The organism is Rhodococcus sp. B10, assembly GCF_011770055.1.
Classification (GTDB): Bacteria; Actinomycetota; Actinomycetes; order Mycobacteriales; family Mycobacteriaceae; genus Rhodococcoides; species Rhodococcoides kyotonensis_B.
Genome location: NZ_JAAFYV010000031.1, coordinates 1 through 55,872, shown reverse-complemented (window position 1 = coordinate 55,872; position 55,872 = coordinate 1). Strand labels below are relative to the sequence as shown.

Sequence of the window (55,872 nt, the reverse complement as noted above, 5' to 3'; positions counted from 1 at the left end):
CGCTGGCATCATCAGCTCGGTGCAGTACCGCTGCCCAAGTCGTCGAACCCGGATCGTCAGCGTCAGAACCTCGACATCTTCGGATTCGAGCTGACCGACGCCGAGGTCTCGGCCATCTCCTCGCTCGAACGCGGCCGGATCTGGGATCAGGACCCCGACACGTACGAGGAGTTCTGAACACGTCTGTGACGCCGGTCTTCCCACGCGGTCTCGCGCTGCTCGTCGCGGGCGGGTATTTCATGGAGATACTCGACGCGACGGTCATCGCGACCGCAGTGCCCGCGATGGCAGAGTCCTTCGGGGTCGACGCCGTGGATGTCGGAATCGCGATCTCGGCGTACATCCTGACGCTGGCGATCATGATTCCCGTCAGCGGCTGGATGGCCGACCGCTTCGGTGTTCGACGCGTATTCCTCGCCGCCATCGTCGTGTTCACCGTCGCGTCGGTGGGATGTGCGCTGAGCCCGTCGCTTCCCGTACTGGTCGCAATGCGAGTACTTCAGGGTATGGGCGGGGCCATGATGGTTCCGGTCGGCAGGCTAGCGGTGCTCCGTGCAACGTCGAAGTCCGAATTGGTCCGAGCCATAGCGTATTTGACGTGGCCTGCACTGACCGCTCCGGTGATCGCACCTGCACTGGGCGGTGCACTCGTCACGTTCGCGTCGTGGCGCTGGATCTTTTTGATCAACGTTCCGCTCGGCATCGCGGGCTTCGTGGTCGGGCTGCGCGTCGTCCGCGGCGTCGACGGTGACGTCCCGACGCGAACGCTGGACTGGCGTGGATTCGTCCTCACCGCGGTCGGCATCGCCGCGCTGATCGTGTCCCTCGACAGCATCCGGACCGACGGAACACCCTGGGCGGCCGTCGGTATCGGCCTCGCGGTGGCGGCTGTGGTTCTGACGTTCGCCGTCCTGCACCTGCGACGCACCGAGCATCCGTTGCTGGATCTCTCCGTGTTACGCGTCGACACGTTCCGGAACACCGTGACGTACGGATCGTTCTATCGGATGGTCATCACCGCGGTGCCGTTCCTGTTGCCGCTGATGTTCCAACTGCGGTTCGGGTGGTCGCCGTTCGTGTCGGGACTGATGGTCATCGCGCTGTTCGTCGGCAACATCGCGATCAAGCCGGCGACGACGCCGCTCATGCGGCGCTTCGGAATCCGAACGGTCGTCATCGCCGACGGCGCACTGTCTGTTCTCTGCTTCGGCGCGATCGCGCTCCTCGCTGTCGACACGTCGCCCGTCGTCATCGCCGCGGTGCTCGTGGTCAGCGGTGCCCTGCGGTCGATCGGATTCACGGCGTACAGCAGTCTCGCGTTCGCCGACGTCGACAGCGAACGGCTCAACCATGCGAACACGTTCAACGCGACCGCGCAGGAACTGTTCTCCGGCTTCGGCATTGCGCTCGGAGCCATTGCGCTGACGCTGTCCACCGGCATCGTCCAGGCTCTCGGGCGTCCCTCGGGGGAGGCGTTCTCGATGTCGTTCGCCGCTCTGGGCGTGCTCATGATCGTCATCGTGGTCGGGGGTCTCGGGCTGCGCACGGACGCGGGGCGCGCAGTCACGGCTGGTGCGCGCTGAGCCCCACCGACGCATACGTTTGCGTGGGTCGGGAACCATGAGAACAGCCTCATCCTGAATTCCTTTTCGTCTCACGTTCGGCCGTCATCGTTGTGGTGTCAGCGAAAAACGAACGAAAGGGACATCATGAAGATCGCCGCGAAATTCGCCGCAGCCGCAGTAGCTGCCACCGCCCTGACCCTCGGGGGTATCGGGGCCGTCGCGATGGCCGACGACGACACCGAGCGCACCCAGCGCCCCACGCCCATCTCCGTTCAGCAGCAAGCGCCGGCGCCGGCGCCGCCCGCTCCGGCAGCTCCCGCCGCCTCTGCACCGCAGGTGCCGTTCGACGACGACTGGGACGATCGCGACGACCGGCACGACGACGACTGGGACGACCACGACGACTGGGACGACCACGACGACTGGGACGACCGGCACGACGACGACTGGGATGACCGCGACGACCACGACGACTGATTCGACTGGCCCGGTTCGAGCGACGTGACGCTCGTCCCGGGCCTTTTCTCGGTCTGGAGACTAGGCCAGCCGGTACCCCATGCCACGGACTGTCTCGATGCGGTCGCTACCGAATTTGCCTCGGAGATATCGGACGTAGACGTCGACGACGTTCGACCCTGGATCGAAGTCGTATCCCCATACCTGCGACAGCAACTGCTCGCGGCTGAGTACTTGCCCTGGGTGGCGGAGGAACGCCTCCGTCAACGCGAACTCCCGCGCGGACAGGTCGACGGACCGTTCACCGACCTGCGCCCGGCGGGTTCGGAGGTCCAGCGACAGGTCACCCGACGACAGCACCATCTGCTCGGACACGCGCGCCCCGGCGAGTCGTAAACGGATGCGCGCCAACAACTCCTCGAAACGAAACGGCTTCGGCATGTAATCGTCCGCACCGTTCTCCAGCCCGGACACGACGTCACGGACGCTGTCTCGGGCAGTGAGGACGATGATCGGGATCATGACGTTCTCGCCACGAAGTCGCTCGAGAACTTCGAATCCGTCCATGTGCGGTAGGCCGATGTCCAGCACGACGAGATCGAACTCGCCGCTGCCGGCGAGGTCGTAGGCGGAGGCGCCGTCGGCGACGACCGTTGTCGTGAATCCCTTGGCGCGCAGACCCTTCTGCACGAACGACGAAATTCGGGGTTCGTCCTCCGCGATCAGAATACGAGCCATTACTGGTCCTTCCCTGCAGTGACCGGAACGGTGATGGTGAAGGTGGATCCGTGCCCGAGTGCGCTACCGACGCCGACTCGTCCGCCGTGCGCCCGCGCAATCGCGGTCACGATCGACAGTCCGAGGCCCGCGCCTTCGCTGCGTCGGGTTCCGTCCCGACCGCGGGCGAAGCGGTCGAAGATGCGCGCTCGGTCGGCGTCGGCGATGCCTGTGCCGGTGTCCGTGACCCAGAAGCGAATATCGTTGTCGGACAACTGAGATCCGATGCCGATGCGATCGCCTGGTTCGGTGTGATGTGTCGCGTTCTCGGCGAGTGCGACCACAGCTTGCGTCATGCGCTGCTCGTCGAGTCGTGCGCGGACCGGTGCCGTCGTTTCCAGGACCCAGTCGCGGTCGGCGAGTCGGTGCACCTTGTCGAAGATCGTGCGCGTCAGTTCGTCGACGTCCACATCGGTCGGCTTCACGAACGACGTCTGCTCGGCCCGCATCAGCAACAGCAGATCGGCGACCAAGCGATTCATACGTTCGAGCTCGTCGTCGACGAGCGTCACGGTGTCACGCACGTCGTCGGGGTCCGAGGCGTCGAGAACGTCGAGGTGGCCACGCACGATCGTGATCGGCGTTCGTAACTCGTGACCGGCATCGTCCAGGAACCGCCGCTGAGCCGCCGAGCCTGCCTCGAGGCGACCGAGCATCGCGTTGATGCTGTCGACGAGGATGCCGATCTCGTCGGTACGGCTCCCTGAACCTTCGTGCGTGATGCGTCTGGACAGATTGCTGTCGGTGATCGCCGTGGCTGTGTCCGCGATGTTCTTGATCGGCTTGAGGATTCGGCCGGCCACGATCCACGCCCCTATCGCGGCCACCACCGATGCGCCCGCGCCGACCAGCAGCATCAACGCGGCGACGTCGTCGGCCGGCTGCCGTTCCTGATCGGCGAAATACGCGGCGACGACGACGGCGGGCGTCGGATCTCCGTCGAGCGCGACCGGTACCGCGAGGTAGAAGACCTCACCGGCTGCGCTGTCGTAGCCACCCTCGGTCGGTTGTGTCGTCGACCCGACCAGCGTGGTGAACGCGGCGTCCTCGGACAGCCGGATCGGAGCTTGCTGACGGCTCTGCAGTGCGAACGCTCCGTCGACGTACCCCAGGAACTTCTCGTTCGGGCGCGCGAGGTTGTACGTGATCACGACGCGGAGCACGTCGGTGACGCTGGCGAACGGTGCCCCGGTGGCCGGATCGACGCCGGCTTCGGTGAGCGTGGTGAATTCCGCGATCTCGGTGCGCAGCGATTCGCGCATGCGATTGTCGGCGGACCTGATCATCAGCAGCCATGTCGTGACGGTCACGATCGCCAGCGAACCCAGGACCAGAGGTAGAACCCACGCGACGATGCGCGCACGAGCGCTTTTCGGTTGTAGCCAGGCAGTACGACCTGTCATCGAAGATCAATCGTCATTGTCGTCGTATCCGTCGTCGTCGAAACCGTCGTCCCAGTCGTCATCGTCGTCGCTCGGAAGCGGCGGTGGTTGGACCGAGCCGTCGGCGGCTGGAGGAGGCGCCGGGGCTGGTGGGGGAGGCGTTGAAGACGGGTCTGCGGGCGGTCGAACGGGAGCCGACGGAACGGCAGGTGCCGTGATGGGGGCCGGGGCCGGGCCGCCGGCATCGGACTGTCTGGTCACCAGGAACACACCGGTGAACACCGCCCCGAGGAAGGCAAGTGTGAGGACAGCCGCCACAAGGATCTTCACCGTTTCACCGTGCCGTCGACGGATGGGACCGACATGAGAAGGGGATGAGAGAACTCTCATCTGCGCGCTGACCCTGAAAACATCGATGGCCCGTAGCAGCTGTCTATCGGATGCTGCGTGAAATCGATGCCGACGCGTGCGCGCTGACCCCGAAAACATCGATGGCCCGTCGCAGCTGTCCATCAGCTGCCACGGGCCATCGATGCGCGAAAAGTGCGGGATCTAGCGAGCGAAGAGCAACGCCCGCTTGACCTCCTGGATCGCCTTGGTCACCTGGATGCCACGAGGGCACGCGTCGGTGCAGTTGAACGTCGTGCGGCAGCGCCACACACCTTCGACGTCGTTGAGGATGTCGAGACGCTCGGAAGCGCCCTCGTCACGGCTGTCGAAGATGAAGCGGTGCGCGTTGACGATCGCGGCCGGTCCGAAGTAGCTGCCGTCGCTCCAGAAGACGGGGCACGACGTGGTGCAGCATGCGCAGAGGATGCACTTGGTCGTGTCGTCGAATCGGGCGCGGTCGGCCTGGCTCTGGATGCGCTCACGCGTCGGCTCGTTGCCGGACGTGATGAGGAACGGCTTGACGGCACGGAACGCGTCGAAGAACGGCTCCATGTCGACGACGAGGTCCTTCTCGACCGGCAGACCCTTGATGGGCTCGATCGTGATGGTCAGCGTCTTCGACGAGTCCTTCGGCAGCATGTCGCGCATCAGCACCTTGCAGGCGAGACGGTTGACACCGTTGATGCGCATCGCGTCGGATCCGCAGACGCCGTGCGCGCACGAGCGGCGGAACGTCAGGGTGCCGTCGAGGTAGCCCTTCACGTACAGCAGCAGGTTGAGCAGACGGTCGGTCGGCAGCGTCGGGACCTGGAAAGTGTCCCAGCGCTGTCCGTCGCCGTTCTCCGGGTCGAAGCGGGCGATCTTCAGGTTGACGATCACCGCGCCGTCGGGCATGGGAGGAAGGTCGGACTTGTCTTCGCTCTTGTCGATCGCTGGTGCGCTCATCAGTACTTCCGCTCCATCGGCTCGTAACGGGTCTGGACGACCGGCTTGTAGTCCAGACGGATGTCGGTGAGCAGGCCAGTGCCTTCCTTGTAGGCCATGGTGTGCTTCATGTACTCGTCGTCGTTACGGTTCGGGTAGTCCTCGCGGGCGTGTCCGCCGCGCGATTCCTTCCGGTTGAGGGCTCCGACGACGGTGACCTCCGCCATCTCCAGCAGGAAGCCGAGTTCGACGGCCTCGAGGAGGTCGCTGTTGTAGCGCTTCCCCTTGTCCTGCACGGTGATGTGGTTGTACCGCTCCTTGAGGGCACGAACGTCCTTCAGTGCGGTTTCGAGGCGCTCCTCGGTACGGAACACCGACGCGTTGTTGTCCATCGACTGCTGCAGCTCGCTGCGGATGTCGGCGACGCGCTCGTGTCCGTGATCGGACAGCACCAGCTCCAGCCACTCCTCGACCATCTTGGCCGGTTCGTCGGGCAGCGGGGTGAAGTCGACCGAGTTGGCGTACTTCGCGGCCGCGATGCCCGAGCGACGTCCGAAGACGTTGATGTCGAGCAGCGAGTTGGTGCCGAGACGGTTCGCGCCGTGCACCGACACGCATGCGCACTCACCGGCTGCGTACAGACCGGGAACGATGTCGTCGTTGTTGCGCAGGACCTCGCCGTTGATCTTGGTCGGGATGCCGCCCATGACGTAGTGGCACGTCGGGTAGACGGGGACCGGCTCCTTGACGGGGTCGACGCCGAGGTAGGTGCGCGAGAACTCCATGATGTCGGGGAGCTTCTCGTCGAGAACTTCCTCGGGGATGTGCGTCACGTCGATGTAGACGTAGTCCTTGTTCGGACCGCCACCGCGTCCCTCCAGCACCTCGAGAACCATCGAACGCGCGACGATGTCGCGAGGCGCGAGGTCCTTGATGGTGGGGGCGTAGCGCTCCATGAAACGCTCGCCGGACTCGTTACGCAGGATGCCGCCCTCACCGCGAACGGCTTCGGAGATGAGAATGCCGAGGCCTGCGAGACCTGTCGGATGGAACTGGTGGAACTCCATGTCCTCCAAGGGAAGTCCCTTGCGGAAGACGATGCCCATGCCGTCACCGGTGAGGGTGTGGGCGTTGGACGTCGTCTTGTACATGCGTCCCGAGCCGCCGGTCGCGAAGACGATCGACTTGGCGTGGAAGATGTGCAGTTCACCGGTCGCCAGCTCGTAGGCGATGATGCCGGTGGCAACGGGTCCGTTGTCGGTCTCGGTCAGGCACAGATCGAGCGCGTAGAACTCGTTGAAGAACTCGACGTCGTGCTTGACGCAGTTCTGGTACAGCGTCTGCAGGATCATGTGGCCCGTGCGGTCGGCTGCGTAACAGGCCCGGCGAACGGGAGCCTTGCCGTGGTCGCGGGTGTGGCCACCGAATCGACGCTGGTCGATCTTGCCCTCGGGCGTCCGGTTGAACGGCAGGCCCATCTTCTCGAGGTCGAGAACGGCGTCGATGGCTTCCTTGGCCATGATCTCGACCGCGTCCTGGTCGGCGAGGTAGTCGCCACCCTTGACGGTGTCGAAGGTGTGCCACTCCCAGTTGTCTTCCTCGACGTTCGCGAGAGCGGCGCACATGCCGCCCTGCGCCGCACCGGTGTGCGAACGCGTCGGGTAGAGCTTGGTCAGTACCGCGGTGCGGGCGCGGGGGCCCGCTTCGATGGCCGCGCGCATGCCTGCGCCACCTGCGCCGACGATGAGCACGTCATAACGATGTTCCTGCATGAATGCTTCAGTTCCCTTAGCTTGCCGAAATGTTCGGATCGAAGGTGAAGATGACGTACGTGCCCAGGCCCATGATGAGAATCATCGACAGGACGAGCAGCGTCGTCAGCCAGAATCGGGTCGAGTCCTTGCGCGAGTAGTCCGCGATGATCGTCCGCAGGCCGTTACCACCGTGCAGCTGAGCCAGCCACAGCATCGTCAGATCCCAGAACTGCCAGAAGGGGCTCGACCAGCGTCCGGCGACGAACGCGAAGTTGATGCGGTGCACGCCGTCGTCGAGCATCAGCATGATGAACATGTGGCCCAGGACGAGGACGACGAGGGCGAGGCCCGAGAAGCGCATGAACAGCCACGCGTACAGCTCGAAGTTGCCGCGCGACGAACGCCGCGGCGAGCGCGGGTTGTCCAGGCTGGCCGGACGGTCGTAGGTCTTACCGAGGGACTTGGCCTCGGATCCTTGTGTCGTTGCCATCAGTGACCGCCCGCCGTGAACATGTTGTAGAAGATTCGACCCGCTCCGGGGATCACGACCACGAACCAGATCGCGGCGACGATCCACAGCATCAGCCTCTGGTACTTCGGTCCCTGTGACCAGAAGTCGACCAGCATGACGCGGATGCCGTTCAGAGCGTGATACAGAACTGCGCCGACGAGGCCGATCTCCATGAGGCCGACGAGCGGCGTCTTGTAGGTGTCGATGATCGCGTCGTAGGTCTCGGGGTTGACACGCACCATGGCAGTGTCCAAGACGTGGACGAACAGGAAGAAGAACGTCAACACGCCAGTGATTCGGTGAAGAACCCAGGACCACATTCCCGGATCTCCGCGGTACAACGACCGCTTACGCTCCTTGGCCGGAGCGACTTCCGTCGTGCTACTCATCGAGTGCAAAGCCTCCAACGTCATTGGTGGACGCGTCGAGCCTGGTTGCCGGGCTGACCCTGGCTCGATTTGTCGAACTCCGGCTCCACCGGTATTCAAAGAGCCGCCGTCTTTGAACTGTAAACCCATTGGAAAGCCGGAACTAATTCGACTCGAGATTCGTACCGAGATCGAAATATGACTTAGGTATGCCTTCCCAATTCTTCGTGATCGGTTCAGTGGAGTGCGATGCGGCGTCCCTCGCGGCGTGATTGGATGGTGCGTATGCCGGAAATCGACTGGAAAACGTTGCGCGACAGAGCCCATGGCGCTATGAGGCAAGCCTACGCACCGTACTCGAACTATCCCGTCGGCGCGGCCGCTGTCGTAGGCGATGGCCGAATAGTCACCGGATGCAATGTGGAAAATGTCTCATATGGTTTGGGCCTGTGCGCCGAGTGCGGCCTGGTGTCCAACCTTCATTCCACCGGCGGTGGCCGGCTGGTTGCATTCGCCTGCTGCGACAGCCGCGGAGCGCGGTTGATGCCGTGCGGGCGCTGTCGACAGTTGCTGTACGAGTTCGGCGGCGGCGATCTCCTCGTCGATACCGACGACGGCCCGACTCCGCTGGCGCGGCTTCTCCCTGCTGCTTTCGGTCCCGACGACCTCGAGACAGGACGGGTGGACGGGCATGTCTGACGCCGTTTCCGTCATCACCTCCAAGCGTGACGGCCACGAACTCTCGACCGCTCAGATCGACTGGGTCGTCGACGCATTCACGCACGGCCGCGTCGCCGACGAGCAGATGTCCGCGCTGGCCATGGCCATCCTGTGGAGGGGTATGTCCCGCGCCGAACTGAGCGCATGGACGTCGGCGATGATCGCCTCGGGCAGTCGAATGGACTTCTCGACGTTGTCGAAACCGACCGTCGACAAGCACTCGACCGGCGGTGTCGGGGACAAGATCACGCTGCCGCTGGCCCCCGTCGTCGCAGCCTGTGGCGCCGCGGTTCCGCAACTGTCGGGACGCGGGCTCGGACACACCGGGGGCACCCTGGACAAGCTCGAGTCGATTCCCGGGTGGCGGGCGGATCTGAGTGCCGACGAGATTCACTCGATACTGGCCGATCCGGCCGTCGGTGCCGTCGTGTGCGCGGCCGGTGCGGATCTCGCGCCTGCGGACAAGCGGCTGTACGCGCTGCGCGACGTCACCGGCACGGTCGAATCGATTCCTCTGATCGCGAGTTCGATCATGAGCAAGAAGATCGCCGAAGGCACCGGGGCGTTGGTGCTCGACGTCAAGGTCGGAGCCGGTGCGTTCATGAAGAACATCGACGACGCGCGCGAGCTCGCCTCTGCGATGGTCGATCTCGGCGCCGACGCCGGTGTCCGCACGATCGCGCTGCTGACCGCCATGGATTCTCCGCTCGGCCTCACGGCGGGTAACGCTCTCGAGGTCGAGGAATCGCTCGAGGTCCTCGCGGGCGGAGGTCCGGCCGACGTGGTCGAGCTGACGGTCACGCTCGCACGGACCATGCTCGTCGCGGCAGGCATCGAAGGCGTCGATCCGGCGGATGCGCTCGCGGACGGTTCGGCGATGGACCGTTGGCGTGCCATGGTCGCCGCTCAGGGCGGCGATCCGACGGCTGCGCTTCCCGTGGCGAAGGAGTCCCTGACGGTCACCGCCGAGCGAAGCGGCGTGGTCAGCGGCCTCGACGCGCTGTCGGTGGGCCGTGCAGCATGGCGTCTCGGCGCCGGTCGTGAACGCCAGGGAGAACCGGTGCAGGCCGCCGCGGGAGTGCGGCTGCACGCGAAGCCGGGAGACCGCGTCGCCGTCGGCCAACCTGTCGCCACCCTGTACACGGACACGCCGGAGAAGTTCGACTACGCGACCGAGGCCATCTCGGACGCCTGGACGATCGGCGACTCGCCGTTCGAGGCGTCTGCCCTCGTGCTCGGGCGGGTCGGGGATCAGTAACCCGGCGGCGGCAGGATCGGCGCGATACCGTTCGGACATGAGTACCGCCGATCCTGTCTCCCCATCGAACAGCGGCGCGACGCCGCTCGATCTCCCGTCCATCACGACCGCGCCGAAAGCGTTGCTCCATGACCATCTCGACGGTGGTCTGCGGCCGCAGACCGTGCTCGAGCTCGCCGATCGGTGCGGGTACGACGGTCTGCCCGAATCGGACGGTGCCGCGCTGGCGCAGTGGTTCCGCAACGCGGCCGACAGTGGTTCGCTCGAACGGTATCTGGAGACGTTCGCGCACACCGTGGCCGTGATGCAGACGCCCGAGGGTCTGAATCGCGTCGCGCAGGAGTGCGCAGAGGATCTCGCCGACGACGGCGTCGTCTACGCGGAAGTGCGGTTCGCGCCCGAACAGCACCTCGAACGCGGACTGACGTTGGATCAGGTCGTCGAACACGTGCTCGAGGGATTCCGGGCGGGTGAGTCGGCTGCGCGGGTGCGGGGCAAGCGAATTCGGGTCGGGTGCCTGTTGACGGCGATGCGTCATGCAGCCCGGTCCCGTGAGATCGCCGAACTCGCCGTCCGATTCCGTGATCGCGGGGTCGTCGGGTTCGACATCGCGGGCGCCGAGGCCGGGTTCCCTCCGAGCCGCCATCTCGACGCGTTCGAGTACATGCGAGCGTCCAACGCGCACTTCACCATTCACGCCGGCGAAGCCTTCGGTCTGCCGTCCATCCAGGAGGCGGTCGCCTTCTGCGGCACGGATCGCCTCGGACACGGTGTCCGGATCGTCGACGACATCACCGTCGGGTCGGACGGTGATGCGTCGCTGGGACTGTTGGCCGCCTACATCCGCGACACCCGCATGCCGCTCGAGCTGTGCCCGAGTTCGAACGTGCAGACCGGGGCCGTCGACAGTCTCGAGAAGCACCCCTTCGATCTGCTCGCGCGGCTGCGCTTCCGCGTCACCGTCAACACCGACAACCGGCTGATGAGCGACACGACGATGAGCCGTGAGATGCACAAGCTGGTAGGTGCGTTCGGCTACGGCTGGACCGACCTGGAACGGTTCACGATCAACGCGATGAAGTCCGCGTTCATCCCGTTCGACGAGCGACTCGAACTCATCGACGACGTCGTCAAGCCGGGATACGCGGTACTCCTGGGTTAGCTTTCGCTGGTGTCGGCTGTTCCTACTGCTTGCGGAGGCGGGCCTCGAACTCACGCTCGAGTGCTCGCCACGCCTCGGCTTCGGCGTCGAACGGCGCGCTCGGAGCGAGACGGTTCGGGTCCGGTTCCAGCGTGTACGAGACGTACCACCCGAGCGGAGTCGACGTCGCGAGTGCGGTTTCGACGGACTCGTCCCCGGCGAAGTCGGCGGCATCGGTGAACAACTCGACGGCCAGGTCGAGTTGGTCGACGTCGACGGCAGAAGGCCCCTCTGCGAGGTCGTCCGCGAGACCCGGAAGCACGTAGACGTTCTCGTCGGTCACCTCGATCTCGAGCGATCCGTCGACGGCTGCGGTCTGCACGTCGGTGAACGTGCTCACTTTCGCCAGATCGTGGTCGTGGTCGTCGGCGAGGTAGCGGGCCAGCGACCGCTCCGACCCGAAGACGGTGATGCTGCCCGCGCGGCCGAGGAAGATCGGCTCGTCGTCGATGTAGCACCGCAGCGTGTACAGCGTGTCGTCGGACGTGATGATGCGGATGGGATCGATACCGACGTCGGTCCAGAAACCGTCGTCCGACGCAGCTCGGGCGACGGGGTCGACGTCTTCTTCGGCTTCCTCGTCCGTCTCGTCCTCGTCGGTTTCGTCCTCGTCTTCCGAAAGGTCGTCGGCGTCGACGATGTTCTCGGCAGCGGCGAGTAGTTCGGCCTCGGCGACTTCGACGGCGGACGCGTCGACGTCCGGTGTCTTCACGACGGAGTCGATCGCGTCGACGACGTCGTCCCAGCTTTTGGCGACCGCGGACCCGATCCGGTCCCAGAGCGCCTCGCCGTCCTTGCCGAGGAATGCCTCGACGCCGACGCCGACCGCACCGAGGTGTGGGTTGTTCGCGAAAAACGAAGTGACGGAACCCAGTTCGCAGACATCGCCGAGTGTCTGCACCATCTCGAACGTCGCGTTCAGTTCGGCCAGAACATCCGAGTCGGGTTCTTCGGCGACGAGTTCGGGAACGCCCACCAGGTCGAACCGGTGCAGGTCGTCGGGCTCGAGCTCGTTCGCGGCGAGCGCGGACACGACCGTCCACGACGGATGGTCGACCAGATCGTTGTCGTCGTCGTTCCGGATGAACGCGGCCAGGTGCGCCACCGCCTCGAAACCGTACAGATCGTCCTCGTGACCGAGGAACGCTTCCCATTCGTCGTCGCCTTCGCGCCATTCCGGCGCCCAGAGGGTGACGAAGTCGCCGCGGGTGAGACCTAGTTCGATCGGGATGATGTCGCCAGCCATGGCCGGAAGCCTATCTCAGGTTTCCGTGAGAGAACTTTGCATGTCGCGCAGGATCACCTCTCGCCGTGCCAGTGCATCTCGGGCGGCGGTCTCTGCGGTCGCGACGATGATCGAACCCAGGCGTGACGCGGATTCGCGTGTCAGATCGGGTGCCAGGTCGAGCCCGACGACGGCGCCGTGGCTGTCCACTTCGACTTCGACGACACCGTCCGGGGAACGATGCACGATGCGGAGCCCGGCGAGCGTCTCCGCTGCTCCTTGCATCGAGTTCAGGGCCCGCTGTCCGCGGGAGATCAAGCCCTCCAACGGTTCGGTCATACCGACCGCAACCAACTGGTCGGTTCCTCGTCGTCGGCGAGGTGTCGGTTCTCCGCGTCGGCGACGGCTGCCCGGGTGGGTAGGCCGAGACGGTCGAGAACGTCGGTGGGCACTCCGTCGTCGGCGAGGAGATCGCGTCGGTGCGCCTTGGCCGAGTCGGTGGCGCGCCGACACAACTGCAGGATGGTCGCTGCCAATTCGGCGCCGCCGAAACGCAATTCGTTCGGGTCGATGTAGATGTCGACGGGCCGTCCGTGTTCCGTGGCTCGGACGCGCACGGAGTCGCTGCGTGTACCGGCGACCGCGGTGACGTCCTGCGTCATGCGGTCGGCCTGTAGAAGCCCTGGAAGCCCATGCCGCTGTTGGTCGTCCGAATTGCGCTGACCTGCACTGGATCTCCCGCTTCGACGAACTGGCCGTTTCCGATGACCATGGCGACGTGCCCGTCCCAGACCGCGAGGTCGCCCGGCATCAGCTCGTCCTCGCTCACCTGCGTACCGATGTCCTGCTCCTGGGCGAGGCGGGGAAGTTGGACGCCCTGCTCGCCGTACGCCCACTGCGTCAGCCCGCTGCAGTCGAGTCCGCGGCCCGGTTCGGTGCCGCCCCACACGTAGGGAACGCCCTGCTGGCTCAGCGCGCTCCGCACCGCGCCCGCCGCCTGCTCGTTGGGAGCGACGGCGACGGTGCCGTCGGGAAGCGCGACCTCGACGCCGCGGCCTCGCGCGCCCACGGCAGCAGACTCCCGCTGCGGGGCGAAGGTCGACATGTCGCGGTCCGATACGGCCGCCGCGGTCGACGTCGACGCGTAGGTCTGCGGGTCGGGGAGCGACGGCACGGAGACCGACTGCGCGAAGTTCCGCAGGAATCGGTTGCTCGGATCTGTGGCGGTCGCCGCGGTCGCTGCCGTCGGAACGGTGGCTGCCGGGGGAGCGCCCGGCGGCTCCGGTACCGGGGGTGGCGACGCCAAGGCCGTCATCTCGCCCGCATGCACGGCCAGTTCGGCCCGCACCCGCGCGACGACGGCGAGCGCACGCTGGAGGTGTTCGACCGCGGCGGCGATGATCATCGTCTGGCCCGGAGGTGTCAGCAGAACCGGCGCGGACGACACGGCGATCGAGGTGAACGACTGCACGATGCTCTGCAGTTCGACGACTCCCGCCTGTACCTTCTCGCACGCTCGGTCGATGATCACGGCCATCTCGTCACCGTGTCGGGCGAGGCGGGTCGCGCTGCCGTGAGCCTCCTCGGCGAGGTCGACGGCCGCGGCTGCAGCTGGGCCGCTCCACGTCGTGGCGAGTTCGGAGACCGCGGTCTGCCCGATGCGCTGCACCGTGTCCAACGTGCGGGACGACGCTCGAAGTACGTCGGCGGGACTGCCCGTCGGGACATGGCCGGAGCCGAACGCCCCGAGTAGATCGACGATCGGTTTGGAAAGAAGTTCGATCACGTAAGACTCCCGGCGGTGGCGATGTCCGTCGTCTCGTATCCGACGCCCGATGCAGCCGCTTGAACGCCGAGGCCGGCGACGACCTCGGCGAGGCGTGCCACTGCCGTCGTGTGAGCCGCATGCACGCCAGCGGCTGCGCCGAGGAACTCGGAGCCGATCGGCCCGAAGATCGGGGCGAGCAGGGCTGGCCCCGCTGCCGTCGACGCTGCCGCCGCGCCTGCCACCTGTGCAGCGAGAGAACCCGCGGTGGCCGAGTATCGCTGTAGCTCGGCTGTGGACGTCGCTAGTTCCGCCATGGTTCCTCGAACTCCCTGCGCGTGGAAAGTGACTACACCCCGTTTCGACGCACGTTCGGCTCGAACGGTTCCCACACCTATCCTTGTGCCCATGGAAATTCACGTGGTCGAACATCCACTGGCCGCCTCCTTGCTGACGACGATGCGCGACGAGCGCAGCGACAACGCAACATTTCGGTCCGCCCTGCGCCAGCTCACCCACATGCTGGTGTACGAGGCCACCCGCGATGCCGAGATCGAGAACTTCGACGTCAAGACTCCGGTCGCCGTCACTCAGGGCACTCGACTCTCCCGTCCGCCGCTCTTGGTTCCGGTCCTGCGTGCAGGCCTCGGCATGGTCGAGAAGGCGAGCGGATTGATTCCGCAGTCCCGCGTCGGGTTCGTCGGCATGGCTCGCGACGAGGAGACGCACCAGCCGGTGCCTTACATGGAATCGCTGCCCGACGACCTGTCGCAGACCCCCGTCTACGTCCTCGACCCGATGCTCGCGACGGGTGGGTCGATGGTGCACACGATCGAGATTCTGATGGGTCGCGGCGCTGCCGACGTGACGGTCATCTGCGTCGTCGCCGCGCCCGAGGGTGTCTCGGCGCTCGAGAACTCGGGTCTGCCGGTACGTCTCGTGGCGGCGAGCATCGACGACGGACTCAACGAGAACGCCTTCATCGTCCCCGGCCTCGGTGACGCGGGCGACCGGCAGTTCGGCCCACGCTGAACGTCTCGCTCGTCCTCGGCGTCACGTGGCCTGCCGGTGAAGGCGATCCGCGGCTCCGCGTCGTCGACGTCGAGACGCGAGACGTCGCGTACGTCGAACTACGTGGTGCGAGAATCGGATTCGAGTCTCTCGGGGACGGTCGATGGTGTACGGGCCGAGTTGCGTTCTCGCCGAAGGGCTCCGAATACGTTCCCTGCCCGACGCAATCGCCCGCCGAGGTCGGTGCGCAGTGCGAGGTGTGCGAATCGAAGGACCCGTTTCGGTTCGTCCACACCGTGCACCGTGGAGGTTTCGTCTCGCGTGACCTCGAAGCGCATGTGATGCAACCACATTGGCTGTACATCGCGACGTTCGCGAACGGTGTGCACAAGGTCGGCACCGCGGCGAACACGCGTAAGTGGGGTCGGCTTGCCGAGCAGGGCGCGATCTGTGCGCAGTACGTCGCCTGGGCCACGGACGGCAAAGTGATCCGTGTGCTCGAGGACAAGGTCACCGAGGTGCTGCAGGTGCGGCAGTCGGTGCGGTCGTCGGCCAAGGCTGCGGCGCTGGCGTTGCCGGTCGACACCGCTCGCCTCGACGCGGCGACGGCTGCGTTGGCAGGGAGGGTCCGCGACATTCTCGGTCCCGGCGACGACAGCTTCCACACCGTCGACGAGGCGTGGCGTGTCGCCGGCTTCCGGGATCTGGCGTCCGGTAATCGGGTTGCCTATCCGAGCCGACTGGACTCGGGCACACACGGATTCACCGTCGATGCCTGTATCGGCCAGACGGCCATAGTCGACATCGACGGCGAGTCCTACGTCGTCGACCTCCACGAGCTCACCGGTCGTCGGGTGCGGTTCGGTGACTACGACTCGACGCTGCCCGCCGTGCAGTCTGCACTCTTCTGACGTGCGCGCGAATATGTAGCGGGCTATACATTCGCGTGCACGAGTGACGTAGTCGCCTTCTTCAACGCCTCCAGCGTCGACTCGGCGGCGGCGCGGGCGTCCGCCAACCCGGCTCGATCGGCGACGGGCACCACGGCTTCGAGGTAGGCCTTCACCTTCGGCTCGGTGCCGGACGGTCGCACGACGACGCGAATGCCGTCCCCGGCGAGTTCGACGGCGTCGGTACGCAGGGGTCCGCGCTGGGAGAGGAAGTCGGTGACGGTGACATCGATGCCCGCGAGCTCCGTGGGAGGCGTCGCACGCAGCGCCTTCATCATCGACGCGATGTCGTCCAGGTCGGTCACGCGCTTCGACACCTGAGCTCCCGCATGGACACCGAGTTCGACGGCCAGGTCGTCGAGCATGTTCTGCAGGGTCCGCCCGTCCGCCGCGCACAGCGCCGTGAGGTCGGCGAGAACGACGGCGGCGGAGATGCCGTCCTTGTCCAGGACGTGCTCTGGGTCCACGCAGTGGCCGATCGCTTCCTCGTAGGCGTAGACCAGGCCCTGCCCGGCTCGGACGAGCCATTTGAACCCGGTCAAGGTCCGGGCGTACCGCGCACCGCGGGCGGGAGCGAGCGCTGCCAACAACTGCGACGACACGATCGTGTTGGCCACCAACGAGTTCGGCGGTGCCGTCGTCAGAATGTGATCGGCCAGCAGTGCGCCGGTCTCGTCGCCGGTGAGCATGCGCCATCCCGTCGGCCCGGGAATGCCGATCGCACATCGGTCGGCGTCGGGATCGAGTGCTATCGCGAGGTCGGCGTTCACCTCCGCGGCGAGAGCGAGCACGGCATCGGCCGCGCCCGATTCCTCGGGGTTGGGGAACGCGACGGTCGGGAACTCGGGGTCGGGCGCGAACTGACTCTCGACGACGTGAATGTCTCGAAAACCGAGTCCCCGCAACGCCGTCAGCGCGAGCTCGCCGCCGACGCCGTGCAAGGGCGTCAGGGCGATTCTGATCGCGCGACGCGGGGAGCGGACGAGCGCGGGCAACGTGTCGAGATAGCGGGCCGCGACGTCGGATCCACCGGGCGACACCTGTGTCCGGGGTACGTCGACTGCGGGGCCGACAGCCGCGATCTCCGCTTCGATCTCCTTGTCGGCGGGCGGAACGAGTTGTGCGCCGCCGCGGAGATAGACCTTGTACCCGTTGTCCGCCGCCGGATTGTGCGACGCGGTGATCTGCACGCCGAGATCGGCGCCCAAGGCTCGCACCGCGAACGCGAGCACAGGCGTCGGCAGCGGCCGGGGCAGGAGAACGACCGAAAACCCTTGAGCGGCCAAGGTTTCCGCCGCCGCGGTCGCGAACGTCTCGGAGCCGTGCCGCGCGTCGCGACCGACGACGACCGTCGATCCGCCCAGGCACTTCTTCTGCAACCACGCACCGATGCCTGCCGACGTCCGAACGACGACGGCGACGTTCATCCCGTTCGGTCCCGCACGCACCTCGCCGCGCAGGCCTGCGGTGCCGAACGAGAGAGGAGCGCGAAAGCGTTCGGCCAGTTCGTCGTCCGTCAGCTCGGACAGTTCCTCGCGCGTCGACGGGTCCGGGTCACCGGCGATCCACGCGGCGACCTGCTCGGCCAGCGCCGATGGCTCGGACGTCACAGCGACGTCACCAGGCGGTGCAGCAGATCACCCATCCGCGACGCGGATGCCTTGCCCGCCTCGAGAACTTCGGCGTGGTTCAGGTGCTCGCCCGTCATGCCCGCGGCCAGATTGGTCACGAGCGAGATACCGAGCACGCGTGCGCCCTGTGCGCGGGCAGCGATGGTCTCGTGGACGGTCGACATACCGACGAGATCGGCACCGAGCGTGCGCAGCATGCGAATTTCGGCGGGCGTCTCGTAGTGCGGACCGGGCAGACCGGCGTACACGCCGTCTTCGAGCGACGGGTCGATCTCGCGGGCGAGATCGCGCAGATCGGAGGAGTACGCGTCGACCAGATCGACGAATTCGGCGCCGACGAGCGGCGACCGAGCCGTGAGGTTGAGGTGGTCCGAGATCAGCACGGGTTGTCCGACGCTCATGCCCTCCCGGATGCCGCCCGCGGCGTTCGTCAAAACGACCGTCTTCACTCCGGTCGCGATGGCCGACCGGACCGGATGCACGACGCGTCGCAGATCGTGGCCCTCGTACGCGTGGGTGCGGCCCTGCAGTAGCAGGGTGTGGGTGCCGCCGACGTTCACCGACGTGATGGTGCCCGAATGACCCGACGCGGACGGCGCTGCGAACCCGGGCAGGTCGGCCATCCGGAGCGTTGCCGTCGGAGTGCCGAAAGGTTCTGCCGCAGCCTGCCATCCGGACCCGAGCACGATCGCGACCGAATGCGAGGAAAGTCCGGTGGCGTCTGCGATCGCGGCGGCAGCGGCGGATGCTGCGCCGGTCGGGTCGGTGGTCGGGTCGGGTCGCTGCTCGTCTGTAGTTCCCACGGGGTTCAACCCTAGGAGATAGGGCCGTTCCCGTCTCAGCTACACCGCGGGTGGGCATGGTGTTCCACTGTCGATGTCCGGCACGCGGGATCCCGCATCGTCGGCGCCGAGACCGGTACACCATGCCCACTACCGAATAAGTTACTGCCGGGTAGTATCCGGCTCATGCCTTACCTCGAACGCGACGGCGACGTGCACATCCTGTTTCTCGGTCCCGAGGGGTCGAGCGAGGACTCCGAGAATCGGTTTCACCCCGACTGGATCGACAGCGTCCACTCGCTGCTCGACGAGGTCGAGGCGATCTCGGGTCCGTCTGCGTTGGTGACGTCGGCGACCGGCAAGTTCTTCACCAACGGCCTCGACACCGATTGGCTGTTCGCGAACCTCGACAAGATCACTTCGTACCTCGACCGCGTCCACACCCTGTACACGCGGCTGCTCACGTTCCCGATGGCGACCGTCGCCGCGGTGCAGGGGCACGCATTCGGTGCAGGCGCGATGCTCGCGACGGCCCACGACTTCCGCGTCGTGCGCGCCGATCGTGGCTTCTACTGCCTCCCCGAGGTGTCGCTGAACATGCCGTTCACTATCGGCATGTCCGCCCTGATCACCGGCAGGCTGCCGAAGCAGACGGCCGTCGAGGCCATGACCACGGGCAAGCGCTACGGCGGTCCCGACGCGGTCGCCGCTGGAATCGCCGACGCGGTGGCCGACGTGGATCGTGTACTGCCGGATGCCGTCGCGCGTGCGGCGGCGCTGACCGGCACCCGCGGACCGAACCTCGCGGGCATCAAACGGGGCATTCACGCCGACGTCCTCGCAGCACTGAACACTCCGACGGGCGAGAGCAACTTCAGCTTCGGAAACCAGTAGTGACAGACTGGGTCGGTGATCGATGAGACCGATGCAGGTGTGCACAGCGCTGCAACCGACCTGATAGAGCTCTCGCACTCGATTCATTCCGAGCCGGAACTGGCGTTCGAAGAGCACAAGAGTGCCGCGAAGGTGATGGAGCTTCTGCGAGCGGCCGATTTCGACGTCGAGTCCGGTGTCGCGGACATGCCGACCGCGTTCGCGGCGAGCTTCGGCAGTGGCGAACTGGTCGTCGGAATCTGTGCCGAGTACGACGCGTTGCCGGAGATCGGGCACGCGTGCGGCCACAACATCATCGCGGCGTCGGCGGTGGGCGCGGCGTTGGCGCTCGCACCCGTCGCCGACAGGCTCGGCATCACGGTTCGGGTTCTGGGGACGCCCGCCGAGGAGACCGGTGGCGGCAAGGTCCTCATGCTCGAGCGTGGCGTGTTCGACGACGTCGCAACGGCGATCATGGTTCACCCGGGCCCGTTCGACATCGTCGGCGCAACGTCGTTGGCATTGTCGGACATCGCCGTGTCGTTCACCGGACGCGCGGCACACGCGTCGGCTGCGCCCGAGTGGGGCATCAACGCCGCCGACGCCGTCACCGTGAGCCAGGTGGCGCTCGGCCTGATGCGACAGCATCTGTCACCGGGTCAGCAGGTGCACGGCATCGTCAGCGACGGCGGCCTCGCACCCAACATCGTGCCCGGCCACACCGAGCTGCTCTACTACCTGCGGGCCACGACGTCGGAGTCGCTCGAGGCGCTCACGAAGAAGGCGTACGCCTGTTTCGAAGCAGGCGCGATCGCGACCGGGTGCACGCACGAGATCAGAACGGTCTCGCCGACCTATGCGGAGTTGACGCCGGATCCGTGGCTCTCGGCCGCCTATCGCCGCGAAGCGGAGTCGATCGGACGCACACCGCTCGCACCGGAGTTGGAAGGATTTCGCCCACTGGGCAGTACGGACATGGGAAACGTGACGAATGTTCTACCCGGCATCCACCCGATCATCGGACTCGATTCCGGTGAAGCCGTGACGCATCAACCGGAGTTCGCCGCGGCCTGCGTCACCGAGTCCGCCGACAGGGCGGTGCTCGACGGCGCACAGCTCCTCGCGCGGACGACGGTTCGCGCGGTGACCGATGCCGATGTGCGTGCACGTCTGCTCGGCGGCGTCGAAGCGCGGGCGGCTGCACGATGATCGAGAACTTCGCGCTCGTCGACAAATGGATTCTCGAGCACGCGGACGAGCTGTCGCAGTGGCGTCGTCACATCCACGCGAATCCCGAACTGGCACGGCGTGAATTCGCCACGACGGCGTTCGTCGTCGAACAGCTCGAAGCCGCCGGATTGACGCCCAAGCTGCTGCCGGGAGGCACCGGCCTGACGTGCGACATCGGCCCGGACGGCCCGCGCGTCGGGCTCCGTGCCGACATGGATGCATTGCCGTTGCAGGAATTCACCGGCGCGGCGTATTCGTCGACGGTCCCCGGCGTCTCGCACGCGTGCGGCCACGACGCGCATACGACGGTTCTGCTCGGTACCGCGCTCGCGCTCGCGTCGCTTCCCGCTCTGCCGTTCGGTGTTCGACTGATCTTCCAGCCGGCGGAAGAGGTCATGCCGGGAGGTGCGCTCGACGTCGTCGCTGCAGGTGCGTTGAAGGACCTGACGAAGATCTTCGCGCTGCACTGCGATCCGCGACTGGAGGTCGGCAAGGTCGGTGTGCGCGTCGGCGCGATCACGTCGGCCGCCGACACCGTCGAGCTGCGGTTGGACTCACCGGGTGGGCACACGTCGCGGCCGCACCTGACGACCGACCTCGTGTACGCGCTCGGCACGGTCATCACCGGATTGCCCGGGATGCTCAGTCGCCGAATCGACCCCAGGACCAGCACGGTCATGGTGTGGGGAGCGGTCGTCGCGGGCCAGGCACCCAACGCGATCCCGCAGACCGGCATGCTGACCGGAACGGTCCGTACCGGCGATCACGACACGTGGGCATTGCTCGAACCGATGGTGCACGAGATCGTCGCCGGGTTGCTTGCGCCGACGGGTGTGCAGTACGAGCTTCACTACCGGCGCGGGGTCCCACCCGTCGTCAACGACGAGGCCGCGACGCGCGTCTTCGAGAAGGCGATTCACCGGGTCGGACCCGCGGCGCTCGCCGACACCGCGCAATCCGGTGGCGGGGAGGATTTTTCGTGGTACCTCGAGGACATCCCGGGATCCATGGCAAGGCTCGGCGTGTGGTCCGGATCAGGTCCGCAGCTCGACATTCACCAGCCGACGTTCGATCTCGACGAGCGAGCCCTCGCCGTCGGCGTCAAGGTGATGACGAGCATCGCGCTCGACCCGAACTAGCGGGCTATGTATTTTCGTGCACGTCAGGTAGTTCCCGGCCCGACGTTACGGCTGTTGCGGGTGCGGAGTCCGCGCACGTAGTCGGCGGGCGCCCCGGCGATTTCGGCGGCGTCGGCCATGACGCCGAGGTAGCGAGCCGAAGGCAGACCACCCTCGTACGCGTCGACCACGTACAGCCAGGCCAGGACGGGACCGTCCTCGGTGTCGATGCGCAGGCGGATCTTGCGGTGGAAGCCGAGTTCGGATCCCTCCCAGCGGTCGAGGCGCTCTTCGTCCTCGACCGGAACGTCGTACAGCACGACGAAGACCTTGGAATCGGCGTCCTCGACGACGGTGGCCAGTGCACCTTCCCAGCCGATGTCGCCACCGGCGAACGTCAATCGCCAGCCGTGCAGCCACCCGGTTCCGGAGATCGGAGAGTGCGGGCAACGCTGCAACATCTGCTCCGGATGCATGTTGGATCCGTAAGCGGCATAGATCGGCACGTCGGCAAGCCTAAACCGTCGGGTGTGTCTGCCATGCGTCGGAAGCCCTGAATCGGGCGTTTCGGCAGGTCGAAGGCAAGTGAAGCAATCCTTACCGATGCAGAGACTTCGCGAAGGGAATAAGTTTGAACCCACAGGCGCTCGAACTCACTCCCACAAGGAAGAGGCTCAATGACCCGGATCGTGATCATCGGTGGCGGACCCGCAGGGTACGAGGCAGCGCTGGTGGCAGCACAACACGGGGGCACTGTCACTCTCGTCGATTCGGAAGGAGTGGGTGGCGCCTGCGTTCTGTGGGACTGCGTGCCGTCGAAGACGTTCATCGCGTCGACCGGCATCAGGACGGAGATGCGTCGCGCGACCGATCTCGGTATCTCGCTCGATCCATCGAAGGCCACCGTCGCGCTCCCGCAGATCAACGAGCGTGTGAAGAGCTTGGCGCAGGCCCAGTCGGCGGACATCGCGGCACGCGTGCGCTCGGTCGGCGTCGAACTGCTGTCCGGACGCGGCGAGATGATCGACAGCCAGGTCGGAATGGCTGCCCACCAGGTGCGTGCCACCCTCGCCGACGGCAGCGAGCGCATCCTCGACGCCGACGTCGTCCTGATCTCGACGGGTGCGAGCCCGCGGGTTCTGAAGGGTGCCGAACCGGACGGTGAGCGCATCCTCAACTGGCGTCAGCTGTACGACCTCGACGCGCTACCCGAGCACCTGATCGTCGTCGGATCCGGTGTCACCGGTGCCGAGTTCGTGTCGGCGTACACCGAGATGGGCGTCAAGGTGACCGCCGTGTCGAGCCGCGACCGCGTGCTGCCGCACGAGGACGAGGATGCAGCGCTCGTGCTGGAGGAGGCGTTCAACGAGCGTGGTGTCACGCTGGTCAAGCACGCCCGTGCCGAGTCCGTTCAGCGCACCGACTCCGGCGTGATCGTCACGCTCGCCGACGGCCGAACCGTCGAGGGCAGCCACGCGCTGATGACGGTCGGCTCGGTCCCGAACACGTCGGGCCTCGGTCTCGAGAAGGTCGGCATCGAACTCGACCGCGGCGGATACCTGCGCGTCGACCGCGTCTCGCGAACGTCCGTGTCGGGTATCTACGCCGCCGGTGACTGCACCGGCCTCCTGCCGCTCGCGTCGGTTGCGGCGATGCAGGGACGAATCGCGATGTACCACGCGCTCGGTGAGGGCGTCACGCCGATCAAGCTCAAGACCGTCGCGTCGGCGGTGTTCACACGCCCCGAGATCGCGTCGGTCGGCGTCAGCCAGTCGGCCATCGACAAGGGCGAGGTTCCGGCGCGCACGGTCATGTTGCCGCTCGCCACCAACCCGCGCGCCAAGATGTCCGGTCTCAAGCGCGGCTTCGTGAAGATCTTCTGCCGTCCGGCCACCGGCGTCGTCATCGGTGGCGTCGTCGTCGCGCCGACCGCGTCCGAGCTGATCCTGCCGATCGCGATGGCCGTGCAGAACAACCTGTCGGTCAACGACCTGGCTGCGACCTTCTCGGTGTACCCGTCGCTGACGGGGTCGATCACCGAGGCGGCGCGGCAGCTCATGCGTCACGACGATCTGGACTAGTGCGGCTTCGCCACCCGTGCGCGGAAAGTTGGCCCGGGTTGCAACTATCCAGGCACGGGTGGCGTAGCCGCACGTCGAGTTGTCATGACATACTGGCGTGTGCCGACCACCATCCGGCACACTTCGCACCCCAGTCGATCCTCGGGTAGCTCGTACATCCGTATTTCGCTGCTGGGAGAAATCCATGACAACCATTCCGTCGTTGGCTCGTCGCCTCGATTCCGTGCAGAGTTCGGCGATTCGCGACCTGCTCGCGTTGACTGCGCGCGACGATGTCATCTCGCTCGCCGGTGGGCTTCCGGCCACGGAACTCATTCCAGCGCAACGGGTTCGAGAAGCCGCGGCTGCGGTGCTGTCCGAACCTCAGGCCGTTCAGTACGGCGAGACCCCGGGATGGCGGGGGCTGCGCGAGGTCATCGCCGGACGTGAGTCCGACGCGATCGGACGCGTCGTCGATCCATCGAACGTCGTCGTGACGCACGGCTCGCAACAGGCGCTGACTCTGGTGGCGCAGGCTCTGGTGGACCCCGGCACAGTGGTCGTGGTCGACGAACCCGCGTATACCGGTGCGCTGCAAGTGTTTTCGATCGCCGGTGCCGACATCCACGCAATTCCGATCGCGGCCGACGGCATGGACACGTACGAGCTCGAGCGCCGTCTCGCGGCCGGTCTGCGCCCAGCCCTGGTCCATACGGTCGCCAACTTCCACAATCCTCGTGGCGTCACGATGTCGCACGACAAGCGAGCGCATCTCGCGGCGTTGGCCGATCGCTACGGATTCTGGATTCTCGAGGACGACCCCTACGGCGAGATCTGGTTCGACGCGCCGCCGTCGCCGCCGATCGCGGCGCACTCGGACCGTGTCGTCCGACTGTCGAGTGCGTCGAAGATCCTGGCACCGGCGCTACGGGTCGGCTGGATGGTCGCGCCGAAGAGAGTGTGCGACGCTGTCGAACTGCTCAAGCAGGGTGCGGACCTGTGCGGCTCGTCGATGACGCAGCAGATGACGGCCGAGATGCTGTCGGACACATCGTGGCTCGGGATGCATCTGGAACGTCTGCGCAGTGCGTACGGACAGCGCGCGACCGCGCTGCGGACTGCAGTGGAAGCAGAGTTCGACGATCGAGTGCACATCTCGCCCGCCGACGGCGGAATGTTCGTCTGGCTGACGTTCCGTGACGGCACGGACACGACCGCACTGCTCCCCACGGCGCTGGAGAACGGGGTGGCGTTCGTGCCCGGTCGAGCGTTCGCCGACGCGCCGCAGTACTCCGGTGCGGCGCGGCTCTGTTTCGCGAGTTCAGCGGAACCCGTTCTGCAGGAAGCAGTTCGACGTCTGAAGTCGGCTCACGCCGACACGGCTCACACGCTGTCGTAGGTGCGTTCGACGGCGCGGTTCCAGGTTCGGTACATCTCTTCGCGGACATCCTCGTCGAGATCGGGTTCCCACGTCTTGTCGGCGGCCCAATTGGCGCGGATGTCGTCCTCGCCGTTCCAGTAGCCGACGGCGAGGCCCGCGGCATAGGCTGCGCCCAGCGCGGTGGTCTCGTTGACGACCGGTCGCACGACGGGAACGCCGAGCACGTCGGATTGGAACTGCATGAGGAGCTCGTTGACGACCATGCCGCCGTCGACCTTGAGCGTCGTCAGCGTCACGTCGGAATCCGCGTTCATCGCGTCGATGACCTCGCGGGTCTGAAATGCAGTGGCCTCCAATGCTGCTCGGGCGATGTGCCCCTTGTTCGCGAAACGAGTGAGTCCGGAGATGACGCCGCGGGCATCCGGACGCCACCGCGGCGCGAACAGACCGGAGAACGCAGGCACGAAGTAGACACCGCCGTTGTCGTCGACGGTGTCCGCCAATTCTTCGATTTCTCGGGCGTCGCGGATGATGCCGAGATTGTCGCGCAACCACTGCACGAGCGAGCCCGTCACCGCGACGGATCCTTCGAGCGCGTAGACGGTGTCCGCGTCGCCGAGTTTGTAGCAGACGGTGGTGAGCAGTCCGTGCTCGCTGCGGACCGGTGTCGTTCCCGTGTTGAGCAACAAGAAGTTTCCGGTGCCGTAGGTGTTCTTCGCTTCGCCGGGAGACAGACACGCCTGCCCGAAGGTCGCGGCCTGCTGATCACCCAGGATCCCCGAGATGGGCACTCCCGCCAGCACGCCTCGCGGCCGAACCTCACCGTAGATCTCCGACGACGTCTTGATCTCGGGCAGCATCGACATCGGGATCTCGAAGTCCGCGCAGATGTCCTCGCGCCACTGCAGCGTCTCGATGTCCATCAGCAACGTGCGCGACGCGTTCGTGACGTCGGTGATGTGCTTGCCGCCGTTCGTGCCGCCGGTCAGGTTCCACAGCACCCACGAGTCCATCGTGCCGAAACACAGTTCTCCCGCATCGGCACGCTCGCGTGCCCCGTCCACGTTGTCGAGAATCCACCGCACCTTCGGGCCGGCGAAGTACGTCGACAGGGGAAGCCCGGTGACGCTCTGGTATCGGTCCGCACCCGCGTCGCCCGCGAGCTTCCTGCACAGTTCGTCGGTGCGCGTGTCCTGCCACACGATGGCGTTGTACACGGGTTTGCCCGTTGCCCTGTCCCAGACGAGCGCGGTCTCGCGTTGGTTGGTGATGCCGACGGCGGCGATGTCCTGCGCCTTGACGTCGGCGTTTCCGAGCGCGGCGCCGACGACCTCACGCACGCCCACCCAGATTTCCTCCGCGTCGTGCTCGACCCAGCCTGCGCGAGGGAAGATCTGCCGGTGCTCCTTCTGCGCCGAGCCGACGGGTTTGCCGTCGTGTCCGAAGATGATGCACCTGCTCGAGGTGGTTCCCTGGTCGATCGATGCGATGAAGGTGTCGGACGTCACCAAAGCTCCCTTGTTCGGCCGGATCTATCGTTTCGGGTCGCGCGGGTATACGTGACGAACGGTAGCCTTGCGGTGAATCTCGGAGAAGCACGACATCCGGGTAGAGCACGGCTGCTTCGAATCCACGCGACACGGGAGCGAGTTCTTGAGCAACAAGTCGAACACCACATCCCTCGGGCCACAGGCGCGCGACGACGCGTGGGAGCAGCTGGGATCCGAACAGTTCGACGTCGTGGTCGTCGGCGGTGGCGTGGTCGGAGCCGGAGCGGCACTCGACGCGGCGACGCGTGGGCTCAAGGTGGCGCTCGTCGAGGCACGTGACTTCGCGTCCGGTACGTCGAGTCGCTCGTCGAAGATGTTCCACGGCGGTCTGCGCTACCTCGAGCAGCTCGAGTTCGGGCTGGTGCGTGAGGCTCTGCACGAGCGCGAGCTGTCGCTGTCGACACTTGCTCCCCACCTGGTCAAACCGCTGAAATTCCTGTTCCCGCTGACGCATCGTGTCTGGGAACGTCCCTACATCGCGTCGGGAATCTTTCTGTACGACCGAATGGGCGGCGCCAAGTCCGTTCCCGCGCAGAAACATCTGACGCGCTCCGGCGCGCTGCGGATGGCTCCCGGCATGAAGCGCAAGTCGCTGATCGGCGGAATTCGCTACTACGACACCGTCGTCGACGACGCGAGGCACACGATGACCGTCGCGCGGACGGCGGCTCAGTACGGGGCCGTCGTTCGGACGTCGACGCAGGTCGTCGGATTCCTGCGCGAAGCCGATCGAGTGTCGGGCGTGCGGGTGCGGGACTCGGAGAACGGTGCCACCACCGAGGTACGCGGCCACGTCGTCATCAACGCGACGGGTGTGTGGACCGACGAGATCCAGGCGTTGTCGTCGCAACGCGGTAGGTTCCGTGTTCGCGCATCCAAGGGCGTGCACATCGTCGTCCCGCGCGATCGCATCGTCAGCGAGGCGGCCATCATTCTGCGCACCGAGAAGTCCGTGCTGTTCATCATCCCGTGGGGTGCTCATTGGATCATCGGCACCACCGACACCGACTGGAAGCTCGATCTCGCCCACCCGGCGGCGACGAAAGCCGACATCGACTACATCCTCGGCGAGGTCAACACGGTTCTGGTGACGCCGTTGACGCACGAGGACATCGACGGTGTCTACGCCGGATTGCGGCCGCTGCTGGCGGGGGAGAGCGACGAGACGTCGAAGTTGTCCCGTGAACACGCCGTCGCGCGCGTTGCGCCCGGACTCGTCGCCATCGCGGGCGGCAAGTACACGACGTACCGGGTCATGGCCAAGGACGCCGTCGACCTCGCGTCCGACGACATTCCGGCGCGCGTCGCGTCGTCGATCACCGAGAAGGTGCCGCTGCTCGGTGCCGACGGCTACTTCGCGCTGGTCAACCAGACCCACCACCTCGCCCAGATGTACGGTCTGCATCCCTATCGGGTCACGCATCTGCTCGATCGGTACGGTTCGCTGATCGACGACGTTCTCGCGCTGGCAGCCGACAAGCCGTATCTGCTGCAGCCCATCACCGACGCGCCCAGCTACCTGCAGGTCGAGGTCGTTTACGCGGCGGTGGCCGAGGGCGCGTTGCACCTCGAGGACATCCTGGCGCGTCGCACACGCATCTCCATCGAATACTCGCACCGCGGCGTCAACTGTGCCGAGCAGGTCGCGGGACTGGTGGCGCCCATTCTCGGATGGGATGCGTCGGACGTCGATCGAGAGGTGACCACCTACACGGCGCGCGTGGAGGCTGAGATCAAATCACAGATGCAACCGGACGACGATTCTGCGGATGCACTGCGCGTCGTCGCCCCGGAGGCGCGTCAGGAGATCCTCGAACCGGTGCAGCCCGGAACGCACTGACCTGTGCCTTCCGTCAGTGCGTCAGCACTATCTTGACGGACACGATGAGCGCAGCCGCGACGGCCAACGCGATGGATCCGAGCAGCGTTCCGCGCGTTGGTTTCTCGCCGCGCAAGCGGCCGATGACGAAATTGGTCGACGCGATGCGCGCGATGATGACGACCTCGGCGGCGATCTGACCGATCGCCGGGTCGAGCAGTCCCCACCAGCCGACGGCGAGCAGAGCTGCGGGCAGGACCGTTGCGCTGAGGATCGGCACCGAGTCGCGTAGTTGCTCCCACCGTCCCGCGCGCGACAGATGCGAGCCGGTGCGCACGGTCTGCCCTACCCCTTCGGCGAACGCGTGCGCCACGAAGGTCGACACTCCGGTGCCCACGACGATCGCGACTCCCTGAAACGTGTGTTCCTCCGGTGACGTAAGGGGAATCAGCGCAGCGAGAATCAGGATGTTGCCGTACACGTAGGCGCTGATCCGGCTGGCCGCGTTCTCGCGGTCGAGCGGGTCGGTGCGCGACAGCAGCGGGCGATGCAGCAGGTGTCGCAGATTCGGCGCCATGGTGAGGGAGCCTAGTGCGGCGCGGCGCGGACCATCTGCTGTTCTCGGGTACGGACGAGCGACCGAGGAGCACGTGCTGCCATCGGGCCCGACGCGGCCATCGCGACGAGGGTGAGTATCGCCAAGAAGATCATGATTCGATCCTGGCGCGACTTCCTGTGGATCAGCTGGGACTGGGCTGGCAGTACGGGCAGTAATAGATCTGCCGCTCTTCCATCGGATTGTCGCCGAGGAGCCCGAACTCGATCGTCGTGCCACATCGCCTGCACGGTTTTCCTTCTCGGCCGTACACCCAGAAGTGGCGGCCCGCCCGACGGTCGCCGGTGGTGACGCGCTGGTTGCGGTCCTTGTTGGCCCAGATCGTTCGATACGACAGGTCGACCATCTTGCCGATGTTGCCTGCCTCGCGCACCGGGGTACGTGGGTCGACGCCGCGAAGGAAGCAGATCTCGTTGCGGTACACGTTGCCCAAGCCGGCGAGGTTGCGTTGATCGAGCAGCGCGAGACCGACGGCGCGGTCGGGATCGGCGGAGATGTTCGCGACGGCTGTGCCTGCATCCCAGTCGTCGCCGAGCAGATCGGGACCGAGGTAGCCGACGGCCTCGTCCTCGTTCTCGAGAATCTCGAGAACGCCGAGTTCGAAGCCCACTGCCGTCGCGTCGTCGTTCTCGAGAATCGCCCGCGCCTGGAATGCGGGTCGCCGCCACTTCGCGCCGTGGGGATAGACCTGCCACGTCCCTTCCATCTTCAGATGGCTGTGAATCGAATGACCTGCCACGCGGATCAACAGATGCTTGCCGCGCGATGCGACCGAGTCGACGGTCTGACCGGTGAAGTCGACTGTGGCATAACGCGGCACACGAATGTCGCAGCGAGTGAGCACTTTTCCTTCGAGTGCGGCGCGGAGTTTGTTCGCAGCACGATAGACGGTGTCGCCTTCGGGCACGGCTACCCCCGGAGCCTGAGGCCGCGCGGCGTCGCAGAGAAACCCGCTGTGACAAGCGTTTTCGAGAAGTCGGTGCCGTGGATGTCGTGTCCGTCGACGCGTTCGACGAGCAGCTTGTCGACGCCACCGCGCTTCACCGTCGCGGCCAACGCCTGTGCGGCCGTCGCAGTGACCTCCTCGTTGTCGGAAAACGTCAACACGGTCTTTCCTCCTCGTTCGACGAACAGAGTCAGTTCGCCCTCGTGCAGGACAACGAGTGCACCTGCTTTGCGTCCCGGTCGGTGTCGCGGGGTGTCGACGTCGTCGTCGGGCTTCGGCCACGGCAGCGCGGCGCCGTACGGGTTGGCGGGATCACACGCAGCCAGAACGACGGCCCCTGTCTTCTCCCGCTCGTCGTAGCTGCGCAGCCGGTCGACGACCTCGGATGTCGAGAACTGTGCGCCGCCGAGCGAATCGACGAAGTAGCCGCGTCGGCTGCGACCTGAGTCCTCGAATGTCGTCAGCACCTTGTACATCGTCGCGAACCCGCCCGGGATTCCCTCGTTCATGACGGAACCCCGCGTCACGACGCCGTACCGTTCGAGCAGCACGTCGGCGGTGGCGTGCGCGCGAACGGTCGGATCCGGTTCGAGTTCGGGGACACGGGACCAGCGTCCGCCCGCCGTCGGCGGACCGCTGCGTGACGGTAGCGTCGGGCGCTCGAATCGCCGATACGACCGCAGACGCGGTGTGCGCCTGGGCGCCCGGTGGCTCGGCGCCGACCTGGTGGTGGTGGCGTTCAGCAGGGCGCGCAACGGCGCGAACGTGTCATTGCTGAGGCGGCCGGCCCAGACGAGCTCCCACAATGCTGCGACCAGGCTGTCGTCGTCGGTGCTGCCGACGGTGTCGGACAGTTGGCGGAAGAAGTACGCGCCGCCTGCCGCGACGGCGTCGAGCACGTTGATCTGCAACTCCGACAGGTCTGCTTCGGCAGGCGGCGCCAATGTCAGGGGCGCCGTGTCGGCCATGTGCAGACAGACCCAGCCGTCCTTCGAGCTGATGGACCCGTGGCCGGACCAGACCACCTCACCGGTGGAGGTCAGTTCGTCGAGCATCGCGGGGGAGTAGTCGCGCACGCGCGACGACAGAACGAGCGACTCCCACGCCGACGCCGGAATGGGCACTCCCGCAAGCTGCTCCACGACCGACGCCACTCCGTCGATGCCACTGAGCTGGCGACTGTCGACGTGTTGCCACGCCGGGAGGAAGCGCCCGAGGGTCGCGGTGCCGACAGGTTCCACTTCCTGTCGTGCGGCCGCGAGAGACCGTCGCCGGAGCCTGCGCAGCACCTCGGCGTCGCACCACTCGCTCCCGGTCTTCTCGGGCCGGAACTCGCCTTCGACGACGCGCTTGTCGGCGCCGAGGGTTGCCAATACACCCCGTACGACGGCGGTTCCGATACCGAACCGTGCTGCGACGTCGTCGACCGAGAACGGTCCGTGCGTACGGGCGTAGCGGCTGATCAGATCGATCATCGGGTCGTCGACCGGTTCGATGAACGCGTTGGGCGTTCCGATCGGAAGGGGTACACCGAGCGCGTCGCGCAGGCGGCTGGCGTCTTCGATCGCGGCCCACCACGTGTTCCCGGCGTACGTGACCTCCAACGCTCGTCTGGCCGAGACCAGTTCGTCCAGCCAGAGTCGCGACTCGTCACCGTGGGTCCTGGCGTCGACCTCGTCGGCGGTGAGCGGGCCGAGTAGACGCAGGAGGTCGGCGACGCCTTCGATGTCCTTCGCGCGCCGATCGGGCACGAGGCGTTGCAGTTCGAGTTCGGTGGTCTCGATGACCGACTGATCGAGCAGTTCCCGCAGTTCGACGCGACCGAGCAACTCGGCGAGCAGCGCGGAGTCCAGCGACAATGCCTGCGCACGACGTTCGGCGAGCGGACTGTCGCCCTCGTACATGAACGCGCCGACGTAGTTGAACAGCAACGAGTTGGCGAACGGCGACGGCGACGGTGTCTCGACCTCGACGATCCGGATCTGCCGACGCCCGATCTGCGCAAGGATCTCTTCGAGAGCGGGGAGGTCGTACACGTCCTGCAGGCATTCGCGCACGGTCTCGAGCAGGATCGGGAATGTCGGATAGCGGCGGGCGACATCGAGCAGTTGCGACGCGCGCTGCCGCTGCTGCCACAGGGGTGCACGCTTTCCCGGATTGCGTCGGGGAAGAAGCAGTGCGCGCGCGGCACATTCACGGAAGCGCGATGCGAACAGCGCCGAACCACCGACCTGCTCGGTGACGATGTCGGCGATCTCGTCGCTGTCGAACACGAACAGGTCGGCGCCGGGCGGATTGTCGTCGGTGTCGGGGAGTCGGACGATGATGCCGTCGTCGGACGCCGTCGGTGCCGCGTCGATGCCGTAGCGCTCGATCAGCCGCGCGCCGATCGCGAGTGCCCACGGGGCATGCACTTGCTGGCCGTAGGTCGAGTGCAGCACGAGGCGCCAATCGCCCAGTTCGTCGCGGAACCGTTCGACGATCATCGTGCGGTCCGTGGGAAGTTGCCCGGTCGTCTCCTTCTGTTCGTCGAGAAGCGAGATCAGGTTGGTGACCGCGTTGGCGTCGAGACCGTCGCCGCTCAGTCGCGCGTCGAGGCCCTCGCGTTCGGACGTACTGCGGAGGAACTCGCCGAGAGCCCGACCCAGTTCGGCGGGACGGCCGAGGCCGTCGCCGTGCCAGAACGGCAGACGCCCGGGCTGACCGTACGCGGGGCTGACGAGCACGCGGTCGTGGGTGATCTCCTCGATGCGCCAACTGGTGGCGCCGAGTGCGAACACATCCCCGACGCGCGATTCGTAGACCATTTCCTCGTCGAGTTCGCCTACGCGAGAGGCCTTTTCGCCGACCATATACACCGTGAACAGTCCGCGGTCGGGGATCGAACCGCCGGACGTGACGGCAAGCCGCTGCGACCCGGGACGGCCGGTGAGGGTATTGGCGTCGCGATCCCACACCAGGCGAGGACGTAGTTCGGCGAATTCGTCCGACGGATAGCGACCGGACAGCAGGTCGAGCGTCGACTCGTAGGCCGAGCGCGGCAGGGTCGCGAAGCTGCCGGTGCGCCGGACCGCGTCGAACCAGTCGTGTGCGTCGATGGGCTCGAGTGCACACGCCGCAACGGTCTGCTGCGCGAGGATGTCCAACGGATTGGCCGGTACGGCAAGCGCTTCGATCTTGCCGGTCGTCATCCGCTCGACGGTGACGGCGCAGTGGATCAGATCGGTGCGATGCTTCGGGAAGAGCACGCCTTTCGAGATCTCACCCACCTGGTGGCCGGCGCGTCCGACGCGCTGGAGTCCGCTCGCCACGGACGGGGGTGCTTCGACCTGAACGACGAGATCGACTGCGCCCATGTCGATTCCGAGCTCGAGACTGCTGGTGGCGACGACGCATCGCAGTCGGCCGGATTTGAGGTCGTCCTCGATGAGGGCGCGCTGATCCTTGCTGACGCTGCCGTGATGGGCGCGCGCGAGAAGCGGCTCGGCCCCGTGGTTGACCTCGCCCGAGCTGCCGAGCTGCGACGCGGGCCCGTGTGCGGTGTCGATTCCGTCGCCGAGTCGCTCGGCGTACACCTCGTTGAGTCGGGCCGTCAGACGTTCGGCCAGGCGACGAGAGTTGGCGAAGACGATGCACGACTTGTGGTCGAGGATCAGGTCGACCATCTTCTCCTCGACGTGTGGCCAGATGGACCCCTGCTGCGGCGCGGCCGACGCGTCTCCTTCGGCGGGCGTGGTGACACCGAGCTCGGTCATGTCCTCGACCGGCACCTGCACCGTGAGGTCGAACGTCTTCGGCGCAGGCGGGGCGACGATCTCGATCGGCGCAGCGCCGGTGAGGAATCGGCCGACCTCCTCGTGCGGCCGGACCGTCGCGGACAGGCCGATGCGTTGCGTGGGTTTCGGCAGCATCAGGTCGAGGCGTTCGAGCGAGAGCGCGAGGTGCGACCCGCGCTTCGTGCCTGCGACGGCATGGACCTCGTCGACGATGACGGTGTCGACGAGCGTCAGAGCCTCGCGCGCCGACGACGTCAGCATCAGGAACAGTGACTCCGGGGTGGTGATGAGGATGTCCGGGGGAGTCTTGATCATGGTGCGGCGGTCGGCCTGACTTGTGTCGCCGGACCGGACACCGACGGAGATGTCCGGCGGTTCGAGGCCGAGACGCTTGGCCGTCTGAGTGACACCGACCAGCGGTGCGCGCAGGTTGCGTTCGACGTCGACCGCAAGGGCCTTCAGCGGCGAGATGTAGAGAACTTTCGTCTTGCGTTCGGCCTGGACGTCCCGGGTGGCCAGCTGATCGATGGACCACAGGAACGCCGACAGCGTCTTGCCCGAACCGGTCGGCGCGACGACCAACGTGTGGCGACCGCTCGAGATTGCTTCCCAGGCCCCTGCCTGCGCGGACGTCGGACTGTGGAACGCGCCGGCGAACCACTCCTGCGTCGGCGCGGAGAAACGCGCGAGTGCCGCCGTCGCGTCGGTCTCTACTTTTCGGGCCATTCGACCATGATGCCCCGAGGCACCGACAACGAACCTCGAACGTGTGGGGACGGCGCTCGCTGGGTACTGGACCAGCCATGACCGACGACCAAGAGATCATGCAGAAGATCACCGCAGAACTCGACGCTCGACTGGGCAAGGAAACCAACGGCCTGCAGAACGAAGTTCCGCCGGGCGCCAGCGTCCAGGAAGACGACGGTGAGCGCGGTCCCCTTGGGCGGGACTACCACCTGGCCGCGAAGTACGCGCAGGCACTGGCGATCGGCGAGCCGCAGCTGATCGACCGGGCCGAGTTCGATCGCCTGGTCGAGCAGTACGGCTGACGCCATGTGAGTACTAATGTAGAGCCCGCTCTACATAAGTACTCACGTGCGCCGAAGGCGCCCGACAGGCATCATCGATGTGTGACGGAAAGAAAGAAGCACGGCGTCACTTTCGAGTCGTTCGTCGACAAGCAGATTCGAGAAGCGCAGGAGCAGGGCGCGTTCGAGAACCTCGAGGGCGCAGGCAAGCCGATCCCGAAGGGGACCGGTCCGCACGACGAGTTGTGGTGGATCAAGGGCTATCTGAAACGAGAGAACCTGTCCACCGATGCGCTCCTGCCCGAATCGTTGCAGCTACGCAAGGAAATCGAGAAACTTCCGGCCGTCCTGATCGACATGCGGCTCGAGGAGTCTGTCCGCAGCCATCTGCACGATCTGAACGCCCGCGTCGTCGCCTGGATTCGGGTGCCGTCGCCTCCGTTGATTCCCATCTCTCCGGTCGACGTCGACGCGTGGGTCGAGCAGTGGCGGGTGAACCGGGCCGCGGTCGACGCGGCCGCCCGGGCCTCCCGTGCGTCTAGCCCCGGATCGTCTGCGGCGCCGACGACGCGGCCTGGCTGGTGGCAGCGCCTGCGGGCCCGATGTGCGCGATGACGTCGTCGATCGTGCGTGCCGTCACGTAGGTCGCGACGGACACGCGGCCCCGCACACGCGTCGGGACCAAGGGGTCGTCGGGTGACGGCGAGCGGGTGCCCTCGTCGACGACGATGGATATCGGTCCACCGAACGTGCGCCGCGCATATTCGACGGCTTCGGTGACAGCCCTGTCGAACTGCGCCTGGTCGACGCGGCCGCGAGGGCCGGTGCTGAGCCCGTGCCCCGGTGGATCGACCGCGACGACGTCGTACCCGCGCTCTCGCAGTTCCACGGCCAGCGGAGTGCAATAGCGAGCGTGTGAGCCAGGTCGGGCAGGCAGGACGATCGTCCTGCGCCCACCCCCACGATGCACTTCGCAGTGCACACTTCCGTCGGGTGTCCGCAGTTGAACGTGTTCACCTGCGGCGACGCCCACGACTGCCGATGCCGGTGCCAGGGCTGCCTCACACGCGGCGTCGCGTTCGAGAGCGTATTCGGGCAGGAGAATCGGCCGTCCCTGCAGCAGGATCATGATTGCCGCGCATTCTCGCGACGTCAGCGTCGGCGACCATCCGGTGGCCGTGTGCAGGGCCGTCGAGTCGACGACGGGTTCGCCTGCCGTCACCCATTGGCCCGAGAACGGCGTGAGGCCCAGACGGAAGGCGATGTTCGCGGCGACGACGGCCGCACGTTCAGGCACGTCGAACAGCCTCTGACCCTGCATCGCAGCGAGTTCACGCACGCCTGTCCAGTCGCGTGGCCCGACGTTGTACGGTCCGTCGAGATCCTGTTTCACCGCCCGGTGGAACGCGTCGGCGAGGTCGTGTTGATGCAGGAACTGGTACGACGCGCGATCAGCCTGTGGGAATGCGCCGATCGTGGACGTGAACTGATCGATGCCGTCGTTGGAGAAGTCGGGACCGATGATGTACGTCGGCCGGAGCATGCTGACAGCCATCTCGCCCGGGTGTCGCCGCAGCCACCATTCCGCGTAGTGCTCGACCTCGGCCTTGTCGTGGAAGTAGTACCGGTCGGGATCGCCTGCGGGATAGTCCTTCTCGGTCAGAGGCTCGTCGTGGATGTCCGGGCCGTACGCGTTGATGCTCGACGCGATGACCATGCGTCGTACGCCTGCGCGGTACGCGCTGTCGAGCACGTTGCGCGATCCGCGCTGGTTGATGTCGTGTGTCGTTCGTTTGTCGCGCAGCTCCTCCACGACGAACGCGAGATGGACGACGACGTCGCACCCCCGAAAGATGTGTTCCATCTCCGGAGATCGGATGTCGGACCGAACGGACTGCAATTTGGGGTGCACGAGGGGGGTCCGTCGACGCGCGATTCCCACGACCGACTCGACGTCGTCGTCGTCGAGCAATCCAGGGAGTATCGCCCGAGCGAAGTCGCTCGTCGCTCCGGTCACCGCGATGCGAAGTGTCACGACGGCAGCTCCGCGCGGCTTTCGGCGACCGTGTCGGTGATGGTCTCGATCGCGGTCCTGATGTGCGAATCCGTGTGCGACGCCATCGCGCACAGCCGCAACAGGGCCCCGTCGCGTGGGACTGCAGGGTGCAGAGCCGCGCTGGTGAAGATGCCTCGGTCGAACAGCGTGCGCCACAGGCTCATTGCGACGAGATCGTCGCCGACGTGCAGTGACACGATCGGAGACGCGGTGTCACCGCCCGGTGTCCTCGATCGCGCGCCGACGTCGAGACCGGCGTCGGCCAGTCCTTTTCGTAGTGTTTCTGCGTTGTGCAGTACGCGGTCGGCGCGTTGACGACCTTCGTCGCTGCGGATGAGCCTGACCGACGCGAGGGAAGCACCCACTGCTGCCGGCACCCCCGACGTCGTGAACAGAAAGGCGCGGGCGTGGATGCGCAGTGTGTCGAGCAGGTCGTTCGAGCCTGCGATGAATCCGCCGGTGGAACTGGGACTCTTCGACAGAGAGGCCATACGGATGTCGGTGTCGTTCTCGGTTCCGAACAGTTCGGCGGCGCCGGTCAGCCGGTCGCCGTAGACGCCGAGACTGTGTGCCTCGTCGACCATCAGTGCTGCACCGTATTTCGTGCACAGGGCGGTGATTTCGTCGAGCGGAGCGAGATCACCTTCCATCGAATACAGACCGTCGACGATGACCAGGACGGCACTGTCGCCGTCGACCGGTTCCTGCAGCTTGGCTTCGAGATCCTGCAGGTCGTTGTGTGCGAACTTGCGAATTCGGGCACCGGACAGCTGGCTTCCGTCGCGAATCGACGCGTGCGCTGCGGAGTCGACGACGATGACGTCCTGTTTGCCGACGACAGCGCTGATCGTGCCGACGTTCGTCTGATAGCCGGTGGTGAACACCATGGCCCCCTCGGTGCGATGCCATTCGGCGATCTCGTTCTCCAATTCGAGGTGGAGATCCATCGTGCCGTTGAGCAGTCGGCTCCCGGTGATGGCGGAGCCGAAGGTGTCCAGCGCCTCTCGGGCGCCGCGTTTGATGTCGGGGTGGTCGGCGAGTCCCAGATAGTTGTTGGAACCCAACATGATCTTGTCCACGCCTTCGACCTGTACGACGGGCGCGGTTGCCGATTCCATGACGCGGAAATAGGGGCTGACGTCGGCGTCACGAACGGAGCGAAGCAATTCGACGCGGTCGTCGCCGTCGAGTCTCTTGATCAATCGGTTTACGGTCATCTGTCCCTGGTCTCCTAGGGCATCGTCGGGTGCACGGAAGTCGAGCACTACGTAGATTCGATGGTCGCGAACTCGAGAAGTAGTTCGGCGCGGGTGCGTAATCGGATGGGTGTGGAGAACGAATTCGGAGCGGAAATTTCCATTTCCGCAGATCGAAACTCGTTTTACGGACAAAACAAACTCGCAACCCGGTTTCCATCGACACAAGAAACCTCGAACCGGAGGTTTCGGCAGGTGAGACTGCGGGTAGATCGCCGTCCGGTTGCGAATTCGATTGTCGCTGTTCAGTCATGCCCACGGTGCGAACCGCTCGTGTGCATATCACTCTTGTATTCATCGAAGGAGAAACATGACTGCATTGATGGTTCGAGAACGCGAAATTCTGGAGAAATATCTTCCGGGTCTTCTGGACTATTTGGACGAAACGCCCTTGGCCGATCTCGAAGGTCGTAGCGGTGATGCCATTGCGAAATTCCGAGAAGCCGGGGGTACCGCGCTCATCGTTCCGAAGAATCTCGGGGGATTGGGCGCGACGGCACTCGACGCGGTCCGCGCGCAGCGGGCCATCGGGTCGCGGTCGCCGTCGCTCGGTGCGGCGACGACCATGCATCATCTGTCCATTGCGTCGCTGAACGAATTCGCGCAGGAGGCGTCCGACGACGACCGTGCGTTGATCGCGGCGCTCGTCGAGCAGCGAGCCGTCATCGCATCGGGTTTCTCCGAGGGAAATCCGGGCGGCAGCGTGTTCATCCCCACGATGAAGGCGACGAAGCGGGGGGATACGTACATCATCAACGGCAGCAAGAAGCCCTGTAGCTTGTCGGGTTCGATGGATCTGTTGACCGCGAGTGTCGAGGTCGAAGGCGTCGGCGACAAGGACGGCGAGCGTGCGGTCGCGTTGATTCCGTCCAATCTGGACGGGGTGACCGTGAACCGGTTCTGGGACACCGACATCCTCGCCGGCGCGCAGAGCGACGAGGTGAAGCTCGACGACGTCGAGGTGCCGGCAAGTTTCGTGCTGCTCAACATCGACGACGATCCCGACGGCATTCACGAGATGACGGGCTACCTGTGGTTCGGCATGCTGATCACGGCCAACTACCTCGGCGCCGCGTCGATGCTGTTGGAGAAACTCCTCGCGGCGGACAAGGGCGACTTCGAGGGCTACACCAGGGCGGCGGCCGATATCGAGAACGGCATGGCTGCAATCGAATCCGTGGCGTGGGAATTCGATTCCGGGGCGCGGGGGCAGGATTTGTCCGCCCGACTTCTGTTCTGCCGCATCGCGATTCGTGACGCTCTGGTGCGTGCGAGCTCTGCTGCGATGGAGTCGCTCGGCGGCATCGGATTCATCAAGTCGCCCGAGATCGGCTACCTCGCGGCTGCCATTCAGGCGTACGCGTTTCATCCGCCGTCACGCCGTACCATCTCCGAGACGCTGACCAAGTATCACGGCGGTGACGAATTCGCGTTCGTGTGAGGGGATCTAGTGGTGGTCTTCCTCGTCGGCGAGCTTCTCCTCGCCTCGGTTGCGGAAGAACTTGAACCCGGGGATGCCGATGACTGCGCGTCGAACATCTTTCGTGACGGCGAGCAGTTCGTGAATTTCCGGAGACACTGTGTCGAGCGTGGCCAGAATGGGAATGACCGCTTCCATGTGTTTCACGAGCCCGGGGAGTTGGTCGACCATCTCGATGGCCGCGTCGACCTCGTCCTCGGACAGATGGTCGACGAATTTCTTGGCGAACGGGGCGGACTGTTGAGCAATCGGATCGAACAATTCCACCAATTCGAGTGCGGTGGTGGAGGTCGCCCCGGCCGTCAGCACCACGTCGTTCGCTGCTCGGGTGGTCGACGCAGCCCCGTCGACGACGCTGTCCACGCGATCGATGACACCTCCCGTTCGGTCGATCAGGCGCTGCGCGGCGTCGACGACGGCGTCGATACGGGCGACGAGCACGGCGGCTTCGTCGAGCAGCGCACTGATGCGTCCCGGCAGTTCGACCGCGAACGTCACCGACTCGCGGGCCCATCGGGCGCTCGCTTTCACCACGCCGATCCCGAAGCCGACCGCCGACTTTCCGTCGACGGGGTCGGGGAGTCGGACGCCTGCCAGCACCAGTGCCATGCACACGACAATGCCACAGCCGACAACGCCGCAGCCGACGACGCGACGGCCTGCAACGCCACGGCCTCCGCACGCAACGACGCTAGCCTCGAGTCATGAACATTCTCGTCACCGGAGCGAGTGGCTACATCGGTTCCCGGTTGATCGCGTCGTTGTTGGCGGCCGGTGACTCGGTGTGCGCGGCGTCCCGTACCCCGGAAACGCTCGACGCGTTCGACTGGCGCGACCGGGTGGACACCGTCGAACTCGATGCAGGCGACCCCTTGTCGCTGAAATCCGCGTTTCGAGAAGCCGGACCCGTCGACGTCGCCTACTACCTCGTCCACGGCATCGGTGAGGCCGACTACCGTACCCAGGACACGAGCGCGGCTCGTCACTTCGGAGAGGCCGCATCCGCAGCGGGTGTTCGGCGCATCGTGTATCTGGGCGGATTCGTTCCCGACGACGAAGAGCTGTCGGAACACCTCGCCGGTCGCGCCGACGTGGGGCGAGCGCTCGCCGTCGACGATGTCGAGGTGGTCTGGCTGAAAGCCGCGATCGTCATCGGCGCAGGGTCGACGTCGTACGAGATGTTGCGGTACCTCGCCGACCGACTTCCGATCCTGCCGTTGCCGGACTGGCTGGACCACCCCGTGCAACCGATCGCGGTCGACGACGTGTTGTTCTACCTGCTCGCCTCTCGATCCACCGTGCCGGCCGGCGCGTACGACATCGGCGGCCCCGACACGGTGCCGTACCGCGATCTGTTGTTCGCCTACGTCGATGCCGCCGGACTGACGCGCATCGGGGTGCCGACGCCCGGCGTGCCGACCAGCCTCGCAGGGCGCGTCATCGGAAAGATCATTCCGGTTCCCGACGGGTTGGCCGAAGATCTCGTCGAGTCGCTGCACAACACGATGACGACGTCCGAGAACAGAATCCGCGACATCGCAGGCGAGCCCGACGGTGGACTGACCACGATCGAGGACGCGATGCGCCGCAGCGTTCGCGGCAGTGTCGGCACGCCGCCTGGGGTGGCGGCGCTCAAGGATCCGTTACGCCTCGCGAACACCGATGCGGCGTGGAGCGGAGGTGACGCCCTCGGCATTCGCCGGTACGGCGTCGCGGCGTCGTCACGGCGGACATGGAGCCTGCTCGAGGCCCTCGGCGCGCGTACGCTGCTCTACTCGTGGCCGGTCGCGGCGGTCGTGCGCACTCACCTCGATGTCGCGCAGGACGTTTCCGAACGGGCACGATCGGCAATGCGACGCATGATGACAGCGCGACGCACGACGAAGGACCGAGCGAGTCACGATCGAACAGGGGAGGTCTGATGCCGGGCTGGCAGTCCAGCGTCGTCGACGTGATGCGATCCGCACTCGTCGACAAGGTCGACAGAAACCACGACGAAACCGACAAGGCCTTCCTGCGGCGACGCATCGTGGTGGTCGTGACTCTCGTGGTCGGTGCGACGCTTCTGGGTGTTTCACTGTCGGTCAGGCCGGGAGACAGCGCGTTCTACCCGTTGACGCTCGGTCTCGCGGCTGCATGGATCGTGGGAGGGTTCGCGTCCGGACCGCTCCATCTCGGACGGATTCGCTTCAACGAATCGATGAGACGTCCGATCATCACGCCGATCGTCATCGGATTGCTGGCAGGCGCGGTGTTCGTCGTCGGCGCGCTGATCGTGCGGGAGATTCCGCCGTTGGCCGACTTCACCGAGAACGTCCTGGCCCACGCCAGATTCGGTTCGCTGGCGCTGATCGTGTTCATCACGCTGCTCAACGGCGTCGCCGAGGAAATCTTCTTCCGCGGCGCGCTGTACGCCGCCATCGGCAGGAACAAGGCCGTCGTCATCACGACGCTCGTCTACACCGTCGTCACGCTCGCCAGCGGCAATCCGATGTTGGCGTTCGCGGCCATCACACTCGGGTTCGTTCTCGCGCTGCAGCGGCGTGCATCCGGTGGCATCCTGGCGCCGATCATCACGCATGTCACCTGGTCGACCGTGATGGTGTTCGTGCTACCCCCGCTCTTCGCCTGACCCCGTCCGTTCGCCTGACAACCCTTTCAGCAGCGCCGTCTTCATCTGCGGCCTGCTCGCGGCGACGAGCGTGAACGTCGCCTCCCGCATCAGTCGTTCGGCGGTCCCGTGGCCGACCAACGCGCTGCTGCCGGTAGCCGCGACGAGCGCGGCCGCGGTGCGCACCGCCAGTTCCGACGCGTCTGCCCGCGCGCAGAACATGTCGTACCGGCCCGCGAGCGCGTCGTCGAAGTTCGCGCGAGCGCCGGCATGCAGCCGCCGGTACGCGTCGACGTCGACGCCCAACTCCTCCATCTGCTGGATGCAGCGTCGTGCGATGCCCATCGCCATGCATCCGTTGATCCACGAACCGTAGAGCTGACCTGCCTGGAACTGCGAGTCCGTGACGACCGACACGACAGACGCGTCGTCGACGTGGAAGTTCTCGAAGCGCAGACGCACGGTGTTGCTCGCGTCGGCGGCGATCAACGTCAGCGGCTCGACGGTCAGGCTACCGGTGTCGGTGCCGTCGACTGCCTGTGCGGAAACGATGGCATGGACGATCGAATCGTCGAACTCGTCGCGCGCCGACAACTGGACCACGTCGACGATGCCCCATCCGGATACGAAAGGTGCCGATCCGTCGAGGACGTATCCGGAAGCCTCACGGCGCGCGTACAACTTGGGCGGCCTCGGAATGGCACCGGCGAATGCGACGCCTGCTGTCATGGAGCCGTCGACGAGCTCGTCGAAGTACTTGTTTCTGAGCCCCTCGTTCGGGCTGTTCGCGAGGGACATCACGACTCCGCCGTGCTGCATCCACGTGAACGCGGTGGAAAGGCAGGCGCCGCACAGTGTTTCGAAGATGTCCGGCAGTTCGGACATGTCGGGGCCGTCGTCGCGCGCGGCCAAGCCGTAGAAGCCCGCAGCGGCAAGAGCGTCGAAGTGGCTGCGCGGAATTTCTCCCGCTGCGTCGACCGCGTCGGCGGCGGGAAAGAGCACCGTGTCGGCGAGGTCTCGGGCTCGCTCCGGCCAGGACGTCACCGACGCATCGTAAACCGAACTGCGCGTTCTGAGCTAGATTTGCGCAGGTGAGCGAAAATCTCGATCGGGTCGACCGATTGATCGTCGACGAACTCGTCGCCGACGGCCGTGCCACCCTCGCGACGTTGGCGGAGAAAGCGAGTCTGTCGGTGTCCGCGGTGCAGTCGCGGGTGCGTCGTCTCGAATCGCGCGGCGTCATTCGCGGCTACACGGCCCTGGTCGACGACGAGGCGTTGGGACGACCGTTGTCCGCGTTCGTGGCCATCACGCCGATCGATCCTGCCCAGCCCGACGACGCTCCCGCGCGGTTGAAGCACATCCCGGCGATCTACTCGTGCCACTCCGTGGCGGGCGAGGAGAGCTACGTGTTGTTGGTGCGCGTCGACTCGCCGCGGAGTCTCGAACACCTGCTGCAGGAGATCAGAGCGACGGCCAACGTGCAGACCCGCAGCACGATCATTCTGCAGACGTTCTACGCCCGATGAACCGCATCGGTGTCCGAAAGATCGCGTCGGCCGGATTGTCGTACGGCGTCGTGGCGCTGGTCATGTGGCTGCTCTATCGCTCGGTCGGCAAGACAGGCGCGGTTTCCGAGGCCGTGGGCGGGATCACCGTGACCGAGGTGGTCGTCGTGTGTGCGCTCGGGCTGCTGTACCTGGCGTCGATGCTGCGGCCGATGGCGTACACACTCCCCGGATTGACGACGGCGCAAGCCGGCGTCGCTCGCACCGCGTCGCTTGCTCTGGCCAACACCGTGCCCGAAGGTGGCACTGTCGCAACGGGTTTGACATTCGCCATGTATCGGTCGTGGGGCTTTCGCGCGGTCGACAGCACGACGTCGATCATCACCGTCGGCATCTGGACGAACCTCACCCGCTACGTGTTGATGTCGATCGCGCTCGTGATCCTCGTGGTGTTCGGTACCGGGTCCGGTTCCCTTGTATGGGTCGCCGTGGCGTCGTGCGTCATCGTGGCAGCCGTGTGCCTGTTGATCGCGGCGATCATCGTCGACGACGGATTCGCGCGTCGAGTAGGTCGACTGCTGACGCGGATGCGCAACGCCGTGGCCAGACACCTGTCGCGGGTACATCCGAGAGACATGGAACAGGCCGTGTCGGATTTCCGTGCGCACGTCAACAATCGGGTGCGCACCTGCTGGCGGTCGCTGACTGCGACGATGCTGCTGTCCCAACTGCTCGGTGCACTCGTGCTCGGGGTGGCGGTACGGATGTGCGGCATCGGCCAGGACGTGGTCGGGTGGGATCGAATCGTCGTCGCGTTCGGTGCGATGTGGCTCGCGGCGTTCGTCGCGCCGACGCCGGGCGGACTCGGAATCGCCGAAGCCGCACTGGTCGCGGTGCTCGGCGCAGGACTGGTCGCGAGCGATCAGGCGCAACTCGTGGCCGCGGTCCTACTGTTCCGATGTGCGACGTGGTTGCTGCCCATTCCGATCGGACTGATCTCGTACCTGTACTGGAGGCTGACGAAGAACTGGAAAGTTCCCGCGGCTCAGTCGTCCGTCGACATCTCGCCGAGCGACCTCCAGACACGATCGGACGACAACGGTAGCTCGTAGAGTCTGGAGCCGACGGCGTCCTTGATCGCGTTCGCGAGGGCAGGGGCCACCGGGTTGTACGGCGATTCGCTCATCGATTTGGCGCCGAACGGACCAAGAGTGTCGTACGTGTCGGCGAAATAGACCTCGGTGCGCGGAATGTCGGCGAACTGCGGAACATGGTAGCTGCGAATCGAATCGGTGACGACCGTTCCGGCGCCGTCGGTCTTCATTTCCTCGTACATCGCGGTTCCGATGCCCTGAGCCACACCGCCCTCGACCTGTCCGCGGCATTGCTGCGGATTCATGACGGTGCCTGCGTCGGCGCTCTGAACGGACTGCAGGATGCGGACGGTGCCGGTCCCTTCGTCGACGGCGACACGGACTGCGTGCACGTTGAAGGCGAGTGATCGGGGGACGCCGCCGCTGTCACCGTCGGCGACGAGGGTTCCGCCCGACGCGGCGAGAATGTCGTCGAGCGAGACGAATCGGTCACCGCACTGCACGCCCTGCGGCCCGAGCGTGCACGTCTCGCGAGGGCAACCGGACACAGACGCACCGATGTCCACGACGCGGTCGGCCATACGCGTCGCCGCCGCGTGCAGTGCCTTGCCTGCGACGACGGTTCCCGCGGATCCGAAGGCTCCGGTGTCGTACGTCGTCGCGTCCGTGTCGGATTGGCGGACGACGATGCGGTCCGGTGACGTTCCGAGTGCGGTGGCGGCAATCTGGGTGTGCACGGTCGTCGTGCCGTTGCCGAATTCGGCTGTGCCGATGCGCACCTCGTAGCGTCCGTCCGGCTGCAACGCGACGGACGCCTCGGAATGGTGGCCTCGGGGCGGGATCGTCGCGATCATCGCGACGGCCATGCCCTCCCCGACCTTCCACCCCTCCGGCGGTTCCACTCCGTTGCCTCGCCGGAGAGCCTGTTCGGCCAGGTCGAGGCACTGGTCGAGACCGTAACTGCCGTAGACCAGGTCGTCGCCCTCGACGTGGGCTGCGACGAGCGGGTCACCGGGTACGACGACGTTGCGGCGACGGAACTCGAACGGGTCGATGTCGAGGTCGCGGGCGAGATCGTCCAACGCCGATTCGACCGCGAAGATGACCTGCCCGAGCCCGTAGCCGCGGAACGCACCCGACGGAATGTTGTTGGTGTACACGCTCTTCGCGTCGACGCGCTTGTTCGCGCACCGATACACGGCGATCGATTCGCCGCAGCCGTGGAACATCACGCCTGGACTGTGGTTGCCGTACGCGCCCGCGTCCGTGACGACGTCGATCGCCAGTGCCGTCAGGGTGCCGTCCGCGGACGCCGCAGCCGTGACGTCGACCTGGAACGGGTGGCGGCACGGCGACACCGTGAACTCGTCTCGGCGTGTGAATTCGAACTGCACGGGCGAACCGGTGCGCAGAACGGCCAGTGCCACGATGTCTTCGGTCAGAAGTTCTTGCTTGCCGCCGAAGCCCCCGCCGACGCGGGCGGTGAACACACGGACCTCGTCGCGATCGAGGCCGAAGATCTCGCAGACCTCGTCGCGGACGAGGAACGGGACCTGAGTGCTGGTACGGAGATTCAGGCGACCGTCGTCGGCGCGCCAGCCGATGGTGCCGTGTGTCTCGAGGTGTACGTGTTGAATCCGGCCCGTTCGCCATCGCCCGGTCACGACGGTATCGGCTGCTGCGACAGCTTCCTCGACATCGCCTGTGCCGCCGTGCACTTCGGCAACGAGGTTGCGCGACGCGTCCGCGATCCTCGCGTCGTGTTTCTTGTCGCCGTGGATCTTCGGTGCCCCGGGTGCCGACGCGGCCTCGGTGTCGAACACCGCGGGCAGTATCTCGTAGTCGACGACGAGGGCACGGCATCCGGCCTCGGCAGCAGCGAGAGTTTCGGCGACCACCACGGCGACACGCTGACCTTTGAACCGCATCACCGTGTCGATGACGCGAGTGTCGTCGGGGTCGTCGTTTCGTTGATCGTGACGGGCCGTCGAGAACAGTCGATCGGGGCTGTCCGCCGCTGTCAGAACCAACCGGACACCCGCGATCGCCTCGGCTGCGGAAGTATCGATCGCCACCACTCGAGCGTGGGGATGGGGACTTCCGAGCACGCTGGCATGCAGAAGGCCAGGGGGAGCGAAGTCCATCGTGTACGGCTCGGTGCCGGTGACGATGCGTGTTCCGGCCGGAGCAGCAAGCGAACGACCGCACGACGGACCACCCTGAGGTTTCTCGGTGTTGACGACGCCGTGGACTGCGTCGTCGATCGACCGATATCCGGTGCAGCGGCACAGGTTTCCCTTCAGACGCTGCGGTAGTTCGGCGATGGCGTCGTCGTCGAGTGTCGATGCCGTGAGAACCATTCCCGCAGTGCAGAATCCGCATTGGAAACCGCCCGCGTCGACGAACCGTCGCTGCATCGGGTGAAGGTCGTCCGGTGTGCCGAGACCGGCCACCGTCACGACGCGTCGGCCTGCGGCGCGATAGGCCGGGTAGATGCAGGAGTGGACGGGGTGGCCGTCGACGAGCACCGAACACGCACCGCAATCGCCTGCGTCGCAGCCTTTCTTGACCTCGAAGTGTGCGTTCTCGCGCAGCAGTGTGCGCAGGCACTGTCCCGGGCGCGGTGTGTGGTCGGCGTCGACGCCGTTCAGGGTGAATTTCACGACAGCTCCCCGAGGATGTCCAGTGCCGAACGAATGCTGATGTGCCGACGCCAATCCGGTGCGCCGTGCGGGTCGTCGTACCAGGAGTCGTCCGGAATCGACTGTCGCAGTGCCGCTTCGAGCTCGGATGGGGACGGCGTCGTCGGGAAGCGAACCACATGGGGGCGTACCGTAGCGGCCGTCACCGACAGAACGAACTGGCCGTCGCGGTCTACTCGCCCGATCACGACCGCCGCCGAACGGCCGAGCGGCGACAGCGCCGTCTTCCTGAATGCCGTTGTCGCTTCGAGCGCGTGACGGGGGACATGGATGCTGCGTACGACGTCGCCGACGTTCAGTGCGTTCTCGTGCGGTCCCGTGACGAGATCGACCACGGGGATTCGGTAATCGGAACCGTCCGACGACCACACCGTCGCTACGGCGTCCAACGAGACCGCCATGGAGATCATCGAGCCCGCGGGCAGCGACATGCAGATGTTGCCGCCGACCGTCGCGACCCTCCAGATCTTGAACGACGCGAGCAGGGCGGTCGCGCACTGCGAGAACAGGGCGGTTGCGGGCCAGTCGCGGTCGAAACGTGCCTCCGCGAGCTCACCGATGGTGCAGGTTGCGGCGATCTCGAGGCCGTCGCTCGCATGTTCGTCGTACCCGGCGTCGAGAGCAGGCCAGCCGAGTGCCGTGATGTCCACCAACCGCGTCAGGTGATCCTGCTTCTCGGACATCAACCACGTGCCACCTGCGATGACGGCCGTGTCGGGCGCGCCGGGAGGCAGGCCGGAACGATCGGTGGGGATCACGACGTCCTCGATGGTTCCCAAGTCCATGACGCACCTGCTCTCGGCGCTGCGGTTTGCCGGTGTGGTTCACCTGCACGACTGTCTGTGCCGAACAGTAGTCAGCTCGTGTTACGAACGAAGGGTTCTTCGTCGATCGAGTGGAAACTCGCACGAAACATCAGGAGCGGAGCCTGCGGAGCGACCCAGGTGGCGGGAGCGGAGCCTGCGGAGCGACCCAGGTGGCGGGAGCGGAGCCTGCGGAGCGACCCATCTGGACCGGCTCACCGTGCCACCTAGACTCGCCGCATGGCTTTCACCGGATTCCCGTTCGCGGCGCTCGACTTCTACGAGGATCTCGAAGCGGACAACAGCAAGCCGTGGTGGAACGCGCACAAGGATGTCTACGAGGAATCGGTCAAGGTGCCGATGGTCGAATTGTTGGCCGAGTTGAAAGGCGAGTTCGGCAGCGGCAAGGTATTTCGGCCGTACCGTGACGTCCGGTTCTCCAAGGACAAGACGCCGTACAAGACGCATCAGGGAGGCTTCGTCGCCCGCGGTCCGAGCCTGGGTTTCTACGTGCAGATCGATCCTGCAGGACTGTTCGTCGCGGGTGGTTTCTACGGTGCGACGACCGACGGCATCGCACTGTTCCGCGACGCCGTCGACAACGAGGTACGCGGCACCGAACTCGAAGGGCTGGTGTCGACGCTGACCGAGGCCGGATTCGACATCGGCGGGGACAGGCTGAAGACCAAGCCGCGAGGCTACGAACTCGACCACCCGCGCATCGACCTGCTGCGCCACAAGTCGCTGACGGCGAGCACGCACTTCGGTTCACCGCCGTGGCTCGAAACGGCTGCGGCGGCCGACCACGTGCGCACGGCGTGGCGGACGCTCGTCCCGCTCGTCGAATGGGCGGAGCAGGTGATGCGATAGCGCGGAGGCATCGCCCGCGAGAACCGTCAGCCCACGACCGAGTAGGTCCGCCAGGCGCTACCGGCGTCGGGTGCGTCCTCTCGCTCGACGGTGGCCTGGATGAGTCCGTAGGGGCGGTCGTCGGCGTTGAACACCTCGTTGTCGTTCGTGACCCCGAACCGGCCGATGTCGTACAGGAAGTGATGTTTGTTGGGCGCCGACATCCGGATCTCGGCGATGAACGGATACTTCTGCAGTACTGCCTCACCCATTGCGAACAGGGTCTGCTGCAGCGCCAACGACTGCAGGTTGGCGAAGCGTTCGATCATCGCGGCCTTGACACCCGCATACACGCCGTCCCAGTCGACGTCGATGTGGGTGTAACGCCACTGCGCGATCAACGACGTGGCCATGACGCGGTCGTGCGTCGGCTCGAGCACGGTCAACTCGTCCTCGAGGAAACCGGCGAACTCCGAACCGGTCGACTTGAGGATGACCAGGTCTTTGAAACCGCTGATCACCCACGTCTTCTGGCTGTCACCCTTTCCCTCGACCGTCACCGCCGACGTGCGCGTCTCCTCGCCCTTACGAGTCCACGTGTGGTCGTGTTCGACGCCGTCGATCACGACACGCTGCCACGCGTACTCCTCCAGTTCGATGCGAGCGCCGTCGACGGGTTCGACGTCGTCGACGTAATGCCGCGCCAGGTCGAGGCCGTAACTTTCGAGATGGAGAAGACCTTTCGTCTTCGCGTACGTATACGCCGTCTGCTTCTGCGTGTCGGTGGGGAGGACGGTCGATTGATCGCCCACCAGGTGTGCCGGTGCGAAATCTCCGCGCAGAGCGCTCGAGACGTTGATGTCGTGGATCTCGTGACGCGGGCTGTCCCGGTAGATGCGTACGACGCGGTTCTCTGCCTTCCCGTACTGGTTGGCGCCGAGGACGATCTTGCCGTCGAGGTCGGTCATCGTGCGAAATCCTCTTTTCAGCTGCCGCGGTAGGTGGAATAGGCGAACGGAGACAACAACAACGGCACGTGATAGTGCGCACCGGAATCGGCGACTGCGAACGAGATCGACACCTCCGGGTAGAAGGTCCGAGTGCCGAGTGTGTCGAAATACGTTCCGGTGTCGAACGACAGGCGGTACGTGCCCTCGTCGACGGGACCCGGAAGTAGTTCGGGCACACGGCCGTCGGTGTCGGTGAGAGCCGACGCGATCTCGACTCCGTTGGTGAACAGCTCGACGCGAACTCCCACGGCGGGTGTGCCGCGCACGGCGTCGAGAACATGGGTGCTGATGCCGGTCATGTGTCTTCTCCCAGCAAGCGATGCAGACGAATCCGGTTGATCTTGGCCAGTTCCACGCGCATCACCCGTCGTTCGGTTTCGGGATCGTTGCCCAGTCGTTCCTCGAGAATAGCGAGCAACTCGGTGGCCGACCTGCCAGTCGCGCAGACGAGATACACGTGCCCGAACTTGTCCTCGTACGCCCGGTTGGCTTTCGCCAGCACGTCGAGAACGTCCGAGCCCGCGGTCTGCACCGCCGCCTGTTCCCGCCGCGACGACGGATTGTCGGCCTGTGCTCCGATGCGCGGGTGGCCGTCGAGCGCCCTGTCGATCTCGGCTTCGGGGAGTTCGGCCAACACACGATCGGCTCTGTCCAACAGCATTTCCCGGCTGGCGAACGGTCGGCCGGACGCGACACGTCGCGCCCAGATCGACGAGGAGCAGCATTCGAACAGCGCATGCATCGCCTGTCGGTCGGTCAGCCTGTTGAAACCCTCCAGGCCTGTGTTCTCGTGTAACACCGCGTGTCTCTTTCGTATCTCGCTACGTACGGTCGGTCAACCGTCCGAACCTGGCTGCGGCGATGGGGTTGGCGTCGGCGACGAGGTCGTCGAAACGATAGTTGGCGATCTTGGCGATTTCGATCATCGCAAACGAACGCTCGGCGGCGGGCGCGTTCTCGATACGAGACCAGCCGTTCGCCAGCACTCGGTCGTACCGTTCCGTTTCGCGGGCGCAGATGACCAAGGGAAATCCGAAGTGCCGGCGATACTCGGTGGCGAGTTCGACGATGTCGTCGTGCTCGTCCTCGTCGAGATTCGACAGGCCCGTGTGATCGGCCGCCTCGGGCATGCCGGTGTCATCTTCGCTCCCGAGGTCCGGGTAGCTGTTGATGAGCTCGAGCTGTTCCTCGGTCGTGCCTGCCAGCAGGGCCTCCTGGAAAGCCTCGCGCAGGCTGTGCGCGTCGGCAAACGGTCGTTGCTGGTATGCACGATCGACCACCCACGGTGTCCCCTGGACGAGGCCTCCGAACGTCGAGGCGAAGTCGTCGTGGGTCATCGTGTTGACACGATCCAGCGTGATGCCGTCGCCCGGACCGCCGGCGACGGTCTGACCACGATTGCCGATGTGGAAGAACACGATGTTCAACACGATCGCGGTGACGGCTCCGAGAACGATGCCGCTTCCGAACAGCATCTCCAGCCAGTCCGGGACGCCGTCGGCGACGCTCGGTTGAATGGTGACCAGCATTGCCAGTCCGAGGCTGGTCGCCACGACGATCAAGTTGCGATGGTCGGTGAAATCGACGGCCGACAGCGTCTGAATGCCGACGACGGCGACGGTCGCGAACAGCGCCAGAGCGGCCCCACCGAGAACCGGTGGTGGAATGGACGCGACGACGGCGGCCGTTTTCGGAAGCAATCCCAGCAGCATCATGATGACGCCGGCCGACGCCACCACCCACCGGCTTCGCACTCCGGTGAGGCGCACCAGTCCGACGTTCTCCGAAAATGCCGTGTACGGAAACGAATTGAACGTGCCGCCGACGACCGTGGCGACGCCGTCTGCCCGAAGCGTCGCGGCGATGTCGTCCTTCTTGATGCGCTTGCCGACGATCTCACCCGTCGCGTAGACGCTGCCGGTGGTCTCGACCGCGATGATCAGCATGACGACGATCATCGAGATGATCGCGACGACACTGAATTTCGGTACGCCGAACAGGAACGGCTGGGTGAAGCCGACCCACGACGCCTCGCCCGTACGGTCGAAGTTCATGTCTCCGAGCACGAATGCGACTGCGCTGCCCGCGACGAGCCCGAGCAGGACGGCGATCGTCGCCATGAAGCCCTTGAAGAATCGTTGGATCAACACGATGACGAGGAGCGTTCCGATGGCGTAGGCCATCCAGCGGCCGTTGGTCGGATCTTGTTCGTGCGTAGCAGGATTCGTCACTGCGTCGTTGACAGCGACGGGCAGCAACGCGACGCCGATGATCGTGATCACCGTTCCAGTCACGACCGGCGGGAAGAATCTGAGGAGTCTACTGAAGTACGGGGCCATGAAGAACGTGACGAGACCTGCGACGATGACGGAGCCGTAGACGTACAGAAGGCCTTCGGTCCCGCCGCCGTTTGCCATGGCGATCGCGATGACGGGTGACACGCCCGCGAAGGTCACGCCCTGCAGCAACGGAAGTCGCACGCCGATTTTCCAGAAGCCCACCGACTGGATGATCGACGCGATCCCACACGTGAACAGATCCGCGTTGATCAGGTGAATCAGTTGTTCGTCGGTCAGTCCGATCGCGCTGCCGATGATGATCGGAACCAGCACTGCGCCCGCATAGAAGGCAACGACGTGCTGAAATCCGTACGCGGCGAGTTTCGGGACGGGGAGAACCTCGTCGACGGGATGAACACGGCGACGCTTCGTGGGAAGAACGGACATGGGTACCTCGCAGGTGGCAGCAGGTAATGGGTCCTGCGACGCTGCAGGCGAGTGGTAACAGGATCGACCATGACGGCCGTTACCGCGACTCGAGCGGGCAGAATGGTGCAGTCGGAAAGGACTGGTGAATGACGTCTGACGCGGTCGGAGTGCTTCTCGCCGCCGGTGCTGGAACTCGGTACGGCTCACCGAAAGTACTCGCGCACGACGGGGCGTGGCTGAACGCGGCCGTTCGTGCGCTGGTCGACGGCGGCTGCGGCCGAGTGCTCGTCGTACTCGGGGCTGCGTCGGTGCCGGTGCCTCTCGGCGCGGAGGCGGTCCACGCCCCGAAATGGCGTGAGGGGCTGAGCGCATCGTTGCGCGCGGGGTTGGGTGCAGCCGGTGACGCTTCCTTCGCGGTCGTCCACGTCGTCGACACGCCGGATGTGGGGAGCGACGTCGTCGGTGCAGTCTTGGACGCTGCTCGCGATGCGCCGTCGCACCTTGCACGAGCAGTATTCGACGGCGTACCCGGTCATCCGGTCGTGTTCGGACGCGAACACTGGGACGACGTCATCTCCACGGCCGTCGGGGATTCCGGTGCGCGTGACTTTCTCCGTGGGCGGACGGATGTCGTCGCTGTCGAATGTTCGCGCTGGGCGACGGGTGTGGATCAGGATTACCGTCAGTGACCGAACTGGCTCGGCCGGGCGGCGCGCTCCTACGCTACTGCCGGTCGTGCGTGCGAATGTATAGCGGGCTATACATTCGCACGCACGGGTAGGGTGATTCGGTGATCCTCGGACCCGCCGACACGCTGACCGGCAGACCGTCGAGAGTAATAGTCGCCGGCACGTCGGGTTCCGGGAAAACGACGTTGGCCTCACGGATCGCTCGAGTCCTCGGTACCGAGCACATCGAGATCGACGGCTTGTTCCACGGTCCCGGCTGGACGCCCCGCCCGTCGTTCGAGGCCGACGTGGACGAGTTCTCGTCGAGACCGTCGTGGGTGACCGAGTGGCAGTACGCTTCGGTTCGAGACAAGCTGGCGGACCGCGCCGATCTGCTCGTCTGGCTCGACTTACCGCGAACTACGGTCATGCGCCAGGTGTCGCAGCGCACGATCGGGCGGCGGCTGCGTCGAGAAGTGTTGTGGAACGGCAACATCGAACCGCCGCTGCGCAGCATCTTCCGGGAGGAAGACCACATCATCCGCTGGGCCTGGAGGACGCACTCGCTCACGGGCGAACGTGTCCTCGCGGTGGCCGAGCGCAGGCCGGAACTTTCGATAGTCCAACTGCAGTCACGCGCCGACGTCGAACAGTGGGTCACCGGAGCGCTGGCCGAAGTGACCTGAGAGGTCAGCAGTTCAACGCCGTCGCCAATTCGGTGATCGACTCGACGCTGTACGACCAATCGGATTCGGGCCGCACATCCGAATTTTGTTGCGGCCCATGTTCGCTCGGTCTGCAGACGAACGCGGTGCGGAAACCGCAGTTGCGAGCGGCGTCGAGGTCGCTGTTGTGTGCAGCGACCATCATGCACTCGTCGGGCCGCAATCCGAGGATGTCGGCGGTACGAAGATAGGCGTCGGGTGTGGGCTTGTATGCGCGCACCGGTTCGGCTCCGAGGATCGCGTCCCACGGAATACCCGCATTCTTCGCCATGTCCAGCAGCAGAGAGATATTGCCGTTGGACAGTGGCGCGACGACGAAATGCTCCTTCAACCGCGTGATGCCGTCGACCGAATCCGGCCAGGGATCGAGGCGATGCCATGCGAGGTTGAGGTCGTCGACAGCGGCGTCGGGTAGCTCGATGTCCTGCTCCGACAACACTGTTCGCAAACTTTCACGGTGCAGTTCATCCAGCCGGACGAACTCGCGTGACCCGGATCTGACCTCTTCCATCGACGGTTGATAGAGGCTGCGCCACCGATCCGCGAACGAATATGGATCCTGCAGCTCGGGCAGCGCCGACGAGACTGCGGCAGCCACACTCGTGCGCCAGTCGACGACCGTGCCGAACACGTCGAACAACAGGGCCTTCGGCGCCGTCACCGTCGATCCCGCTTCCGGTTCGACCGGTCCCCGCCGAAGATCACGGCACCGACCAAAGGAATCAACAGGAAGAACAACCAACTGTTCGACACGGGAACGACGAAGAACAGAATGAGCGCAACGATCGGCGTCGCAGCCATGACCGCTTTGCGCCAGTCCCAGCCGTCGTCGTCGGACGACTCCGCGGCAGGTGTTTGCGACGCGGTCCTCTCCAACGGCTTCGAGACGGAAGGAGTGACCGTCGTGGATGGCAGATCCGCGAATACCGCGTCGAGTTGGCCGCGCGTCGTGGCGGAGGAGACGACGGAACTACGTTCGTCGAACTCCGGCAACGTCAGGCGCCCGTCGCCGAGATGTCTGCTCAACGCTTCGAGTGCTTGCTCGCGCTCGGCCGTACCGATGCGAACGTCCGGGTTGTCTGCCATGAGAGACAGACTAACCCGGACGTTCGTGGTCCCAGAGGGGTTCTTACTTCAGTTCCGCGAGGACGGTGCCTTGGGTGATGGCAGAGCCGGGAGTGACGGCGAGGCCGGTGACGACGCCTGCCTTGTGGGCGTTGACGGGGTTTTCCATTTTCATTGCTTCGAGGACGGCGATGAGGTCGCCTTCGGCGACTTCTTGTCCTTCTTCGACGGCGACCTTGACGACGGTGCCCTGCATGGGTGCGGTGACGG

Annotated in this window: 57 protein-coding genes (1 of these 57 only partly in view); 24 read left to right on the top strand and 33 right to left on the bottom strand. The window is 65.7% G+C overall.

Annotation, left to right across the window (positions count from 1 at the left end):
- The 3 genes from RhoFasB10_RS19465 to RhoFasB10_RS19455 all read left to right on the top strand — a co-directional run.
- On the top strand, positions 1–177 hold the 3' end of the coding sequence (locus RhoFasB10_RS19465; protein WP_068428291.1) for an aldo/keto reductase. It extends 651 nt beyond the left edge of the window; 177 of the gene's 828 nt are visible here — the last part of the coding sequence; its start codon lies off the left edge, out of view; it ends in the stop codon at positions 175–177.
- Positions 178–185: 8 nt separating this feature from the next.
- On the top strand, positions 186–1,583 hold the full coding sequence (locus tag RhoFasB10_RS19460; protein WP_346764434.1) for an MFS transporter: 1,398 nt from the start codon (positions 186–188) through the stop codon (positions 1,581–1,583).
- A gap of 126 nt (positions 1,584–1,709) precedes the next feature.
- Entirely contained in the window at positions 1,710–2,042 is a 333-nt protein-coding gene (locus RhoFasB10_RS19455) for a hypothetical protein (protein ID WP_167678087.1), read from the top strand.
- A 60-nt stretch (positions 2,043–2,102) separates the two neighbouring features.
- Here RhoFasB10_RS19455 and RhoFasB10_RS19450 read toward each other — a convergent pair whose 3' ends face one another.
- The 7 genes from RhoFasB10_RS19450 to sdhC form a co-directional block, all read right to left on the bottom strand.
- Positions 2,103–2,759, bottom strand: coding sequence for a response regulator transcription factor (locus RhoFasB10_RS19450; protein ID WP_068428285.1), 657 nt, complete (start codon positions 2,757–2,759; stop codon positions 2,103–2,105).
- Complete coding sequence (locus RhoFasB10_RS19445) at positions 2,759–4,201, bottom strand: HAMP domain-containing sensor histidine kinase (protein WP_167678085.1); 1,443 nt, start codon at positions 4,199–4,201, stop codon at positions 2,759–2,761. The genes RhoFasB10_RS19450 and RhoFasB10_RS19445 overlap by 1 nt, the downstream gene beginning before the upstream one ends.
- A gap of 6 nt (positions 4,202–4,207) precedes the next feature.
- Positions 4,208–4,510, bottom strand: coding sequence for a hypothetical protein (locus RhoFasB10_RS19440; protein WP_167678083.1), 303 nt, complete (start codon positions 4,508–4,510; stop codon positions 4,208–4,210).
- 222 nt (positions 4,511–4,732) lie between these two features.
- Entirely contained in the window at positions 4,733–5,515 is a 783-nt protein-coding gene (locus tag RhoFasB10_RS19435; protein ID WP_068428278.1) for a succinate dehydrogenase iron-sulfur subunit, read from the bottom strand.
- Entirely contained in the window at positions 5,515–7,266 is a 1,752-nt protein-coding gene (gene sdhA, locus RhoFasB10_RS19430) for a succinate dehydrogenase flavoprotein subunit (protein WP_068428275.1), read from the bottom strand. Before sdhA ends, RhoFasB10_RS19435 begins: the two co-directional genes overlap by 1 nt.
- A gap of 16 nt (positions 7,267–7,282) precedes the next feature.
- Complete coding sequence (locus RhoFasB10_RS19425; RefSeq protein WP_068428273.1) at positions 7,283–7,738, bottom strand: succinate dehydrogenase hydrophobic membrane anchor subunit; 456 nt, start codon at positions 7,736–7,738, stop codon at positions 7,283–7,285.
- Complete coding sequence (gene sdhC / locus RhoFasB10_RS19420; protein WP_114332421.1) at positions 7,738–8,148, bottom strand: succinate dehydrogenase, cytochrome b556 subunit; 411 nt, start codon at positions 8,146–8,148, stop codon at positions 7,738–7,740. Before sdhC ends, RhoFasB10_RS19425 begins: the two co-directional genes overlap by 1 nt.
- Before the next feature lie 264 nt (positions 8,149–8,412).
- Between sdhC and RhoFasB10_RS19415 the strand changes: the two genes are divergently transcribed.
- From RhoFasB10_RS19415 to RhoFasB10_RS19405, 3 genes are read left to right on the top strand one after another with little or no spacing between them, the layout of a single operon-like run.
- Positions 8,413–8,826: a cytidine deaminase gene (locus tag RhoFasB10_RS19415; RefSeq protein ID WP_084423880.1), complete on the top strand. Its 414-nt coding sequence runs from the start codon at positions 8,413–8,415 to the stop codon at positions 8,824–8,826.
- On the top strand, positions 8,819–10,105 hold the full coding sequence (locus RhoFasB10_RS19410) for a thymidine phosphorylase (RefSeq protein WP_068428270.1): 1,287 nt from the start codon (positions 8,819–8,821) through the stop codon (positions 10,103–10,105). The genes RhoFasB10_RS19415 and RhoFasB10_RS19410 overlap by 8 nt, the downstream gene beginning before the upstream one ends.
- Positions 10,106–10,142: 37 nt before the next feature.
- Positions 10,143–11,267, top strand: a complete 1,125-nt coding sequence (locus tag RhoFasB10_RS19405; protein WP_068428269.1) for an adenosine deaminase — start codon at positions 10,143–10,145, stop codon at positions 11,265–11,267.
- Between the two features lie 22 nt (positions 11,268–11,289).
- Here RhoFasB10_RS19405 and RhoFasB10_RS19400 read toward each other — a convergent pair whose 3' ends face one another.
- From RhoFasB10_RS19400 to RhoFasB10_RS19380, 5 genes are read right to left on the bottom strand one after another with little or no spacing between them, the layout of a single operon-like run.
- Positions 11,290–12,552: a primosomal protein gene (locus RhoFasB10_RS19400; RefSeq protein WP_068428266.1), complete on the bottom strand. Its 1,263-nt coding sequence runs from the start codon at positions 12,550–12,552 to the stop codon at positions 11,290–11,292.
- Positions 12,553–12,567: 15 nt separating this feature from the next.
- On the bottom strand, positions 12,568–12,870 hold the full coding sequence (locus RhoFasB10_RS19395) for a YbaB/EbfC family nucleoid-associated protein (RefSeq protein ID WP_068428265.1): 303 nt from the start codon (positions 12,868–12,870) through the stop codon (positions 12,568–12,570).
- Positions 12,867–13,193: a hypothetical protein gene (locus RhoFasB10_RS19390; protein WP_068428264.1), complete on the bottom strand. Its 327-nt coding sequence runs from the start codon at positions 13,191–13,193 to the stop codon at positions 12,867–12,869. The genes RhoFasB10_RS19395 and RhoFasB10_RS19390 overlap by 4 nt, the downstream gene beginning before the upstream one ends.
- Positions 13,190–14,317 (bottom strand): C40 family peptidase, encoded by a 1,128-nt coding sequence (locus RhoFasB10_RS26460; RefSeq protein WP_167678081.1) that lies wholly within the window; start codon positions 14,315–14,317, stop codon positions 13,190–13,192. The genes RhoFasB10_RS19390 and RhoFasB10_RS26460 overlap by 4 nt, the downstream gene beginning before the upstream one ends.
- Positions 14,314–14,613 carry a type VII secretion target gene (locus RhoFasB10_RS19380; protein ID WP_068429081.1) on the bottom strand — a complete coding sequence of 100 codons (300 nt, stop codon included), beginning with the start codon at positions 14,611–14,613 and terminating at the stop codon, positions 14,314–14,316. The genes RhoFasB10_RS26460 and RhoFasB10_RS19380 overlap by 4 nt, the downstream gene beginning before the upstream one ends.
- 91 nt (positions 14,614–14,704) lie before the next feature.
- Between RhoFasB10_RS19380 and upp the strand changes: the two genes are divergently transcribed.
- Both upp and RhoFasB10_RS26820 read left to right on the top strand, forming a co-directional pair.
- Complete coding sequence (gene upp / locus RhoFasB10_RS19375; RefSeq protein WP_068428260.1) at positions 14,705–15,328, top strand: uracil phosphoribosyltransferase; 624 nt, start codon at positions 14,705–14,707, stop codon at positions 15,326–15,328.
- A gap of 320 nt (positions 15,329–15,648) precedes the next feature.
- Entirely contained in the window at positions 15,649–16,218 is a 570-nt protein-coding gene (locus RhoFasB10_RS26820; RefSeq protein WP_068429078.1) for a DUF2797 domain-containing protein, read from the top strand.
- A gap of 23 nt (positions 16,219–16,241) precedes the next feature.
- On the opposite strand, the gene RhoFasB10_RS19365 is transcribed toward RhoFasB10_RS26820, so the two are convergent.
- Together RhoFasB10_RS19365 and RhoFasB10_RS19360 are read right to left on the bottom strand one after the other, a co-directional pair.
- Positions 16,242–17,846 (bottom strand): phospho-sugar mutase, encoded by a 1,605-nt coding sequence (locus tag RhoFasB10_RS19365; protein WP_167678093.1) that lies wholly within the window; start codon positions 17,844–17,846, stop codon positions 16,242–16,244.
- 17 nt (positions 17,847–17,863) lie between these two features.
- On the bottom strand, positions 17,864–18,691 hold the full coding sequence (locus RhoFasB10_RS19360; RefSeq protein ID WP_167678079.1) for a purine-nucleoside phosphorylase: 828 nt from the start codon (positions 18,689–18,691) through the stop codon (positions 17,864–17,866).
- A 165-nt stretch (positions 18,692–18,856) separates the two neighbouring features.
- Between RhoFasB10_RS19360 and RhoFasB10_RS19355 the strand changes: the two genes are divergently transcribed.
- The 3 genes from RhoFasB10_RS19355 to RhoFasB10_RS19345 are packed head-to-tail and all read left to right on the top strand — an operon-like array spanning position 18,857 to position 21,912.
- Positions 18,857–19,564 carry an enoyl-CoA hydratase/isomerase family protein gene (locus RhoFasB10_RS19355; protein ID WP_167678077.1) on the top strand — a complete coding sequence of 236 codons (708 nt, stop codon included), beginning with the start codon at positions 18,857–18,859 and terminating at the stop codon, positions 19,562–19,564.
- 15 nt (positions 19,565–19,579) lie between these two features.
- The gene (locus tag RhoFasB10_RS19350) at positions 19,580–20,752 is read left to right on the top strand and encodes a M20 family metallopeptidase (protein ID WP_167678075.1); all 1,173 of its coding nucleotides are present in this window, start codon (positions 19,580–19,582) and stop codon (positions 20,750–20,752) included.
- Positions 20,749–21,912, top strand: coding sequence for a M20 family metallopeptidase (locus tag RhoFasB10_RS19345; RefSeq protein ID WP_068431992.1), 1,164 nt, complete (start codon positions 20,749–20,751; stop codon positions 21,910–21,912). The genes RhoFasB10_RS19350 and RhoFasB10_RS19345 overlap by 4 nt, the downstream gene beginning before the upstream one ends.
- A 23-nt stretch (positions 21,913–21,935) precedes the next feature.
- On the opposite strand, the gene RhoFasB10_RS19340 is transcribed toward RhoFasB10_RS19345, so the two are convergent.
- The gene (locus RhoFasB10_RS19340) at positions 21,936–22,397 is read right to left on the bottom strand and encodes a gamma-glutamylcyclotransferase (protein ID WP_068431989.1); all 462 of its coding nucleotides are present in this window, start codon (positions 22,395–22,397) and stop codon (positions 21,936–21,938) included.
- Between the two features lie 171 nt (positions 22,398–22,568).
- Here RhoFasB10_RS19340 and RhoFasB10_RS19335 point away from each other — a divergent pair, with 171 nt between their 5' ends.
- On the top strand, positions 22,569–23,972 hold the full coding sequence (locus RhoFasB10_RS19335) for an NAD(P)H-quinone dehydrogenase (RefSeq protein WP_068431986.1): 1,404 nt from the start codon (positions 22,569–22,571) through the stop codon (positions 23,970–23,972).
- Between the two features lie 184 nt (positions 23,973–24,156).
- A complete protein-coding gene (locus tag RhoFasB10_RS19330) occupies positions 24,157–25,350 on the top strand; it encodes a PLP-dependent aminotransferase family protein (protein ID WP_068431984.1) in 1,194 nt (397 codons plus the stop codon).
- Here RhoFasB10_RS19330 and glpK read toward each other — a convergent pair.
- Complete coding sequence (glpK, locus tag RhoFasB10_RS19325) at positions 25,335–26,840, bottom strand: glycerol kinase GlpK (protein ID WP_068431981.1); 1,506 nt, start codon at positions 26,838–26,840, stop codon at positions 25,335–25,337. The genes RhoFasB10_RS19330 and glpK overlap by 16 nt on opposite strands.
- Positions 26,841–26,985: 145 nt before the next feature.
- Between glpK and RhoFasB10_RS19320 the strand changes: the two genes are divergently transcribed.
- Complete coding sequence (locus tag RhoFasB10_RS19320; RefSeq protein WP_068431977.1) at positions 26,986–28,722, top strand: glycerol-3-phosphate dehydrogenase/oxidase; 1,737 nt, start codon at positions 26,986–26,988, stop codon at positions 28,720–28,722.
- A gap of 13 nt (positions 28,723–28,735) precedes the next feature.
- Here RhoFasB10_RS19320 and RhoFasB10_RS19315 read toward each other — a convergent pair whose 3' ends face one another.
- The 4 genes from RhoFasB10_RS19315 to RhoFasB10_RS19305 are packed head-to-tail and all read right to left on the bottom strand — an operon-like array spanning position 28,736 to position 34,765.
- Positions 28,736–29,278: a hypothetical protein gene (locus tag RhoFasB10_RS19315; RefSeq protein WP_068431974.1), complete on the bottom strand. Its 543-nt coding sequence runs from the start codon at positions 29,276–29,278 to the stop codon at positions 28,736–28,738.
- 11 nt (positions 29,279–29,289) lie between these two features.
- Positions 29,290–29,412, bottom strand: coding sequence for a hypothetical protein (locus RhoFasB10_RS26700; protein ID WP_261769047.1), 123 nt, complete (start codon positions 29,410–29,412; stop codon positions 29,290–29,292).
- 29 nt (positions 29,413–29,441) lie between these two features.
- Positions 29,442–30,224 carry a DNA-formamidopyrimidine glycosylase family protein gene (locus RhoFasB10_RS19310; RefSeq protein ID WP_068431971.1) on the bottom strand — a complete coding sequence of 261 codons (783 nt, stop codon included), beginning with the start codon at positions 30,222–30,224 and terminating at the stop codon, positions 29,442–29,444.
- A gap of 2 nt (positions 30,225–30,226) precedes the next feature.
- Positions 30,227–34,765 carry an ATP-dependent helicase gene (locus RhoFasB10_RS19305; protein ID WP_068431968.1) on the bottom strand — a complete coding sequence of 1,513 codons (4,539 nt, stop codon included), beginning with the start codon at positions 34,763–34,765 and terminating at the stop codon, positions 30,227–30,229.
- A 77-nt stretch (positions 34,766–34,842) separates the two neighbouring features.
- Here RhoFasB10_RS19305 and RhoFasB10_RS19300 point away from each other — a divergent pair, with 77 nt between their 5' ends.
- On the top strand, positions 34,843–35,088 hold the full coding sequence (locus RhoFasB10_RS19300) for a modification methylase HgiDII (protein WP_068431965.1): 246 nt from the start codon (positions 34,843–34,845) through the stop codon (positions 35,086–35,088).
- 81 nt (positions 35,089–35,169) lie between these two features.
- The gene (locus RhoFasB10_RS19295) at positions 35,170–35,682 is read left to right on the top strand and encodes a DUF1992 domain-containing protein (protein WP_068431961.1); all 513 of its coding nucleotides are present in this window, start codon (positions 35,170–35,172) and stop codon (positions 35,680–35,682) included.
- On the opposite strand, the gene RhoFasB10_RS26815 is transcribed toward RhoFasB10_RS19295, so the two are convergent.
- Both RhoFasB10_RS26815 and RhoFasB10_RS19285 read right to left on the bottom strand, forming a co-directional pair.
- Complete coding sequence (locus RhoFasB10_RS26815; RefSeq protein ID WP_068431958.1) at positions 35,606–37,102, bottom strand: NAD-dependent epimerase/dehydratase family protein; 1,497 nt, start codon at positions 37,100–37,102, stop codon at positions 35,606–35,608. The genes RhoFasB10_RS19295 and RhoFasB10_RS26815 overlap by 77 nt on opposite strands.
- Positions 37,099–38,340, bottom strand: coding sequence for an aminotransferase class I/II-fold pyridoxal phosphate-dependent enzyme (locus tag RhoFasB10_RS19285; RefSeq protein ID WP_068432103.1), 1,242 nt, complete (start codon positions 38,338–38,340; stop codon positions 37,099–37,101). Before RhoFasB10_RS19285 ends, RhoFasB10_RS26815 begins: the two co-directional genes overlap by 4 nt.
- A 349-nt stretch (positions 38,341–38,689) precedes the next feature.
- Between RhoFasB10_RS19285 and RhoFasB10_RS19280 the strand changes: the two genes are divergently transcribed.
- Positions 38,690–39,820, top strand: coding sequence for an acyl-CoA dehydrogenase family protein (locus tag RhoFasB10_RS19280; protein WP_068431955.1), 1,131 nt, complete (start codon positions 38,690–38,692; stop codon positions 39,818–39,820).
- 6 nt (positions 39,821–39,826) lie between these two features.
- Here the strand turns inward: RhoFasB10_RS19280 and RhoFasB10_RS19275 are convergent, their stop codons facing one another.
- Entirely contained in the window at positions 39,827–40,468 is a 642-nt protein-coding gene (locus RhoFasB10_RS19275) for a ribulose 1,5-bisphosphate carboxylase large subunit (RefSeq protein ID WP_068431952.1), read from the bottom strand.
- Between the two features lie 95 nt (positions 40,469–40,563).
- Here RhoFasB10_RS19275 and RhoFasB10_RS19270 point away from each other — a divergent pair, with 95 nt between their 5' ends.
- Positions 40,564–41,781 (top strand): NAD(P)H-binding protein, encoded by a 1,218-nt coding sequence (locus RhoFasB10_RS19270; RefSeq protein WP_068431949.1) that lies wholly within the window; start codon positions 40,564–40,566, stop codon positions 41,779–41,781.
- Positions 41,781–42,491 (top strand): type II CAAX endopeptidase family protein, encoded by a 711-nt coding sequence (locus tag RhoFasB10_RS19265; protein WP_068431946.1) that lies wholly within the window; start codon positions 41,781–41,783, stop codon positions 42,489–42,491. The genes RhoFasB10_RS19270 and RhoFasB10_RS19265 overlap by 1 nt, the downstream gene beginning before the upstream one ends.
- Here the strand turns inward: RhoFasB10_RS19265 and RhoFasB10_RS19260 are convergent.
- A complete protein-coding gene (locus RhoFasB10_RS19260) occupies positions 42,471–43,514 on the bottom strand; it encodes an acyl-CoA dehydrogenase family protein (protein ID WP_068431944.1) in 1,044 nt (347 codons plus the stop codon). The two genes, RhoFasB10_RS19265 and RhoFasB10_RS19260, sit on opposite strands and share 21 nt — an antisense overlap.
- A gap of 47 nt (positions 43,515–43,561) precedes the next feature.
- Here RhoFasB10_RS19260 and RhoFasB10_RS19255 point away from each other — a divergent pair, with 47 nt between their 5' ends.
- Entirely contained in the window at positions 43,562–43,999 is a 438-nt protein-coding gene (locus RhoFasB10_RS19255; RefSeq protein ID WP_068431941.1) for an Lrp/AsnC family transcriptional regulator, read from the top strand.
- Positions 43,996–45,090 carry a YbhN family protein gene (locus tag RhoFasB10_RS19250; RefSeq protein WP_068431938.1) on the top strand — a complete coding sequence of 365 codons (1,095 nt, stop codon included), beginning with the start codon at positions 43,996–43,998 and terminating at the stop codon, positions 45,088–45,090. The genes RhoFasB10_RS19255 and RhoFasB10_RS19250 overlap by 4 nt, the downstream gene beginning before the upstream one ends.
- Here RhoFasB10_RS19250 and RhoFasB10_RS19245 read toward each other — a convergent pair.
- Both RhoFasB10_RS19245 and RhoFasB10_RS19240 read right to left on the bottom strand, forming a co-directional pair.
- Entirely contained in the window at positions 45,024–47,735 is a 2,712-nt protein-coding gene (locus RhoFasB10_RS19245) for a molybdopterin cofactor-binding domain-containing protein (RefSeq protein ID WP_068431935.1), read from the bottom strand. The two genes, RhoFasB10_RS19250 and RhoFasB10_RS19245, sit on opposite strands and share 67 nt — an antisense overlap.
- Positions 47,732–48,559, bottom strand: coding sequence for an FAD binding domain-containing protein (locus RhoFasB10_RS19240; protein ID WP_068431932.1), 828 nt, complete (start codon positions 48,557–48,559; stop codon positions 47,732–47,734). Before RhoFasB10_RS19240 ends, RhoFasB10_RS19245 begins: the two co-directional genes overlap by 4 nt.
- 258 nt (positions 48,560–48,817) lie before the next feature.
- On the opposite strand from RhoFasB10_RS19240, the gene RhoFasB10_RS19235 reads away from it, so the two are divergent.
- Positions 48,818–49,447: a DUF2461 domain-containing protein gene (locus RhoFasB10_RS19235; protein WP_068431930.1), complete on the top strand. Its 630-nt coding sequence runs from the start codon at positions 48,818–48,820 to the stop codon at positions 49,445–49,447.
- Between the two features lie 26 nt (positions 49,448–49,473).
- Here the strand turns inward: RhoFasB10_RS19235 and pucL are convergent, their stop codons facing one another.
- From pucL to uraD (RhoFasB10_RS19215), 4 genes are read right to left on the bottom strand one after another with little or no spacing between them, the layout of a single operon-like run.
- Positions 49,474–50,394: a factor-independent urate hydroxylase gene (gene pucL / locus RhoFasB10_RS19230; RefSeq protein WP_068431927.1), complete on the bottom strand. Its 921-nt coding sequence runs from the start codon at positions 50,392–50,394 to the stop codon at positions 49,474–49,476.
- A gap of 17 nt (positions 50,395–50,411) precedes the next feature.
- A complete protein-coding gene (gene uraH, locus RhoFasB10_RS19225; RefSeq protein WP_068431924.1) occupies positions 50,412–50,735 on the bottom strand; it encodes a hydroxyisourate hydrolase in 324 nt (107 codons plus the stop codon).
- Complete coding sequence (gene uraD / locus RhoFasB10_RS19220; RefSeq protein WP_084424102.1) at positions 50,732–51,235, bottom strand: 2-oxo-4-hydroxy-4-carboxy-5-ureidoimidazoline decarboxylase; 504 nt, start codon at positions 51,233–51,235, stop codon at positions 50,732–50,734. The genes uraH and uraD (RhoFasB10_RS19220) overlap by 4 nt, the downstream gene beginning before the upstream one ends.
- A gap of 22 nt (positions 51,236–51,257) precedes the next feature.
- Positions 51,258–53,162: a 2-oxo-4-hydroxy-4-carboxy-5-ureidoimidazoline decarboxylase gene (uraD, locus tag RhoFasB10_RS19215; protein ID WP_068431921.1), complete on the bottom strand. Its 1,905-nt coding sequence runs from the start codon at positions 53,160–53,162 to the stop codon at positions 51,258–51,260.
- A 128-nt stretch (positions 53,163–53,290) separates the two neighbouring features.
- Between uraD (RhoFasB10_RS19215) and RhoFasB10_RS19210 the strand changes: the two genes are divergently transcribed.
- Together RhoFasB10_RS19210 and RhoFasB10_RS19205 are read left to right on the top strand one after the other, a co-directional pair.
- Complete coding sequence (locus RhoFasB10_RS19210; protein ID WP_068431918.1) at positions 53,291–53,833, top strand: nucleotidyltransferase family protein; 543 nt, start codon at positions 53,291–53,293, stop codon at positions 53,831–53,833.
- A 101-nt stretch (positions 53,834–53,934) separates the two neighbouring features.
- A complete protein-coding gene (locus tag RhoFasB10_RS19205; RefSeq protein ID WP_167678073.1) occupies positions 53,935–54,498 on the top strand; it encodes an AAA family ATPase in 564 nt (187 codons plus the stop codon).
- Between the two features lie 4 nt (positions 54,499–54,502).
- Here RhoFasB10_RS19205 and RhoFasB10_RS19200 read toward each other — a convergent pair whose 3' ends face one another.
- From RhoFasB10_RS19200 to RhoFasB10_RS19190, 3 genes are all read right to left on the bottom strand, one after another.
- The gene (locus RhoFasB10_RS19200; protein ID WP_068431912.1) at positions 54,503–55,198 is read right to left on the bottom strand and encodes a haloacid dehalogenase type II; all 696 of its coding nucleotides are present in this window, start codon (positions 55,196–55,198) and stop codon (positions 54,503–54,505) included.
- The gene (locus tag RhoFasB10_RS19195; protein WP_068431909.1) at positions 55,195–55,623 is read right to left on the bottom strand and encodes a DUF1707 domain-containing protein; all 429 of its coding nucleotides are present in this window, start codon (positions 55,621–55,623) and stop codon (positions 55,195–55,197) included. Before RhoFasB10_RS19195 ends, RhoFasB10_RS19200 begins: the two co-directional genes overlap by 4 nt.
- A 43-nt stretch (positions 55,624–55,666) precedes the next feature.
- Positions 55,667–55,872, bottom strand: a 206-nt coding sequence (locus RhoFasB10_RS19190; RefSeq protein ID WP_167678071.1) for a DUF2118 domain-containing protein, incomplete at its 5' end; no start/stop codon positions are given.

Excerpts from the sequence above, each read along its gene's own strand:
- RhoFasB10_RS19455 (WP_167678087.1), top strand. The coding sequence starts at position 1,710 with ATGAAGATCGCCGCGAAATTCGCCGCAGCCGCAGTAGCTGCCACCGCC.
- RhoFasB10_RS19450 (WP_068428285.1), bottom strand. The coding sequence starts at position 2,759 with ATGGCTCGTATTCTGATCGCGGAGGACGAACCCCGAATTTCGTCGTTC.
- RhoFasB10_RS19445 (WP_167678085.1), bottom strand. The coding sequence starts at position 4,201 with ATGACAGGTCGTACTGCCTGGCTACAACCGAAAAGCGCTCGTGCGCGC.
- RhoFasB10_RS19435 (WP_068428278.1), bottom strand. The coding sequence starts at position 5,515 with ATGAGCGCACCAGCGATCGACAAGAGCGAAGACAAGTCCGACCTTCCT.
- sdhA (WP_068428275.1), bottom strand. The coding sequence starts at position 7,266 with ATGCAGGAACATCGTTATGACGTGCTCATCGTCGGCGCAGGTGGCGCA.
- RhoFasB10_RS19425 (WP_068428273.1), bottom strand. The coding sequence starts at position 7,738 with ATGGCAACGACACAAGGATCCGAGGCCAAGTCCCTCGGTAAGACCTAC.
- sdhC (WP_114332421.1), bottom strand. The coding sequence starts at position 8,148 with ATGAGTAGCACGACGGAAGTCGCTCCGGCCAAGGAGCGTAAGCGGTCG.
- RhoFasB10_RS19415 (WP_084423880.1), top strand. The coding sequence starts at position 8,413 with ATGCCGGAAATCGACTGGAAAACGTTGCGCGACAGAGCCCATGGCGCT.
- RhoFasB10_RS19410 (WP_068428270.1), top strand. The coding sequence starts at position 8,819 with ATGTCTGACGCCGTTTCCGTCATCACCTCCAAGCGTGACGGCCACGAA.
- RhoFasB10_RS19405 (WP_068428269.1), top strand. The coding sequence starts at position 10,143 with ATGAGTACCGCCGATCCTGTCTCCCCATCGAACAGCGGCGCGACGCCG.
- RhoFasB10_RS19400 (WP_068428266.1), bottom strand. The coding sequence starts at position 12,552 with ATGGCTGGCGACATCATCCCGATCGAACTAGGTCTCACCCGCGGCGAC.
- RhoFasB10_RS19395 (WP_068428265.1), bottom strand. The coding sequence starts at position 12,870 with ATGACCGAACCGTTGGAGGGCTTGATCTCCCGCGGACAGCGGGCCCTG.
- RhoFasB10_RS19390 (WP_068428264.1), bottom strand. The coding sequence starts at position 13,193 with ATGACGCAGGACGTCACCGCGGTCGCCGGTACACGCAGCGACTCCGTG.
- RhoFasB10_RS19380 (WP_068429081.1), bottom strand. The coding sequence starts at position 14,613 with ATGGCGGAACTAGCGACGTCCACAGCCGAGCTACAGCGATACTCGGCC.
- upp (WP_068428260.1), top strand. The coding sequence starts at position 14,705 with ATGGAAATTCACGTGGTCGAACATCCACTGGCCGCCTCCTTGCTGACG.
- RhoFasB10_RS26820 (WP_068429078.1), top strand. The coding sequence starts at position 15,649 with ATGCAACCACATTGGCTGTACATCGCGACGTTCGCGAACGGTGTGCAC.
- RhoFasB10_RS19355 (WP_167678077.1), top strand. The coding sequence starts at position 18,857 with ATGCCTTACCTCGAACGCGACGGCGACGTGCACATCCTGTTTCTCGGT.
- RhoFasB10_RS19345 (WP_068431992.1), top strand. The coding sequence starts at position 20,749 with ATGATCGAGAACTTCGCGCTCGTCGACAAATGGATTCTCGAGCACGCG.
- RhoFasB10_RS19335 (WP_068431986.1), top strand. The coding sequence starts at position 22,569 with ATGACCCGGATCGTGATCATCGGTGGCGGACCCGCAGGGTACGAGGCA.
- RhoFasB10_RS19330 (WP_068431984.1), top strand. The coding sequence starts at position 24,157 with ATGACAACCATTCCGTCGTTGGCTCGTCGCCTCGATTCCGTGCAGAGT.
- RhoFasB10_RS19315 (WP_068431974.1), bottom strand. The coding sequence starts at position 29,278 with ATGGCGCCGAATCTGCGACACCTGCTGCATCGCCCGCTGCTGTCGCGC.
- RhoFasB10_RS26700 (WP_261769047.1), bottom strand. The coding sequence starts at position 29,412 with ATGATCTTCTTGGCGATACTCACCCTCGTCGCGATGGCCGCGTCGGGC.
- RhoFasB10_RS19305 (WP_068431968.1), bottom strand. The coding sequence starts at position 34,765 with ATGGCCCGAAAAGTAGAGACCGACGCGACGGCGGCACTCGCGCGTTTC.
- RhoFasB10_RS19300 (WP_068431965.1), top strand. The coding sequence starts at position 34,843 with ATGACCGACGACCAAGAGATCATGCAGAAGATCACCGCAGAACTCGAC.
- RhoFasB10_RS19285 (WP_068432103.1), bottom strand. The coding sequence starts at position 38,340 with ATGACCGTAAACCGATTGATCAAGAGACTCGACGGCGACGACCGCGTC.
- RhoFasB10_RS19280 (WP_068431955.1), top strand. The coding sequence starts at position 38,690 with ATGACTGCATTGATGGTTCGAGAACGCGAAATTCTGGAGAAATATCTT.
- RhoFasB10_RS19275 (WP_068431952.1), bottom strand. The coding sequence starts at position 40,468 with ATGGCACTGGTGCTGGCAGGCGTCCGACTCCCCGACCCCGTCGACGGA.
- RhoFasB10_RS19270 (WP_068431949.1), top strand. The coding sequence starts at position 40,564 with ATGAACATTCTCGTCACCGGAGCGAGTGGCTACATCGGTTCCCGGTTG.
- RhoFasB10_RS19265 (WP_068431946.1), top strand. The coding sequence starts at position 41,781 with ATGCCGGGCTGGCAGTCCAGCGTCGTCGACGTGATGCGATCCGCACTC.
- RhoFasB10_RS19250 (WP_068431938.1), top strand. The coding sequence starts at position 43,996 with ATGAACCGCATCGGTGTCCGAAAGATCGCGTCGGCCGGATTGTCGTAC.
- RhoFasB10_RS19240 (WP_068431932.1), bottom strand. The coding sequence starts at position 48,559 with ATGGACTTGGGAACCATCGAGGACGTCGTGATCCCCACCGATCGTTCC.
- RhoFasB10_RS19235 (WP_068431930.1), top strand. The coding sequence starts at position 48,818 with ATGGCTTTCACCGGATTCCCGTTCGCGGCGCTCGACTTCTACGAGGAT.
- pucL (WP_068431927.1), bottom strand. The coding sequence starts at position 50,394 with ATGACCGACCTCGACGGCAAGATCGTCCTCGGCGCCAACCAGTACGGG.
- uraH (WP_068431924.1), bottom strand. The coding sequence starts at position 50,735 with ATGACCGGCATCAGCACCCATGTTCTCGACGCCGTGCGCGGCACACCC.
- uraD (WP_068431921.1), bottom strand. The coding sequence starts at position 53,162 with ATGTCCGTTCTTCCCACGAAGCGTCGCCGTGTTCATCCCGTCGACGAG.
- RhoFasB10_RS19210 (WP_068431918.1), top strand. The coding sequence starts at position 53,291 with ATGACGTCTGACGCGGTCGGAGTGCTTCTCGCCGCCGGTGCTGGAACT.
- RhoFasB10_RS19195 (WP_068431909.1), bottom strand. The coding sequence starts at position 55,623 with ATGGCAGACAACCCGGACGTTCGCATCGGTACGGCCGAGCGCGAGCAA.